This window comes from Ruegeria sp. HKCCSP346 (genome assembly GCF_017872595.1).
Classification (GTDB): domain Bacteria; phylum Pseudomonadota; class Alphaproteobacteria; order Rhodobacterales; family Rhodobacteraceae; genus Ruegeria.
The window spans coordinates 1,242,578-1,300,248 of sequence record NZ_JAEDOT010000001.1 but is presented as its reverse complement, the minus strand read 5'-3'; the positions used below and the strand labels follow the sequence as shown (position 1 = coordinate 1,300,248).

Annotated in this window: 50 protein-coding genes (2 of these 50 running past the window's edge); 26 read left to right on the top strand and 24 right to left on the bottom strand. The window is 59.4% G+C overall.

From position 1 onward, the window contains the following. Together cobT and cobS are read right to left on the bottom strand one after the other, a co-directional pair. Positions 1 to 773, bottom strand: partial view of a cobaltochelatase subunit CobT gene (gene cobT, locus I9185_RS06505; protein WP_210092615.1) — the start only. The gene continues 1,105 nt to the left of window position 1, outside the view; only the first 773 of its 1,878 coding nucleotides appear in the window; it begins with the start codon at positions 771 to 773; its stop codon lies off the left edge, out of view. A 121-nt stretch (positions 774 to 894) separates the two neighbouring features. Further along, a complete protein-coding gene (gene cobS, locus I9185_RS06500) occupies positions 895 to 1,881 on the bottom strand; it encodes a cobaltochelatase subunit CobS (RefSeq protein WP_152458642.1) in 987 nt (328 codons plus the stop codon). 456 nt (positions 1,882 to 2,337) lie between these two features. Here cobS and I9185_RS06495 point away from each other — a divergent pair, with 456 nt between their 5' ends. Then, the gene (locus I9185_RS06495; RefSeq protein ID WP_210092614.1) at positions 2,338 to 3,225 is read left to right on the top strand and encodes a Hint domain-containing protein; all 888 of its coding nucleotides are present in this window, start codon (positions 2,338 to 2,340) and stop codon (positions 3,223 to 3,225) included. Between the two features lie 160 nt (positions 3,226 to 3,385). Here I9185_RS06495 and I9185_RS06490 read toward each other — a convergent pair whose 3' ends face one another. Together I9185_RS06490 and I9185_RS06485 are read right to left on the bottom strand one after the other, a co-directional pair. Continuing rightward, on the bottom strand, positions 3,386 to 3,940 hold the full coding sequence (locus tag I9185_RS06490; RefSeq protein WP_348539717.1) for a hypothetical protein: 555 nt from the start codon (positions 3,938 to 3,940) through the stop codon (positions 3,386 to 3,388). 167 nt (positions 3,941 to 4,107) lie between these two features. Next, positions 4,108 to 4,734, bottom strand: a complete 627-nt coding sequence (locus I9185_RS06485) for a J domain-containing protein (RefSeq protein WP_171631037.1) — start codon at positions 4,732 to 4,734, stop codon at positions 4,108 to 4,110. Between the two features lie 107 nt (positions 4,735 to 4,841). Between I9185_RS06485 and I9185_RS06480 the strand changes: the two genes are divergently transcribed. Continuing rightward, the gene (locus I9185_RS06480; protein ID WP_171631039.1) at positions 4,842 to 5,096 is read left to right on the top strand and encodes a BolA family protein; all 255 of its coding nucleotides are present in this window, start codon (positions 4,842 to 4,844) and stop codon (positions 5,094 to 5,096) included. A 13-nt stretch (positions 5,097 to 5,109) separates the two neighbouring features. Here the strand turns inward: I9185_RS06480 and I9185_RS06475 are convergent, their stop codons facing one another. The 7 genes from I9185_RS06475 to pepN form a co-directional block, all read right to left on the bottom strand. After that, the gene (locus I9185_RS06475) at positions 5,110 to 6,186 is read right to left on the bottom strand and encodes a pyridoxal-phosphate dependent enzyme (protein ID WP_210092613.1); all 1,077 of its coding nucleotides are present in this window, start codon (positions 6,184 to 6,186) and stop codon (positions 5,110 to 5,112) included. Positions 6,187 to 6,371: 185 nt separating this feature from the next. Then, a complete protein-coding gene (locus I9185_RS06470) occupies positions 6,372 to 6,791 on the bottom strand; it encodes a DUF4177 domain-containing protein (protein ID WP_171631043.1) in 420 nt (139 codons plus the stop codon). A gap of 80 nt (positions 6,792 to 6,871) precedes the next feature. Next, positions 6,872 to 8,128 carry a peptidase T gene (pepT, locus tag I9185_RS06465; protein WP_210092612.1) on the bottom strand — a complete coding sequence of 419 codons (1,257 nt, stop codon included), beginning with the start codon at positions 8,126 to 8,128 and terminating at the stop codon, positions 6,872 to 6,874. A 147-nt stretch (positions 8,129 to 8,275) separates the two neighbouring features. Next, positions 8,276 to 9,787, bottom strand: coding sequence for an Asp-tRNA(Asn)/Glu-tRNA(Gln) amidotransferase subunit GatB (gene gatB / locus I9185_RS06460; protein WP_210092611.1), 1,512 nt, complete (start codon positions 9,785 to 9,787; stop codon positions 8,276 to 8,278). Between the two features lie 81 nt (positions 9,788 to 9,868). Continuing rightward, positions 9,869 to 11,128 (bottom strand): hypothetical protein, encoded by a 1,260-nt coding sequence (locus I9185_RS06455; RefSeq protein WP_245223419.1) that lies wholly within the window; start codon positions 11,126 to 11,128, stop codon positions 9,869 to 9,871. 129 nt (positions 11,129 to 11,257) lie between these two features. Beyond that, on the bottom strand, positions 11,258 to 11,686 hold the full coding sequence (locus tag I9185_RS06450; protein WP_210092610.1) for a hypothetical protein: 429 nt from the start codon (positions 11,684 to 11,686) through the stop codon (positions 11,258 to 11,260). Next, positions 11,683 to 14,235, bottom strand: coding sequence for an aminopeptidase N (gene pepN / locus I9185_RS06445; RefSeq protein ID WP_210092609.1), 2,553 nt, complete (start codon positions 14,233 to 14,235; stop codon positions 11,683 to 11,685). Before pepN ends, I9185_RS06450 begins: the two co-directional genes overlap by 4 nt. A 206-nt stretch (positions 14,236 to 14,441) precedes the next feature. Here pepN and I9185_RS06440 point away from each other — a divergent pair, with 206 nt between their 5' ends. From I9185_RS06440 to I9185_RS06430, 3 genes are all read left to right on the top strand, one after another. After that, positions 14,442 to 16,577, top strand: coding sequence for a malate synthase G (locus tag I9185_RS06440; protein ID WP_210092608.1), 2,136 nt, complete (start codon positions 14,442 to 14,444; stop codon positions 16,575 to 16,577). 71 nt (positions 16,578 to 16,648) lie between these two features. After that, positions 16,649 to 17,074 carry a heme-binding protein gene (locus I9185_RS06435; protein ID WP_152458631.1) on the top strand — a complete coding sequence of 142 codons (426 nt, stop codon included), beginning with the start codon at positions 16,649 to 16,651 and terminating at the stop codon, positions 17,072 to 17,074. A 220-nt stretch (positions 17,075 to 17,294) separates the two neighbouring features. Next, positions 17,295 to 18,074 (top strand): gamma-glutamyl-gamma-aminobutyrate hydrolase family protein, encoded by a 780-nt coding sequence (locus tag I9185_RS06430; RefSeq protein ID WP_171631058.1) that lies wholly within the window; start codon positions 17,295 to 17,297, stop codon positions 18,072 to 18,074. A gap of 46 nt (positions 18,075 to 18,120) precedes the next feature. Here I9185_RS06430 and I9185_RS06425 read toward each other — a convergent pair whose 3' ends face one another. Both I9185_RS06425 and I9185_RS06420 read right to left on the bottom strand, forming a co-directional pair. Next, on the bottom strand, positions 18,121 to 20,361 hold the full coding sequence (locus I9185_RS06425) for a molybdopterin cofactor-binding domain-containing protein (protein ID WP_210092607.1): 2,241 nt from the start codon (positions 20,359 to 20,361) through the stop codon (positions 18,121 to 18,123). 3 nt (positions 20,362 to 20,364) lie between these two features. Next, a complete protein-coding gene (locus I9185_RS06420; RefSeq protein ID WP_152458626.1) occupies positions 20,365 to 20,829 on the bottom strand; it encodes a (2Fe-2S)-binding protein in 465 nt (154 codons plus the stop codon). Between the two features lie 99 nt (positions 20,830 to 20,928). Between I9185_RS06420 and I9185_RS06415 the strand changes: the two genes are divergently transcribed. After that, positions 20,929 to 21,507: a TetR/AcrR family transcriptional regulator gene (locus tag I9185_RS06415; protein WP_210092606.1), complete on the top strand. Its 579-nt coding sequence runs from the start codon at positions 20,929 to 20,931 to the stop codon at positions 21,505 to 21,507. Here the strand turns inward: I9185_RS06415 and kynU are convergent. Beyond that, positions 21,500 to 22,693, bottom strand: coding sequence for a kynureninase (gene kynU, locus I9185_RS06410; RefSeq protein WP_210092605.1), 1,194 nt, complete (start codon positions 22,691 to 22,693; stop codon positions 21,500 to 21,502). The genes I9185_RS06415 and kynU overlap by 8 nt on opposite strands. 174 nt (positions 22,694 to 22,867) lie before the next feature. Between kynU and I9185_RS06405 the strand changes: the two genes are divergently transcribed. The 6 genes from I9185_RS06405 to I9185_RS06380 all read left to right on the top strand — a co-directional run bounded on the left by I9185_RS06405 (position 22,868) and on the right by I9185_RS06380 (position 29,595). Continuing rightward, complete coding sequence (locus I9185_RS06405) at positions 22,868 to 23,317, top strand: isoprenylcysteine carboxylmethyltransferase family protein (RefSeq protein WP_171722937.1); 450 nt, start codon at positions 22,868 to 22,870, stop codon at positions 23,315 to 23,317. Positions 23,318 to 23,446: 129 nt separating this feature from the next. After that, the gene (locus I9185_RS06400) at positions 23,447 to 25,018 is read left to right on the top strand and encodes a Re/Si-specific NAD(P)(+) transhydrogenase subunit alpha (protein ID WP_171631071.1); all 1,572 of its coding nucleotides are present in this window, start codon (positions 23,447 to 23,449) and stop codon (positions 25,016 to 25,018) included. A 13-nt stretch (positions 25,019 to 25,031) separates the two neighbouring features. After that, a complete protein-coding gene (locus I9185_RS06395) occupies positions 25,032 to 26,486 on the top strand; it encodes an NAD(P)(+) transhydrogenase (Re/Si-specific) subunit beta (protein ID WP_210092604.1) in 1,455 nt (484 codons plus the stop codon). Positions 26,487 to 26,648: 162 nt separating this feature from the next. Then, a complete protein-coding gene (locus tag I9185_RS06390; protein WP_171631075.1) occupies positions 26,649 to 27,005 on the top strand; it encodes a VOC family protein in 357 nt (118 codons plus the stop codon). A gap of 107 nt (positions 27,006 to 27,112) precedes the next feature. After that, positions 27,113 to 28,390, top strand: a complete 1,278-nt coding sequence (locus I9185_RS06385) for a DUF3422 domain-containing protein (RefSeq protein ID WP_210092603.1) — start codon at positions 27,113 to 27,115, stop codon at positions 28,388 to 28,390. 68 nt (positions 28,391 to 28,458) lie between these two features. Further along, positions 28,459 to 29,595 carry an MFS transporter gene (locus tag I9185_RS06380; protein ID WP_210092602.1) on the top strand — a complete coding sequence of 379 codons (1,137 nt, stop codon included), beginning with the start codon at positions 28,459 to 28,461 and terminating at the stop codon, positions 29,593 to 29,595. A 6-nt stretch (positions 29,596 to 29,601) separates the two neighbouring features. Here the strand turns inward: I9185_RS06380 and I9185_RS06375 are convergent, their stop codons facing one another. The 3 genes from I9185_RS06375 to I9185_RS06365 all read right to left on the bottom strand — a co-directional run bounded on the left by I9185_RS06375 (position 29,602) and on the right by I9185_RS06365 (position 33,383). Next, complete coding sequence (locus tag I9185_RS06375) at positions 29,602 to 30,582, bottom strand: ABC transporter permease (protein WP_171631083.1); 981 nt, start codon at positions 30,580 to 30,582, stop codon at positions 29,602 to 29,604. Continuing rightward, positions 30,575 to 31,582 carry an ABC transporter permease gene (locus I9185_RS06370; protein ID WP_171114986.1) on the bottom strand — a complete coding sequence of 336 codons (1,008 nt, stop codon included), beginning with the start codon at positions 31,580 to 31,582 and terminating at the stop codon, positions 30,575 to 30,577. The genes I9185_RS06375 and I9185_RS06370 overlap by 8 nt, the downstream gene beginning before the upstream one ends. Positions 31,583 to 31,676: 94 nt before the next feature. Then, positions 31,677 to 33,383, bottom strand: coding sequence for a peptide ABC transporter substrate-binding protein (locus I9185_RS06365; protein WP_171631085.1), 1,707 nt, complete (start codon positions 33,381 to 33,383; stop codon positions 31,677 to 31,679). A 285-nt stretch (positions 33,384 to 33,668) separates the two neighbouring features. Here I9185_RS06365 and I9185_RS06360 point away from each other — a divergent pair, with 285 nt between their 5' ends. From I9185_RS06360 to I9185_RS06340, 5 genes are read left to right on the top strand one after another with little or no spacing between them, the layout of a single operon-like run. Further along, on the top strand, positions 33,669 to 35,489 hold the full coding sequence (locus tag I9185_RS06360) for an ABC transporter ATP-binding protein (protein ID WP_171631087.1): 1,821 nt from the start codon (positions 33,669 to 33,671) through the stop codon (positions 35,487 to 35,489). A 5-nt stretch (positions 35,490 to 35,494) separates the two neighbouring features. Then, the gene (gene argE / locus I9185_RS06355; RefSeq protein ID WP_210092601.1) at positions 35,495 to 36,664 is read left to right on the top strand and encodes an acetylornithine deacetylase; all 1,170 of its coding nucleotides are present in this window, start codon (positions 35,495 to 35,497) and stop codon (positions 36,662 to 36,664) included. Between the two features lie 40 nt (positions 36,665 to 36,704). Further along, the gene (locus I9185_RS06350) at positions 36,705 to 37,871 is read left to right on the top strand and encodes a M20 aminoacylase family protein (protein ID WP_210092600.1); all 1,167 of its coding nucleotides are present in this window, start codon (positions 36,705 to 36,707) and stop codon (positions 37,869 to 37,871) included. A gap of 16 nt (positions 37,872 to 37,887) precedes the next feature. Next, positions 37,888 to 39,051: a M20 aminoacylase family protein gene (locus I9185_RS06345; protein WP_210092599.1), complete on the top strand. Its 1,164-nt coding sequence runs from the start codon at positions 37,888 to 37,890 to the stop codon at positions 39,049 to 39,051. A 22-nt stretch (positions 39,052 to 39,073) separates the two neighbouring features. Continuing rightward, positions 39,074 to 40,237, top strand: coding sequence for a M20 aminoacylase family protein (locus tag I9185_RS06340; RefSeq protein WP_210092598.1), 1,164 nt, complete (start codon positions 39,074 to 39,076; stop codon positions 40,235 to 40,237). A gap of 71 nt (positions 40,238 to 40,308) precedes the next feature. Here I9185_RS06340 and I9185_RS06335 read toward each other — a convergent pair whose 3' ends face one another. After that, a complete protein-coding gene (locus I9185_RS06335) occupies positions 40,309 to 41,607 on the bottom strand; it encodes a 3-deoxy-D-manno-octulosonic acid transferase (RefSeq protein WP_210092597.1) in 1,299 nt (432 codons plus the stop codon). 1 nt (position 41,608) lies between these two features. Beyond that, entirely contained in the window at positions 41,609 to 42,616 is a 1,008-nt protein-coding gene (gene moaA / locus I9185_RS06330) for a GTP 3',8-cyclase MoaA (RefSeq protein WP_171631101.1), read from the bottom strand. Between the two features lie 91 nt (positions 42,617 to 42,707). Between moaA and I9185_RS06325 the strand changes: the two genes are divergently transcribed. Continuing rightward, complete coding sequence (locus I9185_RS06325) at positions 42,708 to 43,139, top strand: hypothetical protein (protein WP_171631103.1); 432 nt, start codon at positions 42,708 to 42,710, stop codon at positions 43,137 to 43,139. Here I9185_RS06325 and I9185_RS06320 read toward each other — a convergent pair. From I9185_RS06320 to glmU, 4 genes are read right to left on the bottom strand one after another with little or no spacing between them, the layout of a single operon-like run. Further along, entirely contained in the window at positions 43,127 to 43,813 is a 687-nt protein-coding gene (locus tag I9185_RS06320; protein ID WP_210092596.1) for a DNA alkylation repair protein, read from the bottom strand. The two genes, I9185_RS06325 and I9185_RS06320, sit on opposite strands and share 13 nt — an antisense overlap. A gap of 5 nt (positions 43,814 to 43,818) precedes the next feature. Continuing rightward, complete coding sequence (locus I9185_RS06315) at positions 43,819 to 44,361, bottom strand: pyridoxamine 5'-phosphate oxidase family protein (protein WP_210092595.1); 543 nt, start codon at positions 44,359 to 44,361, stop codon at positions 43,819 to 43,821. A gap of 3 nt (positions 44,362 to 44,364) precedes the next feature. Further along, positions 44,365 to 46,188 (bottom strand): glutamine--fructose-6-phosphate transaminase (isomerizing), encoded by a 1,824-nt coding sequence (gene glmS, locus I9185_RS06310; protein ID WP_171722947.1) that lies wholly within the window; start codon positions 46,186 to 46,188, stop codon positions 44,365 to 44,367. 3 nt (positions 46,189 to 46,191) lie between these two features. After that, positions 46,192 to 47,544: a bifunctional UDP-N-acetylglucosamine diphosphorylase/glucosamine-1-phosphate N-acetyltransferase GlmU gene (gene glmU / locus I9185_RS06305; RefSeq protein ID WP_210092594.1), complete on the bottom strand. Its 1,353-nt coding sequence runs from the start codon at positions 47,542 to 47,544 to the stop codon at positions 46,192 to 46,194. A 134-nt stretch (positions 47,545 to 47,678) separates the two neighbouring features. Here glmU and I9185_RS06300 point away from each other — a divergent pair, with 134 nt between their 5' ends. From I9185_RS06300 to I9185_RS06290, 3 genes are all read left to right on the top strand, one after another. Continuing rightward, a complete protein-coding gene (locus I9185_RS06300) occupies positions 47,679 to 48,350 on the top strand; it encodes an HAD-IA family hydrolase (RefSeq protein WP_210092593.1) in 672 nt (223 codons plus the stop codon). Positions 48,351 to 48,389: 39 nt separating this feature from the next. Continuing rightward, a complete protein-coding gene (locus I9185_RS06295) occupies positions 48,390 to 49,580 on the top strand; it encodes an aminotransferase class I/II-fold pyridoxal phosphate-dependent enzyme (protein WP_210092592.1) in 1,191 nt (396 codons plus the stop codon). A 164-nt stretch (positions 49,581 to 49,744) separates the two neighbouring features. Next, the gene (locus tag I9185_RS06290; RefSeq protein WP_210092591.1) at positions 49,745 to 50,908 is read left to right on the top strand and encodes an isovaleryl-CoA dehydrogenase; all 1,164 of its coding nucleotides are present in this window, start codon (positions 49,745 to 49,747) and stop codon (positions 50,906 to 50,908) included. A 52-nt stretch (positions 50,909 to 50,960) separates the two neighbouring features. Here I9185_RS06290 and I9185_RS06285 read toward each other — a convergent pair whose 3' ends face one another. Continuing rightward, positions 50,961 to 51,563 carry an OmpW family outer membrane protein gene (locus tag I9185_RS06285; protein ID WP_171227945.1) on the bottom strand — a complete coding sequence of 201 codons (603 nt, stop codon included), beginning with the start codon at positions 51,561 to 51,563 and terminating at the stop codon, positions 50,961 to 50,963. A 205-nt stretch (positions 51,564 to 51,768) separates the two neighbouring features. Between I9185_RS06285 and I9185_RS06280 the strand changes: the two genes are divergently transcribed. The 5 genes from I9185_RS06280 to I9185_RS06260 form a co-directional block, all read left to right on the top strand. Next, complete coding sequence (locus I9185_RS06280; RefSeq protein ID WP_348539716.1) at positions 51,769 to 53,229, top strand: AMP-binding protein; 1,461 nt, start codon at positions 51,769 to 51,771, stop codon at positions 53,227 to 53,229. 361 nt (positions 53,230 to 53,590) lie between these two features. Continuing rightward, positions 53,591 to 55,195, top strand: coding sequence for a carboxyl transferase domain-containing protein (locus tag I9185_RS06275; RefSeq protein ID WP_210092590.1), 1,605 nt, complete (start codon positions 53,591 to 53,593; stop codon positions 55,193 to 55,195). A gap of 1 nt (position 55,196) precedes the next feature. After that, the gene (locus I9185_RS06270; protein ID WP_210092589.1) at positions 55,197 to 55,622 is read left to right on the top strand and encodes an ASCH domain-containing protein; all 426 of its coding nucleotides are present in this window, start codon (positions 55,197 to 55,199) and stop codon (positions 55,620 to 55,622) included. Between the two features lie 5 nt (positions 55,623 to 55,627). Beyond that, complete coding sequence (locus I9185_RS06265) at positions 55,628 to 57,562, top strand: acetyl/propionyl/methylcrotonyl-CoA carboxylase subunit alpha (RefSeq protein WP_210092588.1); 1,935 nt, start codon at positions 55,628 to 55,630, stop codon at positions 57,560 to 57,562. A 78-nt stretch (positions 57,563 to 57,640) separates the two neighbouring features. Then, positions 57,641 to 57,671, top strand: the 5' portion of a protein-coding gene (locus I9185_RS06260) for a hydroxymethylglutaryl-CoA lyase (RefSeq protein WP_171631130.1). It continues 821 nt past the right edge of the window; the window shows 31 of its 852 coding nt (coding positions 1-31); its start codon is at positions 57,641 to 57,643; its stop codon lies off the right edge, out of view.

Sequence of the window (57,671 nt, the reverse complement as noted above, 5' to 3'; positions counted from 1 at the left end):
TGCGTCTGCTCAGGGGTCGCGTCGGCGTCCTGTTCGTCCTGATCATCCTGACCGGTGCTGTCCGGATCGGGCTGCTCCTCGGCGTCTTCCTCGGCCTGGTCTTCCTGCTCGTCGTCCAGTTCATCGGGGTCATCCCCAAGCTGGTCGCCATATCCCAGATCCTTGATCACCTGACGGGCGAATTTGGCAAAGTCCGCCTGATCCGAGAGAATCTCGTCCAGATTCTCCAACGTCCCACCCGCTTGCTCTTCAATGAACCCACGCCACAGGTTCATGATGTTTTCTGCGGCGGGGGGCAGATCGCGCCCGGTGGCCAGATGCCGGATCAAGTACCCTGCCGCAACCGACAAAGGTGCATCGGCGGGTTGCTTGCACTGATCATACCCACGCCGGATTGCTTCATGCCCGATCTTGACGTCAATATTGCTGGCGGTGCCCGGCATGTCCCGCGCGCCCATTGCCTCGCAGCGGGCGGTCTCCATCGCCTCGTACAGATCCCGCGCCATATCGCCCGGAGGCGCATAGCGCGCATGGGTCGCGTCGTCATGATACTTGCGATGCAACGCCAAGGCGTCCGCCGTGCCTCGCGCCAACAGCACTTCTTCGCGCGTCATCCGGCGCGAGACCTGAGGCAGCCGCATCGACTCGCCCGTCATGCCCGAAGGGTCCACCGTATAGGTTACCGACAGTTCGGGATCATCGGCCATGACCTTGGTGGCCTCGGCCAAGGCCTTCTTGAACGGATCGGCGGGGTTGTCGTTCTTCTGTGCCATGTCCTTAAGCCCTCATAGTACTGGCCTGCCCGGCGTCGAAAACAGCAACGGATCTGTCTTCATCTGGCCAAAAATATCCCCGCCGGAGGCATTGCGCCCGCTCCGGGCGCAATTCGGGTGCTTACCCCAAGCTTGCACTCGCGGCGCTTTCAGGCAACTCCTCATCAAAGCAGCGCTGATAGAACTCGGCCACGGTCTGGCGCTCCAGCTCATCGCATTTGTTCAGGAAGGACAGGCGGAACGCATAGCCCACATTGCGGAAAATCTCAGCGTTCTGGGCCCAGTTGATCACGGTCCGCGGGCTCATGACGGTGGACAGATCGCCATTCATGAAGGCGGTCCGGGTCAGGTCGGCCACGGTGACCATCTGGCTGACGGTCTTGCGGCCCTCGGCGGTGTTGTAATGCGGCGCCTTCGACAGAACGATCATCGTCTCGGCGTCGTGGCTCAGATAGTTCAGTGTCGACACCAGCGACCAGCGGTCCATCTGCGCCTGGTTGATCTGCTGCGTGCCGTGATACAGACCCGTGGTGTCGCCCAGACCGACCGTGTTGGCGGTGGCAAACAGGCGGAAATTTGGGTTCGGGGTGATGATCTCGTTCTGATCCAGCAGGGTCAACTTGCCGTCATGCTCCAACACACGTTGGATCACGAACATCACGTCGGCGCGGCCCGCATCGTATTCGTCGAACACGATGGCAACCGGGTTGCGCAACGCCCAGGGCAGAATGCCTTCGTGGAATTCGGTCACCTGCTTGCCGTCGCGCAGTTTGATCGCGTCTTTACCGATCAGGTCGATCCGGCTGATATGGCTGTCCAGGTTCACACGCACGGCGGGCCAGTTCAGACGGGCAGCGACCTGTTCAATGTGGGTGGATTTGCCGGTGCCGTGATAGCCTTGGATCATCACACGACGGTTATGGGAAAAGCCCGCCAGAATCGCCAGCGTGGTTTCCGGATCGAACTTGTAGGTATGATCGATCACCGGCACTCGGTCGCTGCGCTCGGCGAAACCCTTGACCGCCATGTCGCTGTCAATGCCGAACACGTCACGGACCGAGATATCCTCGGTAGGTTTTGCGTTGATATCGATCGATCCGTCAGCCATGCGCCTAGTCCTTATCCTTTGGCCCGTTCACCGGGTATGAACCCGTGTGTGGTGCAACATATTGCGGGCAAGGGCAAGGGAAAGCGAAAGGCGCCCAAAGGTGCGCATGTTTTTCTTGCAAACTGGCCCTATCGTTGCGCATGGGGTGTCATTCCAGAATGATAAACCACGCTACGATTTGGCACCTCGCGTTAACGAGCTTTGAGGCCGATTGCGCATAACCCAGAAGTCCTCGGTGAAAGGCTGGCAACGGCCTTTGCGCCTCGCTCAAATGCAAACATTAACATACTATCATTGAAATGCTTCTTCGGCGCGTTAACATGACTTCTAAATGTGGTTTTTTGGGCGGTCTTTGTGAGTTTGTGAGGGCCGTGGTGTTCTGTTCAGTCAACACACGGAAGGAACTTGTTCGTTGCGAGTTCCCTTTTGGTCCAACCTGCTTAGCGGATACAACGTATGTCGTTTGATGTCTTACTTCATTCGGTCAACACAAGCGGGCAAGGCGACTTGATCGTCCGAAACTTGACCGATCCAGCCACTGTCTCGGGTCAAACGATTTCGATCAACGGTGGTCCGTTCGTACCCTACACGTATCTTGGACAAGGTAACTACAGAGGTACCGGCGAATCTGGTGAGTTTATTCAGGTTGGAACCGAAATCTATGCCTGGGACACCAACAACCCCACCGGGCCAATGACAACCGGAAACTGGCAAATCACAACCGGAGATCTTGATCCAAACAATCCGCCCTGTTTTGTTGCTGGAACCCTGATAGAGACCGAGGCCGGTCCACGCCCGGTCAAGAACCTGATGATCGGTGACAGAGTTTGCGTGTCAGGTGGGAAAACGCTGCCGATTTTGTGGATCGGGAAAAAAGTGCTGAGTGCACAAACACTGGCTTTGCAACCGAAATTTAGACCCGTTCGCATTCGGCGCGACGCGATTTGCAAGGGTCAACCCAACCAGGATGTTTTTGTGTCCCCGCAACATCGGATCATGCTGGAAGGCTGGCGCGCCGAGTTATTGTTCGGACAAGATCGGGTCTTTGTTGCGGCAATCCACTTGGTGAATGACGGAACAATTCAGCAGGTGCATACAGGTGAAGACATCACATATTACCACATTGCCTGCTCTCGACACGCGATACTGCACTCGCAGGGGCTACGTAGCGAAAGTCTTTTTCTGGGCGACACAGCGCTGCAGTCTTTCTGTCGTGAAGACGTCGAAGAACTGCTCGCACTGTTCCCCGAATTGCGTGACGGCACTGCAGAGTCGCAACAAACTCGCTTAAGTTGTTTGAAGCGCCGGGAAGCAATTGCATTGCGAAGCTCATACCCGGACTAAAGCGCGGATAGTTGTAATCCGAACCGCTCCTGATTTGATCCCTGGCCTCAACAAACCCCTTCAAATGTGTTCTCTGGGACCATTTACCATAGGCAATTTCTCAGTGCAGCACCGTTAAGATGGCCTTACACATCTGTGCCTTGGGTCAACCGTTGCTTGACTATAGCGAAAACCAAAGCTCGTCTTTGCGAAAGCCACCTTTTACCAGACGATCCGCGTTCAACACATCCGGAAACTCGTCCACCCAATCCCGAAACCGGTCATTTGTGACGATGCGTGCCTTGCTATCCCGCGCCGCCTGCAAGATCAGCGGGTCCGCAGGTGTCCCTTCGGGGGCCACCATGACCTGCTTGGATCGCAGGCCCAAGGCGCGGCTCAGCTTCCGGTCGTCCATATAGTGGCCTTCGACTTTGTACCCGACATTCGCATCGAACATGACGCCCGGTTTGAACCCTGCGCGCTTCAAAGTCTCAAGGACCTTCTTCAACGTAACCAGATCCGGGGTGCCATCTTTCCAGTGCATGACGTTCGAGCCGTCCACGATGATCCATGTATTGGCCCGGCGCCACCTGAACCAGGCCCGTATGAACAGGATTGTGCTGGCCATCACGCAAATCAGCGCCAAAAGGAACAGCCAATCCGCGTCAGTCGGAATGAAACTGGCAGCGATGAGCCCGCTTAGCGAGACGAGCAACAGGCAAATGGATGTGCGCACGAAACTGATCCCTGGAAACTCCTGTCCCAAATCCTCCACCACTTTCGTGTGGAATGAAACAGGGTTCCATACGGAACTTGCGCAGTTTTTTCAGGTTGTGTCGTCTGCGGCACCCAACCATTCAGGCAGGGCGCGCCGCGAACGCAAAGCAGGCAAAGCCGTGACCGCTACTTGAAGTTCCGGCTGTCCTTGATCTGATCCCAGGCCCAGACAACTTCCTGCAGCTGTTCTTCCTGTGAACGGTCGCCGCCGTTCATGTCCGGATGCAGCACTTTGATCAGCTTCTTGTACGCTTTGCGAACCTCGGCCTTGGTCCAGCTGTCATTGGCCTCGAGAATCTCGATCGCACGGCGTTCGGTCGGCGGCAGGCGTCGTCCGCCGCCACCCGTCGTGCGGCCTTTGTTCTGCGTGCTGTTGGCACCAAGAACCTGATGCGGATCCTCGATCCCCAAACGGGCCCAGGCACGTGCTTCGGGGTCGCCCATCGGCTTGGTCTCGCGCTCCCAAACCTTGTCTTTCGATCGCTGCGCGTTCAGCTCGGCTTCGGTGGTGCCGTCAAAGAAATTCCACTTCTGGTTATATTCCCGCACGTGTTGCTGGCAGAACCAGAAAAAATCATCCAGGACATCCGGTGCTTTTGGCGCGCGGAACTTTCCCGGTTCTTCGCATCCCTCGTGGTCACAGATCCGGACCGAGGTTTCAGAGGCACCCGACATGCCCCGGCGTCCCCGCGGATTCTTCTTTTTGGCGCTGGAAACGGACATATCGAATCCGAAGGGGTCTGATTTCGCCATGCTCTAATCCTCAAGAACGCGTCTTTTCGACTCGGAGGCAGCAGTTTAATCTAAGCAGCCGAAAGTAGAAGAGGGGTGCGGCAATATTTTTGCCGCTGAGCAAAAAAATGAGTGTGACTGACGAGATCCGAACCCGCCTGCAAGCCGCCTTTGATCCGCGCGAGCTGGACGTGATCGACGACAGCGAAAGCCATCGCGGCCATGCGGGATATCAGGACGGTGGTGAAAGCCACTTCAACGTCCGTATCCGCGCCAGCGCATTCGAAGGCAAATCCCGCGTCGCCCGCCACCGTGCCGTGCACAAGGCGCTGGGCGACATCGTACCGCGCATCCACGCGCTGGCCCTGGATATCGGCGTCTGAAGACCTTTACGTGTCAACCCGCCTCCATCTGTGCGGACGGCGTCGATGCCGAGATCGCGTATTCCTCTTCCGTCATGCCCTCTTCGATTCCCTCGAACAGGGGGGTCGACAAGTATCGCTCGCCGGTGTCCGGCAACATGACCAGCATGACAGAGCCTGCCGGCGCGGATTTGGCCAACTTCATGGCCACCGCAAAGGTCGATCCGCCCGAAATCCCGGTGAATATCCCTTCTTCGGCGGCAAGCCGGCGCGACCATGCGATTCCTTCGGGTCCGGGAATGGGGATCAACTCGTCATAGTATGAATTGTCGATGGCTTCCTGAAGAACCCAGGGGATGAAATCCGGTGTCCAGCCCTGAATCGGGTGGGGCTCGAAATCGGGGTGGCTTTCGGTCGGCTGATGGTCAGCGTTGCGCGTATTGACGTAACCTGATGATACTATTGCGGCATTTGCCGGTTCGGTCAGGATGATCCTGGTGTCGGGCCGCTCTTTCCGCAGTATACGCGAAACGCCCGAAACGGTGCCGCCGGTCCCATAGCCCGTCACCCAATAATCCAGCCGTTGCCCTTCGAAATCGGCAAGAATTTCCCGGGCAGTCGTGTTCTCGTGAATATCGGCATTGGCTGCGGTCTCGAACTGGCTGGCAAGGAACCATCCGTTTTCCTCGGCCAGTTCCTTGGCCTTGGTATACATGCCGAACCCTTTTTGCGCCTTCGGGGTCAGAACAACCTTGGCGCCCAGAAACCGCATCAGCTTTCGCCGTTCGACCGAGAAGCTCTCGGCCATCGTCACGACCAGAGGGTATCCCTTGGCCGCGCACACCATGGCCAGCCCGATCCCGGTGTTGCCGGATGTCGCTTCGACAACGGTTTGTCCGGGCTTCAGCCGCCCGTCACGTTCCGCCGCCTCGATGATGTTCAGCGCCAGCCTGTCCTTGACCGAGCCTGCCGGGTTGAAGGCCTCGAATTTCACATAGACGGTCACATGCTCTGGCGCGATCCGATTGACCCGAATGCAGGGCGTGTCACCGACCGTGTCGAGAATGCTGTCATACAGGCGTGTCCGCCCTTGTGTCTGTCGAATAGCCATTTCGATGTCCCTCCAGAATATCCGGCTAACATGCCACAGATTTCCCGAGGGTGTAGCCCTTATTGCTTTCCAATGTGGTTGGGCCGTCCCGGCTCGACTTGACGTATGTCAGAGCGAACACGGATGTCCTGCACAAGGCCACAGGGCATTTGCAATCGCTCTGGCGGTCGTACCAGCCCCCAAGCCTATGTTTTTGAAGGGTCGCTTTCATCAGCGGCGTCATCAGACCGCTTCAACGACAAAGGCGGCTCGTCCGCCTCTGCGGCAATAGGTTTTGGGGCCTGTACCTCGTCGGGGCCCGGAATCGGCTGGGCCAGCGGGGTGTCATCCATCTCAGGTACTGCGCCGACCCACGAGGCATCGACTTCCTCTTCCACCACGCGGCGGAACACCAGCACATTGCGCCAGTTCGTGGTCGATCCGGTCAGACCCGAGCGTTCTTCGCTGGGCAGCAACTCGGCCCGCTGGTATTCCCAGCCATCCTGCCCCAACTGATTCAGCAGTTGCTCGACCGAGACGGCAAAGCGGCCCTCGGCCGTTTTCACGCCTTTGGCTTTGACACCTTTTTGCGGGGCGGGGATGACCTTGTATTCGTAGCGCTTCATCTACTGTTCCTAAATGCGTTTCCGCGCCAACTTAACACGCTGCCCCCCGGGTGAAAGGGCCCTTGCTCATCCGGCGGAATTCACCTCTGACCATTCGCTTCGGCCTGTGCCGCCTTGGCCACAACCGACAGGCACAGTTCCGTCGCCAACGCCATGTCCTGCACTGAAATCCATTCCAACGGGCCGTGAACGCACTGCATCCCGGTGAAAATGTTGGGGCAGGGGGTGCCGAATTCGGTCAGGCGCGATCCGTCCGTGCCGCCCCTAATCGGTACCCACAGCGGTTCAACCCCCAACTCGCGACACGCATCGCGCGCCAGTTCGACCGGAGTCATGTCGTTTTCCAGCCAATACCGCATGTTGCGGTACTGGTGGCTGATGTCGCAGGTGATGGTCGCGCGCGGTTCCGTGGCCTGCACGGCGGCGCAGACCTGCCGCACGATGTTTCGTTGCGCTTCCAGCCCGTCCATCTCGAAATCACGCAGGATCAGCTTGATCTCCATCTCGGATGATCCGCCGTTCATGTCAGTGACATGGATGAAGCCTTCGCGCCCGTCCGTGGTTTCCGGCGTCATGGTGGCCTGAGGCAATGTCTGTACAATCTTTGCCGCCAGATGCGTGGCGTTCACCATCTTTTCCTTGGCCAGGCCGGGATGGATCGAAACACCCTCGATCCGGATCACGGCGCGGTCGGCCGAGAAACTTTCATACTCGATCTCACCCACTTGCTGCCCATCCAGCGTATAAGCAAAATCCACGCCCAGATCCTGGGGAAGTTGTTCCGTGACACCCCGGCCGATCTCTTCATCCGGAGTGAACGCGATACGAATCGGACCATGTGGAACATCCTGATTTTCGATCAGGTGCCGCGCCATCGTCATCAGAATCGATACACCGGCCTTGTCGTCCGCGCCCAGCAGGGTTGTGCCCGACGCAGTGATCAGGTCGTGGCCGATCTTTTCGGCCAGATAGGGGTGGTCTTCCGGAGAAAGAACCAGATCCGGGTTGTCCGGAAAGGTGATGTCGCCACCGTTGTAGCCCTTGATCACCCGCGGCTTGACGCCGGTTGCGTTGAACTGAGGGGCTGTATCGACATGGGCCAGAAAGCCCACGGTCGGCCCCGGCGCCGTTCCGGGAATGGTCGCGACGACAACACTGTCGCCCGTCATCTCAACATCCTGCGCGCCGATCTGGATCAGCTCATCGCGCAACAGGTTCAGCATGTCGAACTGAATCTGAGTGCTCGGGGTCGTCGGGGATGTCTCGTCACTTTGACTGTCGATGGCGGCATAGCGCACCAGCCGGTCTTCGAGTTCCTGATCAAATCTGCTTTGCATAATACCTCACCTCTCTGTTGCGGAGGAAAGGGCCCAAACAGCAGGAAGTCAAGCCGATGGCTTGACCCCAAGTCTTAAGATTTTGTGAGAAACCGGATAGTACAAACCCGCCAAAGATTGCCGGCAGGCTTGTACAAAATGAAAGGTTTACGAGCCCAGCTTCTTGCTGACCAGTTCGTTGACGGCTTTCGGGTTCGCCTTGCCGCCGGTGGCTTTCATGACCTGACCCACGAACCAGCCCGCCAGTTTCGGGTTCACCTTGGCCTTCTCGACCTGCGCCGGGTTGGCGGCGATGATCTCGTCCAGCGCGGCCTCGATCGCGCCGGTGTCGGTCACCTGCTTCATGCCGCGCTCTTCGACGATCTGCGCCGGGTCGCCGCCTTCGGTATAGACGATCTCGAACACCTCTTTGGCGATCTTGCCCGAAATCGCGTCCGAGGCGATCAGGTCGATGATCCCGCCCAGCTGCGCGGGCGAAACCGGCGAGTCGGTGATGTCGCGGTCGTCTTTCTTCAGGCGGCCGAACAGCTCGTTGATGACCCAGTTCGCCGCCAGTTTTCCGTTACGGCCCTTGGCCACTTCCTCGAAATAGGCGGCGGATTCGACCTCGGCGGTCAGCACTGATGCGTCATAGTCGGTCAGGCCGAACTCATTGATGAAGCGCGCCTTTTTCTCGTCCGGCAGCTCGGGCAGCCTGGCGGCGATATCATCGACCCATGCTTGTTCGATCTCCAGCGGCAGCAGGTCGGGGTCAGGGAAATAGCGGTAATCATGCGCTTCTTCCTTGGACCGCATCGAACGGGTTTCACCCTTGTCCGGGTCATACAGACGGGTTTCCTGCTCGACCTTGCCACCACCTTCGACGATGGCGATCTGACGGCGGGCTTCGACCTCGATCGCTTGCTGGATGAAGCGCATCGAGTTCATGTTCTTGATCTCGCAGCGCGTGCCCAGATGCGAAAAATCCTGTGTTTCCTGATACTTCTCATAGGCGCCGGGCAAACAGATCGAGACGTTCACATCGGCCCGCAGGTTGCCGTTCTGCATGTTGCCGTCGCAGGTGCCCAGGTAACGCATGATCTGACGCAGCTTGGCGATATAGGCCGCGGCCTCTTCCGGCCCGCGGATGTCGGGGCGGCTGACGATCTCCATCAGGCAGACACCGGTGCGGTTCAGGTCGACGAAGGACATATGCGGATCCATGTCGTGGATCGATTTACCCGCGTCCTGCTCCATGTGGATACGCTCGATCCGCACCTTGCGCGCGGTGCCGTCGCCCAGTTCGACCAGCACTTCGCCTTCGCCCACGATCGGGTGGTAAAGCTGGGAAATCTGATACCCTTGCGGCAGGTCGGGGTAGAAATAATTCTTGCGGTCAAAGGCCGATTTCAGATTGATATCCGCCTTCAGGCCCAGCCCTGTGCGCACAGCTTGCTCAACGCAGTATTCGTTGATCACCGGCAGCATCCCCGGCATCGCCGCGTCCACGAAAGCCACGTTTGAATTCGGTTCCGCCCCGAATTGGGTGGATGCACCCGAAAACAGCTTGGCATTGGATGAGACCTGAGCATGCACCTCCATCCCGATCACCAGTTCCCAATCGTGCTTGGCCCCGGCAATGGTTTTGGGTTTGGGCATTTCGTATGTCAGATCGAGCATGGCGCGCCTCATTTCCGCAGAAGTCTAAGCCTGCGTATTAGGCCCGGCAGGGCTTAGGGGCAAGGGGGAATCCTGTCGTGTTCAGTTCTGGGAAAACCGCAGGCCCGACGGTGTGAATGTCACATCCATACCGCTGCGCAGTTCTTCCCGGAACAGATCCGAGATGGCGCGCAAGGCATCGCGCTGACCGCGCGCTGCAAATCGTTCGGGCGAGTTTATGCGGACGGAATTGTTGAAACCGTTGGCCGCATGCGCCCAGATCAACGGGTGCAATTCAGTCAGGTGATCGCGGATAAGCCGGTTTGCCGTGTCACGCATCTGCGAACGGACAAGGTCGGCCTGATCGTTCAGGCCAAATCCGTTCTGGACAGTGATCGCGCAGTAGGATGACAGCATGTTGATCATCTGCTGATCAGGCCGCAGGCGCAGGATATCGCGCAGGCCTTCAAGGAAATACTCGATATCGACGCGGGCACAGGCCTCTTCGTCCAATGCGATGGCGTCGAACTGAACCCATGTGTATCCGCCCGCGCCCCAGATATCCTGTGTCCTGGCGGCTGTACGCAAGGCTTGCAGCTCCAGCTCTTCGTAGCTGCCGAACCACCGGGGCAGAAGGTGGCTGCCCATCGCGCGCATGTGGCGCTGATTGCATGGATCCAGCGTGATCAGCCGTTCATATTCTTCGGCCACCCGCGCGTTGGATTTGCGCTGACCAGCCAGCAGCGCACATCCGGTCGCTGCAATCAGGGGGCTGTCGGGGGCATCCTTCCTGCATTTGGGCAGGATTGCCGCGGCCCGGTCGAAATGCGCGGCGCAGCGTGACCGGTGCAAAGGTGGCAGCGTCGCGTCCGAGGCCGTTCCGCGCCATGCCCACGCCAGATCGATATGGGCAAGGGCAACAACGGTGGCGATCATCGGGTCATAGGGGTTGTCCGCCATCTCGCCTTCAAGTTCCGAGATGCCCCCCAACAGGTCGTAATCCGAGATGGCCGCGCCATCCGAGAGCGCATGTTCAGCGGCCAGAACAACGTCAGACCTGGCACCGAACGCCAGCAGATCGGCCATTGGCATACCATCAGCAACGGCGGCGCGATCCTGATCAGCCACGCGCATTTCCTGCGACAGCTCTGCCCAGCGGTCCTGCCGGGCGAGATAGCGGCCATGTTCGATCGTGGAATGTCCGATCAGATCATCGCGGTCGTATTTTGCGACGGGAATATTCAGCTGACCCTGCTCGGGCAAGGCGGCCGCAAGCGCGGATTTTGTCGCGCACAGATCTGCTGAAACATTTGTAGGAGTAGCTGTGGATGGGGCGAACAGTGCCCTTAGCGACCGAAACATGGCGATACTCAAAACTGTAAAAACGTATAACTGACACCGAAGTCTGGCGGGATATCGGGTTCAAATCAAGTAAATTGCCGATTAATTTCTTCTTTTCGTGTCCAATTCACCATTCAAGGGTTCAGTGTTTCAGAAAACAGTGAAATGATGCCGTGCTACGCGAAATCCGGCTTGTTTCAGAAGGGTTTCCAAATCCAGATGCGCCGGCAGCGACTCATCCGGCAGACGGATTCGTTTGCCGGAATGCAAAACGATCGACACTCGAACCGAGAAATCCCAACGGGTGTCAAAGCGGAAATGGTCGATGTCGCGCAGCGCGACCTCTGCCTGCCGGTTCCCCGTGAACCAGCTTAGCACATTCTGATCCAGCTGCATGCCCGCGCTGGTGTTCTGAACCACGTCCCAAAGTGCGGGCAGGGTGGCCAAAGACAGCAGCCCCGCGATCCACCAGGCCGCGTCAAACAGGACAACCAGCGCCAGCAACGCCGCATAAACAGCGGCCAGGATGGCCAGCGTTCGCAAATTCCGGTTGCTGCGGGCAAAGCTGTAAGGCGTCATGCGCCGAGGATGCGGGACACCATTTCGGTCGTGTCCCGCGACAGGTTCGGTGTTTCCGCGATGCGGGAAAGCTGCGCACGCATCAGGGCCTGACGATCCGGATCATACCGTTTCCAGGTCTGGAACGCCGAGCACATTCGGGCCGTGGTCTGTGGGTTCACCGGGTCCAGACGGATCAGCCAGTCGGCCAGCAGGGCGTATCCGGCGCCATCCGGCTGGTGGAACCCTGCGTGGTTCATCGCCAAGGCCCCCATGACAGCGCGGAACCTGTTTGGGTTTTTCCAGTTGAAATCGGAATGCTCGGTCAGGGTCGCGGCAATTGCGGGTGTCGCCTCGGGTGCTGCCATCGCGACTTGCAGGCCAAACCACTTGTCCATGACCAACCGGTCATGCTGCCACTGTTCGTAGAAGGCATCCAGCTGCGCCTCACCCTTGCGGGCGCGTAAAAGGCAAGACAATGCCGTCAGTTGCAATGTCATGTTGTCTGCCGTGTCGTACATCTCGGCCGCCATCGCCCCGCCGTCCAGACGAGAGGTCAGTGCCAGCGCGGCGCTGCCAAGTGCCCGTTTACCGGATTGCTCGGCGTTCGGGCTGTAGGGGCCGTCCACCAAAGCCTCACTGTGCAGGCGGGGCAGCAAATCCTGTACGGTCTGGGCTGTTGCCTGCCGCAACGTTTCCACTGCGGTCCAGATCGCCATAGGGTCGGGCGTGTGGCCACGGTCGTGCAGGGCCGCTGCCAATTCCGATTGTGTCGGCAATCCCAGCATCAACGCACGATAGGCCGGGTCCAGTTCGTCATTGCGCAGCACAGTCAACGCGCCGTCAAGGTAATCGGTATCCGGTGCCGCATCCTTAAGGATCATCCGCATCAGGGTGTCCTGCGCCAGATCCCGTCCTGCCTGCCAACGGTTAAACGGGTCCGTGTCATGCGCCAGAAGAAACGCGCGTTGCGCGTTCGACTGGTCATGTTCCAGAATGACAGGTGCCGAGAAATCGCGCAGGATCGATGCTGTGGGTTTCGCCGCCAGGCCAGTGAACGCAAAGCTCTGTTCGGCCTGCGTCAGTTCCAGCACTTCGGTCGCGCGAACCTCATCGCCGTTTGGCCCAATCAGGCCGACTGCAACCGGGATGACCTGAGGCAGTTTCTCCTCCTGTCCCGGCGTGGGATCGGTTCGCTGTTTCAGCGTAAGTGTATAGGTGCCGTCGGCCCAGTCTTCCTGAACCCTGACGCGCGGAGTGCCCGACTGGCTGTACCAACGTTTGAATTGTGTCAGATCGCGCCCGGTGGTGTCTTCGAAAACCTTTAGCCAGTCCTCGATCGTGCAGGCCTGACCGTCATGGCGTTCAAAATACAGATCAAGCGCCTTGGCATAGGCCGCATCCCCGACCAACCGTTTCAGCATGCCGATCACCTCGGCGCCCTTCTCATAGACGGTGGCGGTGTAGAAGTTGTTGATCTCCTGAAAGCTCTCGGGGCGCACTGGATGCGACAACGGCCCGTTGTCCTCGGGGAACTGCCGGGCACGCAGGTCTATGGCATCGTGGATGCGCTTTACCGGGGCCGAGCGCATGTCCGATGTGAATTGCGCATCCCGGAATACTGTCAGACCTTCCTTGAGGCACAGCTGGAACCAGTCGCGGCAGGTGATGCGGTTGCCGGTCCAGTTGTGGAAATACTCATGCGCGATGATCGCCTCGATCCGTTCGAAATTGGCGTCGGTCGAAGTTTCGGGACTGGCGAGAACGGCCGACGAGTTGAAGATGTTCAGCCCCTTGTTTTCCATCGCGCCCATGTTGAAGTCATCGACGGCCACGATGTTGAAGACGTCCAGATCGTATTCACGGCCATAGACATCCTCGTCCCATTTCATCGACTTCTTCAACGCCTCCATGCCGAAGGCGCATTTCCCCTCGTCTCCGGGACGGACCCAGAGGTTCAGTTCGACGGTGCGACCTGATCTGGTGGTGAACTGACCGGGATGTGCAATCAGGTCTCCGGCGACCAGAGCGAACAGATAGGCGGGTTTTGGCCATGGATCGACCCATTCGGCCCAACCTTCACCCTTGCCCGACGGGTTGCCGTTCGACAGCAGAACCGGCAGGTCGCCGTTGATCCGAACTGTGAAGGTGGACATCACGTCGGGACGGTCGGGATAGAAGGTGATCTTGCGGAACCCCTCGGCCTCGCACTGGGTGCAGTACATGCCGTTCGACATGTACAGACCTTCCAGCGCGGTATTGTTGCCGGGGTCGATTTCAACCTCGGCTTCCCACAGGAACGGGGCGTCCGGGACATCTGCGGTTAGTCCTTTGTCGGTCACGTCTGGCGTGATCTCGGCCCCGTCAATGGCGGCGCGGATCAAGTTCAGTTCTTCCCCGTGCAGAAAGAAGGTGCGGTCGGTTGCGTCAGGATTGGGCCGGAACGCAATGCGCGAGGTGACGTGCGTGGCGTGCGCGTCCAGATCAAAAGTCAGGTGCACGCTGTCCACCAGATAGCCAAACGGTGTGTAGTCTTTCAGGTAGATCGTGGTGGGGGCAGCGTCGCGCATCTTGGGCCTCGTATCTGTTCGGGACTGGCGCGACGTTAGGGGCTTCGTTCGGGCGCTGCAACCGGCCCTGCCATTGCCTTGAGGTTTTTGAAACAGCTTCAAGCCAAAGCGAATGCCCCAAATGACGGGATGAAAGTTGCCTATCGGAAACTTTCCGCCTAAGTCACAGTGCATACAATGGCGCACAATCGCAGGAGAGCAGGAATATGACGGACAGACAGACCCTGAGCGGACTGCAGATCGATCCGGTATTGGCTGAGTTCATCGAGACGCAGGCGCTGCCGGGCACGGGCGTCTCTTCGCAGAAGTTCTGGGACGGCATGGCGCGGATGGTGGACGAACTGGGGCCGAAAAACCGTGAGCTGCTGGCCAAACGGGCCGAGATCCAAAGCCGCATCGATGGGTGGCACATGGCCCGAAAGGAGCAGAACACCGATGCCGCTGAATATGAGGCTTTCCTGAAAGAGATCGGGTATCTGGTCGAAGAAGGCGACGCGTTCCAGATTGAAACGGCCAAGGTCGACCCCGAGATCGCCCTGACCCCGGGCCCGCAACTGGTTGTTCCGATTACCAATGCACGCTTTGCCCTAAACGCGGCCAACGCGCGCTGGGGCAGCCTGTATGATGCGCTGTACGGAACCGATGCAATGGGGGATCTGCCGGCAAGCGGTGGCTATGATGCGGCGCGCGGCGCACGGGTGATCGCATGGGCCAAGGCGTTTCTGGATGATGCCGTGCCTCTGGCGTCGGGATCATGGGCGGATGTCACCGAACTGGGCATCACCGACGGTGCGTTGACCCCTGCGCTGGGCGATCCCGCTCAATTTGCCGGGTTTGGCGGTTCGGCGGACACGCCCGACTTTGTGCTGTTGAAAAACAACGGCCTGCACATCCAGATCATGATCGACTCCACAAGCAACATAGGCGCGACCGATCCCGCAGGCATTGCAGATGTCCAGTTGGAATCCGCACTGTCCACCATCATGGATTGCGAAGACTCGGTTGCCTGTGTCGATGCCGCCGACAAGGTTGTGGCCTATGGCAACTGGTTGGGCCTCATGAAAGGCGACCTGACCGAAGAGGTCACCAAGGGCGGCACAACGTTCACTCGGAAACTGGCCGAGGACCTGAGCTTTACCACTCCGTCGGGTGATCAGGCCAGGCTGAAAGGCCGGTCCCTGATGCTGGTGCGCAACGTGGGTCACCTGATGACCAACCCGGCCGTGCTTGACGCAGAAGGGCGCGAGATCGGCGAAGGCTTGATGGATGCTCTGTGCACCACCCTGATCGCCATGCACGACCTGAAACAGGACGGGGGCAATTCTGTCGAGGGCTCTGTCTATGTGGTGAAGCCCAAGATGCACGGGCCCGAGGAAGTTGCGTTCTCGGTCGAGATATTCGACATGGTCGAAGACATTCTGGGCCTGCCGCGCAACACGGTGAAGCTGGGCATCATGGATGAGGAACGCCGCACCTCGGTCAACCTCAAAGAGTGCATTCGCGCCGCAAAATCACGCGTCGCCTTTATCAATACGGGTTTCCTGGACCGGACTGGCGACGAAATTCATACCTCGATGGAGGCCGGTCCGATGCTGCCCAAGGGCGACATCAAGAATACGCCATGGATTGCGGCCTATGAAGATCGCAATGTCGATATTGGTCTGGCCTGTGGCCTGAAGGGCAAGGCGCAGATCGGCAAGGGCATGTGGGCCATGCCGGATCGCATGGGCGATATGCTTGAGGCCAAGATCGGCCACCCCATGGCCGGAGCGACATGTGCCTGGGTGCCGTCGCCCACGGCCGCGACCCTGCACGCAACGCATTACCACAAGGTCGATGTGCTGTCCCGTCAGGACGAGCTGGCCGCAGGCGGCGCACGTGGTACGTTGAAGGATCTGTTGACCATCCCCTTGCTGGCTGGACGCAATCTGAGTGACGAGGAAATCACGCGTGAACTTGAAAACAACGCGCAGGGTATCCTCGGCTATGTCGTGCGTTGGGTCGATCAGGGCGTGGGCTGTTCCAAGGTGCCCGACATCAACGATGTCGGCCTGATGGAAGACCGCGCGACGTGTCGGATTTCGTCGCAGGCACTGGCCAACTGGCTGCATCACAGCATCGTGGATGAAGCTCAGGTCATGGCCGCACTGCAAAAGATGGCCGCCGTCGTGGATCGCCAGAATGAAGACGATCCGAATTACACACCGATGGCGCCGGGATTTGACGGTATCGCCTTTCAGGCCGCATGCGATCTGGTGTTCAAGGGCCGGGTTCAGCCCTCGGGCTATACCGAGCCGGTCCTGCATGCGCGCCGTCTGGAATTGAAAACCAGCCAAGGATAACACCGACAAAAGCCCACAGACCAATCGTTTGCGGGCTTCGTCGAACTTCAATCTGACGAGAGGACCTTCAGATGTCAGTTTCCCTACGCAAGGCCCGCACCATCATCCGCAAAACCCTGGAAAAGGGCCGAGAGATGGAGTTGAAGCCGCTCTCAGTCGTGGTTCTGGACGCCGGTGGGCATGTCATTGCGTTCGAGCGCGAGGATGGTGCAGCACCGGGCCGGTTCGGGATTGCACAGGGCAAGGCCTATGGGTCGGTCATGCTGGGAATGGCGGGCACCGCGCAGATGCAGCGCGCTGAAACACAGGCCTATTTCATGGCCTCTGTAAATGGCGTCTATGGTGGTCAGGTCGTGCCTGTTCCGGGTGGCGTGCTGTTGCGTGATCGCAAGGGGGCCGTGATCGGCGCCGTTGGGGTTACCGGAGACACATCAGACAATGATGCGCTGGCCGCAATGGCGGGGATCGAGGCAGCCGGCCTGATCGGCGAGATTTAACAAGAGCGTTGTATTTATACGTCTTTCCCGCTGAGTGGGGAAATTTTTTCCATCGCGCAGATGTTCGTTGGAAAATTTTTCCAATTAAGCGGGGCGGGCCAGAACGTACAGTGCGTCTTCGAACACGTCCCTGCGCTTTCATGCAGGGCGTGTATTCTTGCACGTTAAAACCGCTGCCGCTAGCTTCCTTGACAGGCACAACAACAGCAGGGAAAGTGGAATGTCTCGGCCTGTCGTCGGTATCATCGGCAACTCGTACCTCATGAACGATCAATACCCCACACATGCTGGGGGAACGATGAATTCGGATGCCGTGGCCAACGTGTCAGGATGTCTTCCGTTGTTGATACCCGCAGATCCGCGTTACGTGTCAGTCGATGAGTTGCTGGAGGTCTGTGACGGCTTTTTGCTGACGGGCGGTCGCCCGAACGTGCACCCGGAAGAATACGGGGAACCTGCAACCGATGCACATGGCGAATTCGACCGGGCACGTGACGCCATAACTCTGCCGTTGGTTCGCGCCTGCGTTGAAAGGGGACAGCCGTTTTTGGGCATCTGCCGGGGGTTTCAGGAAGTCAACGTTGCCATGGGCGGAACGCTTTATCCCGAGATACGCGATCTGCCGGGGCGGATGAACCACCGGATGCCGCCCGATGGAACCCTGGAGGAAAAGTTTGCCCTGCGTCATGTGGTGACACTGGAAAACGGCGGCGTTTTCCACAAACTGTTCGGCGCAACCGAGGTCATGACCAACACCTTGCACGGTCAGGGCATCAAAACGATTGGGCAGCGCGTGGTCATTGATGGCCATGCACCGGACGGGACGCCCGAAGCGATCTACATCAAGGATGCGCCCGGCTTTACCCTGTCGGTTCAATGGCATCCGGAATGGGACGCGATCAATGACCCGGTCTCGCGCCCCCTGTTCGAAGCCTTCGGTGATGCGGTGCGTGGATGGGCCGCCGGAACGGTTCATCAGGCAGTTCAAAAATCTGCCTGAATGACACCGGCCCCGACGAGGGGGAAATCGGGCCGGTGCCGTGCGATCAGACCAGCAGGTTGAACTGATTGATCAGCGGAAGCGAGCGGGCGCGCTTGCCCGTCAGGTCGAAAAGCGCATTGCCGAGTGCCGGCATCGAAGGCGGTGTTCCGGGCTCGCCCGCACCACCCATATGCTGATTGGTTTCCAGCACGCGCACCTCGACCTGCGGGGCTGTGTGCATCCGCATCGCGTCATAGTCGGGGAAGTTGAACTGCTCGACTTCGCCTTCCGCAAAGGTGATCTCACCGAAATACGCGGCAGACAGGCCGTACATCATGCCGCCGAACATCTGCGCCTTGACGTTTTCCGGGTCCAGCGCCAGCCCCATGTCGCAGGCAATCCAGGCCTTGCTGATGCGGATGGTGCCGTCTTCGTCGACCACCTCGATGACCTGGGCCACCGGAGTGCCGAAGCTGTATGTGAAAGCCACGCCCCGACCGACGCCTTCGGTCGTCTGACCCGTCCAGCCTGACATTTCCTTCACCGCTTCCAAACATCCCGCCGACGGCGCGTGTTCGTTCCTCATCAGCTCCAGCCGGAACTCCAGCGGATCACGGCCTGCGGCATGAGCCATCTCATCCATGAATGTTTCATGAAAAAAGCCGTTATGGCTGTTGCCGACCGAGCGCCAGAACCCCACGGGAACAGCCAAATCAGCAATGTGGCCGCTCATGCGGTAATTCGGTACCGCGTAGGGCTGGTTGAAGAAGCCCTCGACCAGCACTTTGTCGGGCCCTCCGCCGGGGAACCCGGTGTAGCGCTCGACCGCCTGTTGGGTCGGAGATTGGGCCGCGACCTTCCCGTCAACGAGCACGGCCTTGCCGTCCTGAACCGCGCCGCGCATCCGGGCGATGGCGCCGGGGCGGAAATAGTCGTGACGCATGTCCTCTTCGCGGCTCCAGGTCGTCTGAACCGGTGTGCCGGGCATGGCCATGGCAACCTTGGTTGCGATTTCGCCGAAATCCAGTTCGCCCCTGCGACCAAACCCGCCACCCAGATAGGTGGTGTGGATTTGGACGGCTTCGGTATCCAGTCCGGCAGTGTTGGCAACGCGGAACTGAATCAGTGTGGGGGCCTGGTTGCCGCACCAGAGTTCCAACGCATTTCCCGTGTAGAGCGCGGTGGCATTCATTGGCTCCATCGTTGCATGGGCCAGATAGGGCACGCGATACTCGGCGGTGATTTCAATGGCGTTTTCCGGGCTCGCGCTGACATCGCCGTCGTCGCGCATGGTCGAGTTCGGTGCGTCGTCAAACGCCTCGGCGATCCTGGCAAAGATGTCTTCGGTTTCCGGCGGATAGGGCGCGTCGCCCCAATCGACATCAATGGCCTCGACTGCCTGATTGGCCAACCATGTGTTGCTTGCGATCACGGCCACGCCTGTGCCCAGATCGACGACCTTCTCAACCCCGGGCATGGATCTTGCGGCGCTGTCGTCAAAGCCGTTCATCACGCCGCCCAGTTTGGGGTTCATTCGCACGCTGGCGAATTTCATGCCCGGCAGGCGGACATCGACGCCGAATTCAGCGGTGCCTGTCGCCTTGCCCACCATGTCGAGACGCGGTTGGCTTCGGCCCAGATAGCGCCATTCGGACGGGTCTCGCAACGGTACCTCAACGGGTTCCAGCCCGGCGGCATCCTCGGCAAGCATTGAATAGGCGATCTTGTCGCCGTTGGGGGCAATGACATGGCCTGACGCCGTTTTCAGATCCGAGGGGTCGACGCCCAACCGGTCTGCGGCAGCGCGTTTGAGTGTTTCACGGGCCGAAGCACCGGCTTGCCGCATTCGGTCGAACCCATCTTTCATCGAGGTCGAGCCACCCGTGACTTGCAGGCTAAGCGTCTTGCCCAGAACACCCAGTGCCTCGCCCAGATTGTGCTGGAAATTCGAGATATCGTATCCCTTGTTTGGCAACCCTTCGCCCACAAGGGCCGAATTGTAATAGGCCGCCGCAGCGGGGCCGTGCAGAACGGTGATCTGATCCAGATCGACATCCAGTTCCTCGGCGATCAGCGCGGCCCATGTGGTTCGGACGCCCTGACCCATTTCCGCGCGGGGCGCGAACAATGTGACACCGTTCTGGTCAATCAGCACAAACGGGTTCAGTGCTGCCTCTCCTTCGCGGGGTTTCAAGGGGTTGGCCGCGGGGCGGGTCACGTAATAGGTGCCAAAGGCCACGCCGCCAACGATCGCGGCAGAGCCGATCAGGAACGTACGGCGGAGGATTTTTCCAACGGAAGCCATTGCTTACGCCTCCTTCAGCTTGGATGCCGCGTCATGGATTGCTGCGCGGATAAGGGGATAGGTGCCGCAGCGGCACAGGTTGCCCTGCATCGCTTCGTCGATGTCTGCGTCAGTGGGGTCCGGGTTTTCCGCCAGCAATGCCGCGGCCTGCATGATCTGGCCCGACTGGCAGTATCCGCACTGCGCGACCTGATGATCGATCCAGGCCTGTTGGATCGTGGCCAGCGCGTCCGGCGAGCCGAGCCCTTCGATCGTGGTCACGTCACCCCAGACATCCGAAAGCGCCACCTGGCAGGAGCGCACGGCCTCGCCATCGATGTGCACGGTGCAGGCCCCGCATGCGGCCACGCCGCAGCCGAACTTGGTGCCGGTCAGCCCGACCTCGTCCCGCAGAACCCAAAGAAGGGGGACGTCATCAGGCAGATCCACCTGATGTTGCTTGCCGTTGATCTTCAGGGTCGTCGCCATGGCGCACCTCGTGTTACTGTGGCTGGTTTCTGACATAATTGTAGGAAAGTGTCAGGATGTCAATTGACAAATTGCACAAAAAATGTCAGGGCTTCGAATATGAAAGACAATGGTGACGGCTCACGGCAACAGGCGATCCTGAACTCGGCGTTTCAGGCGTTTTCCACTTATGGATATAGAAAGACCTCGATGGACGATATCGCGCGCGGTGCGGGGATGTCCCGGCCGGCGGTGTATCTGCATTACAAGAACAAAGAGGCGATCGTCAGCAAGCTGACCGAGCTGTACTATGCCGAAAAGTGCGTTGCGGTGGCCGAAGCGCTGGCGACGCAGGGGGCGGTGCCTGAGGTTCTGACCCGCGCAATTCAGGCGCAGACCGAGGGGATGGCAAAAATTCTGGCCTCGCCCCACGGGCTTGAAATCCTCGACAACACAAAATCGCTGTCTGGGGAAATCATCGCGGCGGGTGAGGCCAGGCTGGCCGCGCTCTATGCGGACTGGCTGACGCAACAGGAAAAGGCGGGCCGGGTTCGCCTTCTGGCTGACGCGGCAGAGACCGGTCGGACGATCACGGCCACGCTCAAAGGGCTGAAGCTGATTGGCGCTGGCGCCGAGGTCTATGAACAGCAGGTCGCACAGGTCGCGGCCCTTTTCGGCGCCGGACTCGAAGTCAGGTAACGCGCTGACGGATGCTGTATTCGGGCGTGTCCCACAGGCGATTCTGCATGATATCGGCCATAATCCCGACGGCGCGTTCGACATCGCCTTCGTCGATATACAAAGGTGTAAAGCCGAACCGCATTATGTCGGGTGCTCGAAAATCTCCGATCACGCCTCGGGCGATCAGGGCCTGCATGGCGGCATACCCTTCCTTGAAACGGAACGAGATCTGGCTGCCACGCTGCTGCGGATCACGGGGGCTGGCCAGTTGCAGATCCGGGCAGGTTGCCTCGACGCGTTCTATGAAAAGCTCGGTCAGTTCAATCGATTTGGCCCGGACGTCGGTCATGTCCGCCAGATCCCAGATATCCATCGCAGCCGACAAGGCCGTCATCTGGATGATGGGGGGCGTTCCCACCCGCATCCGTTCAATGCCGCTGCCGGGGCGGTAGTCGAGATCGAAGGCAAACGGCGCTTCGTGCCCCAGCCATCCGGACAGGGCGGGGCGTGCGTGTTCCGCCAACCTCGGCGCGACATAGATGAAGGCCGGCGCGCCGGGGCCGCCGTTGAGGTATTTGTACGTGCACCCGACTGCGAAATCGGCGTTGCACCCTGAAAGGTCCACCGGGATGGCCCCCGCGGAATGTGCCAGATCCCAGACTGTTATCACGCCGTTGGCATGCGCCAGTTCGGTCAGTGCCTTCATGTCGTGCATCCGACCCGAGCGATAATCCACCTCGGTCAACATAAGAACAGCGACCTCTTCGGTGATTGCACCGGCCACGGCTTTGGGATCAACGACGCGCAACTCATACGCGTCCCCAAGCGAGCGCAGCAAGCCATCCGCCATATACAGGTCCGAAGGAAAGTTGCCGTTGTCCGACAGAACCACTTTGCGACCCGGATTCAGTTCAAGGGCCGAGGCCACGGCCTGATAGACCTTGATCGACAAGGTGTCTCCGGTCACCACACTGCCGGGCTCAGCTCCGATCAGGCGGCCAATCCGGTCACCAAGCGCGGTGGGCAGGGCCATCCAACCAGCCTTGTTCCATCCGGTGATCAGCATCTGGCCCCATTCGTCCGTCAGCATCCGTTGCACTCGGGCACCGGCCGATTTCGGCAGGGGGCCCAGAGAATTGCCATCCAGATAGATGACGCCCTCTGGCAGGTCGAACATGGCTTTGGTTGCCGCAAAATCAGTCATGAAGGCTCGCTAACTCGTGTGAACGTCGGTGATTGCTATTGAGGTAGTCGATCCGCGATAATGAGTCCATGCGATGCGACATACTGGTCTTTTGCCATTTTGGCTCAAAAGCGGTAGGACATCGCGCAGAAGCGACATGTGCTTGATCTTGTCGTCATTCAATGAGGGCTTTGCATGCGCTGGATGGACGTTCCGCCGGTTTGGTTGGTTGCTTTTGCGGCTCTTGCCTGGTTGCAGGCCAGGTATCTGAAGCTGGGCCTGTCGCTTGAGGGTGGTTTGACGGATCTTCTGAGCGGGGTGTTGATCGGAGGTGGAATCCTGATGGCTGTTCTGGCAGTGGTCGAATTCCGCCGTCACAAGACAACCGTCATCCCACATGAAACCCCGTCGTCGATGGTGCAGTCCGGCATTTACAAGCGCAGTCGCAATCCGATCTATGTGGGCGACGTTCTGATTCTTGCGGGTCTTATCCTTCGGTTTGATGCCGTGCTGTCCCTGGTTCTTTTGCCAGTCTTTGTCTGGGTGTTGGAGCGTCGGTTCATCCTGCCGGAAGAAGACCGCCTGCGTCGTACCTTTCGCGCTGATTACGCTCGCTACGAACGCAAGACACGGCGCTGGATCTAGTGTGGATTCTGCAATGACATCACGTCAAAAATGCTGCGCTTGCGAAATAATGTTGCGCAGGATACATCTTTGCTTAACAAAGAATACCGATCACCCGCTCAGAACGAGTAAGAATTAGGGGGACTGCCAGTGAAGATAGGCACGCCAAAGGAAATACTGGACGGCGAGAACCGGGTCGCGATGACACCGGACTCGGCCGTGCAACTGCAAAAACTGGGCTATGAGTGCCTGATCGAAAAAGGCGCAGGTGCTGCCGCCGGTTTTTCGGACGCGGCGTATGAGGCCGTGGGCGTTGAAGTTGTCAAGACCGCAGCATCGCTGTGGAAGGCCGCAGATATCATCGCCAAGGTTCGAATCCCGACCGAGACGGAACTGAAGCGTCTGACCAAGGGCAAGACGCTGATTTCCTTCTTCAACCCTGCCGGAAACGAAGAAGGAATGGACCTTGCCAAGTCCAAGGGCGCAAACGTGATCGCCATGGAAATGGTGCCGCGTATTTCTCGCGCGCAGAAGATGGACGCATTGTCGTCGATGGCCAACATTGCCGGCTACCGCGCCGTTATAGAGGCGGGCAACAACTTTGGTCGTTTCTTCACCGGTCAGGTGACTGCGGCTGGCAAGGTGCCGCCTGCGAAGGTTCTGATCGTCGGGGCCGGTGTTGCCGGGCTTGCCGCGATCGGTACATCGACCTCGCTGGGTGCAATCACCTACGCGTTCGACGTGCGCCCCGAGGTGGCCGAGCAGGTCGAATCGATGGGGGCAGAGTTCGTCTATCTGGACTTCGAAGAAGAACAGCAGGATGGTGCGGCCACCGGCGGGTATGCTTCCGTCCAGTCAGAAGAGTTCCGCAATGCGCAGCTGGCCAAGTTTCGAGAGCTGGCCCCGGAAATAGATATCGTCATCACCACGGCACTGATCCCCAACCGTCCGGCGCCAAAGCTGTGGCTGGAAGACATGGTCAAGGCCATGAAGCCGGGCTCGGTCATCGTTGACCTTGCGGCCGAACGCGGCGGGAACGTCGAAGGTACCGTGCCGGACGAAAAGGTGGTGACCGACAATGGCGTGACCATCATCGGCTATACCGACTTCCCCAGCCGGATGGCGGCGCAGTCTTCGTCTTTGTACGCGACCAATATCCGTCACATGATGACCGATCTGACGCCTGAAAAGGACGGCCAGATCAATCACGACATGGAAGATGACGTGATCCGCGGCGCGACCGTGACCTATGAGGGTGAGATCACCTTCCCGCCGCCACCACCCAAGGTGCAGGCAATCGCGGCGCAGAAAAAGCCCGAGGTCAAGGAACTGACCCCGGAAGAAAAGAAGGCGCAGGAAATTGCGGCCTTCAAGGCGCAGACCAAGCAGCAGTTCACCCTGCTGGGTGTTGGTGGCGTGCTGATGCTGCTGGTGGGGCTGATCGCTCCGGCCAGTTTCATGCAGCACTTCATCGTCTTCGTGCTGGCCATTTTTGTGGGCTTCCAGGTGATCTGGAACGTCGCACACAGCCTGCACACTCCGCTGATGGCGATCACCAACGCGATCTCGTCGATCATCATCGTCGGGGCCCTGATGCAGATCGGATCGGGGTCGTTCCTGGTCATTCTGTTGGCGGCACTGTCCGTCTTCATGGCCGGGATCAACATCTTCGGCGGTTTCCTCGTAACCCGGCGCATGCTCGCCATGTTCCAGAAATCTTAAGGAGGCCGGGCACATGGATTATGGCTTCACCACTGCCGCCTATGTTGTTGCGGCTGTCCTTTTCATCCTTTCGCTCGGCGGTTTGTCGAACCAGGAAAGCGCCAAGCGCGCGGTCTGGTATGGCATCGTCGGTATGGCGCTGGCGGTTTTCGCCACGCTGGTTGGCCCGGGCTCGGGTCTGTGGCTTCTGTCGCTGCTGCTGATCGCGGGCGGTGGTTTCATCGGCCAGTATGTTGCGCAGCGCGTGCAGATGACCGAGATGCCGCAGCTTGTTGCGGCGATGCACTCGCTGGTCGGTCTTGCGGCCGTGTTCGTCGGCTTCAACGCGCATTTCGAGATCGGCAACGTGGCGCAGGTCATGGCCATTGCGGACAGTGCCAGCCAGGCGGATCTGTCCGATCTGGGGTCTTTTGCCACGTTGATTGCCAAGAAAACCCCGGCCGAGCTGGCAATCCTGCACGTGGAACTGTTCCTGGGCATCTTCATTGGTGCGATCACCTTTACCGGGTCGGTCGTCGCCTATGGCAAGCTGGCGGGCAAGGTGACCTCGGCAGCGACAAAGCTGCCCGGTGGCCATGCGCTGAACGCGGCGGCGGCGGGTCTCTCGCTGATCTGCCTGATCTGGTACACATCGACAGGGGGTCTGTTCCCGCTGATCCTGATGACGCTGGCAGCGTTGTTCATCGGCTATCATCTGATCATGGGCATCGGTGGTGCCGACATGCCGGTGGTTGTGTCGATGCTGAACAGCTATTCGGGTTGGGCGGCTGCGGCGATCGGTTTCTCGCTGGGCAACGACCTACTGATCGTGGTGGGTGCGCTGGTGGGCTCGTCTGGTGCGATCCTGTCCTACATCATGTGCAAGGCGATGAACCGCCACTTTGTCAGCGTGATACTTGGCGGTTTTGGCGGCCCGCAGGGCGAACAGATGGCCGTTGAAGGCGAACAGATCGCAATCGAGGCCGATGGCGTTGCTGCAGCCTTGAACGACGCGGACAGCGTGATCATCATTCCGGGCTATGGCATGGCTGTGGCACAGGCGCAGCAATCGGTTTCCGAACTGGTGCGCAAGCTGCGGGCCAAGGGCAAGAACGTTCGTTTCGCAATCCACCCTGTGGCGGGTCGCTTGCCGGGCCACATGAACGTTTTGCTGGCCGAAGCGAAGGTGCCGTATGATATCGTTCTGGAAATGGACGAGATCAACGACGACTTTCCGGACACGGATGTGGCAATCGTCATCGGCTCGAACGACATCGTGAACCCTGCGGCACAGGAAGATCCCAACAGTCCCATCGCCGGCATGCCGGTTCTGGAATGCTGGAAAGCCAAGCAGGTCTTTGTGTCGAAACGTGGTCAGGGCACCGGGTATTCTGGCATCGAAAACCCGCTGTTCTTCAAAGAGAACACCCGCATGTTCTACGGCGACGCCAAGGAGTCGCTGGACAAGCTGCTGCCGATGATCGATTGATCGTCGCGTTGGATCCGATTGCAAAGGGCGCCTTTGGGCGCCCTTTTCTTTTTTGAGTTTGTATGGGGGCGTTGCCCCCAAACCCCCAGGATATTTCCAGCCAGATGAAGCAGGCGGAGTGTGGTAGTCTGGGGTGGCGGCCCAGATGGCAGGAGGTCGAGGATGGAGAAAGTGAATGGTATTGGCGGAGTGTTCTTTCGCGCCCGTGACCCTAAAGCGCTGAGCGCCTGGTATGAGAAGCACCTGGGCGTCAATCATTATGACCCCGTGCCCTGGAAGCAGCGTGAAGGCTATACGGTCTTTGCGCCATTCGCGGAGGACACCGCGTATTTCGGGCGGGCCGATCAGCAGTGGATGATCAATTTTCGTGTCGATGATCTGGGCGCGCTGACGGCGCAGCTTGAGCAGGCTGGAATCACGGTGGAAACCAATCCTGACTGGGACAGCGAAGTTGGAAAATTTGCCCGCATCCATGATCCGGAAGGCAACCCCATCGAGCTGTGGCAGCCAAATCAATGAGATAGCAGGGTTGTATACCGTTGTACCCCTCTAAGTACGTGAAATAAAAAGAGAATTGATGTGTCAATTATGTGCCGTATAGTGCGCGTGACGATGCGGAGCCTCACATGACACCGATAGATGACCATCCCCTTCGCTATGCGCTGGCCAATGAACTGCATGCTCGACCGTTTCCGGTCGCGTCAATGCCCTGTACGGTGGTCTTTCTTGCGATCAAAAAGCCCGAGGCCGCCGTGGCGCGCGATCGACGTGAGGATTTGGCTCATTTGATCGACCTGCTGGATCGCCACGGTGCGCAGCACCCTCGGCCGGACGCCACGCATTACGCGGGTCAGATTGGCCGCCATTGGTTGAAGTGGGAGCAGCATACCGAATTCGTGACCTACACGGCGATCGCGCAGAATGTGAGTGATCGCGCCTTTGATCCGGCTGACTTTGAGGTCTTTCCGCCCGATTGGTTGATGGCCAGTCCGGGTCAAAGGGTTACGTCGGTTCTGGTGCGCGTGGTTGAACGCGAAAGTGACGACGTGGTGAAATCGAAACTGCTGGATTGGTTCGAGCCGGAAAGCCTGGCCGTGTCCAGGGTGTTGGACGATGCAGCGGTTTGTGCCAGTGATTTTCGGATCGATCCGGCAGGTCACATGCGCTTTGCCTTGTTCGTGGCCGAGGGCACCGGACGGCGCCGGACGGGACGCATTATCCAGCGTCTTTGCGAAATTGAAACGTACAAGGCGATGTCGATGCTGGGTTTCGCGCGAGTCAAGCAACTGATGCCGCGTATCGGAGAGCTGGACGGGCAACTCACCCGATTGATGGGGCAGATGACCGGAAACTCGGCGCAGCCTGACGTGCTGTTACAGGATTTGCTGGCAACGTCGATCGAGCTCGAAACATTGTCGGCCCGGTGTTCTTTCCGGTTCGGAGCTACGGGGGCGTATGAGGCCATCGTCAACCAGCGGATCGAAGTGTTGCGAGAAGAACGTTTCGAGGGTGGTCAGAATTTCGCCGATTTCATGATGCGCCGATATGACCCTGCAATTCGCACCGTGAAATCCACGGAGCGTCGGCTTCAGGCCTTGTCGGATCGGGCGATCCGTGCCGGTGAGTTGCTGCGGACAAGAGTGGATGTGGAACGCAGCGCGCAAAACCAGGCGTTGCTGGAAAGCATGGATCGTCGGGCCGATCTGGCGCTGCGCTTGCAACACACGGTCGAGGGGCTTTCCGTGGTTGCCATCAGCTATTACGCGGTTTCGCTGGTCAGCTATCTTTTGTATCCGCTGACGGCCTCGGGCATCAGCAAGGGCATGCTGACGGCGGCGGTTACGATCCCGGTTGTCGCCGGGGTGTGGTACTCGGTGCGACGCATTCGCAAACGGCTCGGTTGAGCAGCAATTGCCAGTGTTCGTCTGATCTGTAGAACAGGGGCATTGGGCAAGCAGAGCGAGGGCTTGGAATGATAAGCATAGTTGCAGCATGGCGCGCTGTCGCCGCCATGTTCATTCTGAATGGTGCCCTGTTCGGAATCTGGGCGTCGCGCATTCCCGCCATACGTGACCGCTTGGAATTGTCCCATGAGGCGCTTGGATACGGCCTGTTGTTCATGGCTGCGGGGGCTGTCTGCTCTTTCCCGATAACCGGGCGGCTTACGGATCGATTCGGCGCAGTTGCAATCACCCGGATCATTGCGGTTCTGTACACGGGGTCGCTGATCCTGCTTGCCATGGCTGATGGGCTTTGGGGGCTGGCAGTGTTCCTTTTTGTCTTTGGCGCCTTTCACGGGTCGATGGATGTTGCAATGAATGCATGGGCCGCCGAGGTAGAGCAGGCTTATGACAAACCCGTTATGTCCTCGTTCCACGCAATGTGGAGCCTTGGGGCCGGACTTGGCGCGCTCAGCGGTTATGCCGCGGTTCAGATGGGGCTGACGGTTCTTGTGCACTTTCTGTTGGCGGGTGGCGTGGTTGTTGGCCTTGCGCTTGCGTCATCCTGGGTAAGCTGGACCTCGCGCCAATCCCAAGGGCCTCAGAGTACGGTTTTCGCCTTGCCATCCGGGGCGTTGATACTGGTCGGCATAGCCGCCTTGTGCGGAGCATTGGGCGAAGGGGCCGTCGCGGACTGGAGCGCGATATATCTGCGTGACATCACAGGGGCGTCCGAAAGCGTCGCTGCCTTGGGCTATGCGGTGTTTTCAGTGACCATGGTGGCCTTTCGACTTGCAGGCGCGCTTGTCATCACCCGGTTCGGTCCGGTCGTTTCCGCCCGGTTTGGCGGTATTTGCGCGGCGTTTGGGGTTTTCACGGTGGTTTCAACAGCAACGATCCTGCCCGTGCTGGCCGGCTTTGCCTTGATGGGAATAGGGTATGCCGTGATCATGCCGCTGGCATTCAGCCGGGCGGCCAGCGATCCGAATGTGCCACCGGGGCAAGCCATCGCAAGTGTGGCGACATTGGGGTATGGGGGGCTTTTGATCGGTCCGCCGTTGATTGGCTTTTTGGCGGAAGTGTTCAGCCTGCGTCTGGCATTCGCCGTGCTGCTGCCATTGGCCGTTCTGATCGTGTTGTTGGCCGGCGCGATGAAGCGCGCCGGCTGAGAATGTTCAACGACCGCGAATGCGGGGATCCAGCGCATCGCGCAGACCGTCACCCAGATAGTTGACGCTCAGGACAGTCAGCGAGATTGCCAGACCAGGCCAGAACACACGCTCGGGGTATTGCTGTAGGTAATCGACTCCGTCGAACAGCAGGCGGCCCCATGTCGGGAAGTCGGGCGGAAAGCCCAGACCCAGGAAGGAAAGCGCGCTTTCGGTAATGATCGCCGTGGCAATCCCCAGCGTCGCGGACACCATGATCGGTGAAAGCACGTTGGGCAGAATGTGCCGCGTGATGATCTGACTGTTACTGGTGCCGATGGAGCGTGCCGCCAGAACGAATTCGCGTTCCTTGATGGCCAGCACATCACCGCGCACGATCCGTGCGGTCGGCATCCATGAGGTGATGCCGATGGCGCAGACGATCAGGATGAAGATCCCACGCTCCAACCCGAACGCGGCCGACAGGGGCTCGCGGAACAGCAGCATCATGACCAGCAGCAAGGGCAGCAGGGGCAGGGCCAGAAACAGGTCTGTCAGACGCATGAGCGGACCATCCAGCCGTTTGAAGAACCCGGCCAGAACGCCGATGAACGATCCCAGGAACAGTGCCAGCAGCATCGCGGTGATGCCCACCGATACCGAGGTTTGACCGCCCGACATCATGCGCGCCAGAATATCCCGGCCCAACTGGTCGGTGCCGAAGGGATGCGCCCAGCTTGGCCCCTGATTGCGGGCCCGGATATCGATCTGCGTTGGATCGATGCTCCAGAGATAGGGGCCCAGATAGACGCCCGCCACGATCAGGATGAACAGCACCGCACCCACCATGGCGCCCTTGTGCGTCTTGAACTGATCCCAGACGTCGCGCCATTGGCTGCGCGGCGGGGTCGTGAGTTCCTCCATCACATCAGCGGTTGGCAGCGCGGTGGATGCCGGGGCCAGACCTTCGTCGGGGATCAGCGTGTCTGATTTGTCGTGATCAGTCATAGCGAATCCTCGGGTCCAGAATGCCATACAGGACGTCGGCGATCAGGTTGAACAACACGATCAACACGGCAAAGATGAAGGTCAGGGTTTGCACCATTGGCAGGTCATTGGCCTGAATGGCGCCAATCAGCAACTGGCCGATGCCATTCACCTTGAATACCTGCTCGGTGATGATGGCGCCGCCGAAGATGGCCGGAATGCCCAGTGCAATGACCGTGACCACGGGGATCATCGAGTTCCGCAGGACGTGGACCATGACGACCGTGTATTCGCTGAGCCCCTTGGCGCGGGCGGTGCGAACGTAATCCTGGTTGAGATTGTCCAGCATTGAGGCGCGCATGAAACGGCTGAGCTGTGCCGTGATCTGCAACGCCAGCACCATGACCGGCATGATCATCTGCTTCAGCTGCACGACGAAGCTGTCCCAGCTGTTGACCACATGGGTCGTGTCATAGATCGACGGGAACCAGCCCAACTGGACCGAGAAGATCACGATCACCAGAACGCCCGAGAAAAACGGAGGGACCGAGAAGCCGACCATCGACACGAAGGTGCCCATCTGGTCGAACCAGGAATACTGGCGATAGGCCGAATAGATGCCGATGGGCAGCGCGATCAGGATGGCGACAACATAGGCGGTGCCGACAACCCACAGGGTCTGCGGGATACGCTGAACGACGATGTCCATGACGGGCGAGCGGGTCTGCCAGGATATTACACGCAGGTCGCCTGCGGAAAAACTGGTGCCGAAGATGTGGTCTATCAGAACCTGCGGTTCGATCCAGAAGAATTGCACGATCCACTTCCAGAACCGGATATGCATCGGCTGGCCAAGGCCAAGCGCCTCGCGCATCTTTTCCTTGACTTCGGGGGGAACGGTGAGCGGAACCTGCGCCATCGGATCGCCGGGTGCGAGTTCGAGGAGCAGGAAGATGACGAGGCTGATGAACAGCAGCGTTGGAACGGCCAGCACCAGTCGTCTGATTGTGAAATTAAGCATTAAGAGGCGCCTTTATATGCGTCTTCTTGTTGGGGTGGGATGCAAATGACCGCGCCCCGATAACGATCGGGGCGCGGTTTTGCAAGGTCAGTGCTTAGGAACCGGTCTTGCGGTACCAGTCCGCAATGTTCCACAGCTCGCTGTCCCAAACGTTCAGGACAACGCCACCCAGGGTGTTTGCATGCGCCGACAGGCGACCACGGTGAACCAGCGGGATCATACCACCATTCTGAACCATGATGTCATTCAGCTGCTTGGCGATTTCCGCACGCGCTTCCAGACCAGCGGTTTCGGCCAATTGAGCGTGCAGCTTGTCGAACTCTTCGTTGCAGAAGCGGCTGATGTTTTCGCCCTGCCACTGCGAGTCAGGACGCGGAGCTTTGTCGCACAGGCCGTTGCCCAGATAGGACTGCGGGTCGGTGCCGTTGAAGGTGTTGGCGTACATTTCAACGTCGGCATAGAACTTCTGGAACGTGTCGGGCGAGCCCGGGTCACCACCGAAGAAGACCGATGCGTTGATGTTGCGCAGTTCGGTTTCGATGCCGATCTGGCTCCACCATTCCTTGATCAGCGCCTGGAAGTCCTGACGGACGGCGTTGGTCGAGGTCTGATAGACGATCTTCAGCGGAACGCCATCCTTCTCGCGGACGCCGTCGCCATCGGTGTCGACGATGCCGGCATCATCCAGCAGTTTCTTGGCGCCTTCGATATCCTGGGTGTCACAGGTCATCGAGGTCGAGTTGAACGCAGCAGGGGCCGGAACCCAGTTGCAGGTCACTTTACCAGCCTGACCATAGCCGATTTCCACCAACAGCGGACGGTCGATGGCCATGGACATGGCTTTGTAAACGGCCGGGTCCTTCAGGAACGGATGCGGATGCTTTGCTGTCGAACGCTCGCCTTCAGGCAGCTCGGGCGACGGGTTGGTCTGGTTCAGCATGATGCGCTCGACCAGCGGGCCGAAGCCTGCAACCGGCGTACCTTTGCCACCTTCCTGCATCTGAGCGATCACTTCCGGAGCCAGTTGCAGGTTCCAGGCATAATCAAACTCACCAGTTTCCATGACAGCACGACCAGCAGCTGTCGCGTCACCGCCGCCTTTGAAGGTCACGGTCGCAAAGGCAGGTTTTGCCGGATCACGATAGTTGTCGTTGGCCTTGAAGGTGATCACGTCGTTCGGCTTGAACTCGGTGACGACAAAGGGGCCGGTGCCGATCGGGTTGAAGTTCTGCTCGGTGCATTCGGGGGCTTTGGCGCCCATGCAGTTTTCGAACTGGGCCTTTTGCAGGATCGGGCTTTCACCGCCGACGAACGGGCCATAGGGGAAGGGGGTCGGTGCGTCGAAAGTGACCTTGACGGTCAGGTCATCAACAGCTTCGACCGAGGTGACGCCTTCGAACTTGGTGACCTGTGCGCAGCCACCTTCCGGGTGCATGCAGTAATCAGCGGTGAACTTCACGTCAGCAGCGGTGAACGGAGAGCCGTCAGACCACGTGATTCCCGGCGCGATTTTCCATGTGATCGACGTCAGGTCTTCGCTGACACCGCCATTTTCCACGGTCGGGATTTCAGACGCCAGAAATGGCACCATGTTGCCGTCCTGGTCGTAGCGTGCAAGTGGCTCGATCACCAGCGAGGCTGATTCCACGTCTTTCGTACCGCCGGACAGGAACGGGTTCAGGATCGACGGAGCCTGCCAATAGATGATGCTGACATTGCCGTCCGAACCGCGCTCGGCAAAGGCCATCGGGGCCATTGCCGTGCTTGCGATCGCACCAAGCAAAAGGGTTTTGATTTTCATAAGTCACTCCCGAATTGGACACGTTCGTGTCTCGATTATCTCCGCAAGGCCTGCGGGTTTGGCGTTGCCGCTTCGGGGTAAGGTTTTGATCATTCACGATAATAGCGCTAACGGATTCCGTCGGCGCTGCTTCCCCAAGGCGGTTACGTTGGGTATCGAAACAGAACTTGAGAAAAATGCAAGTGGTGCCGTCGCGAAAATGTGTAATGGGTTTGACTTTTCCCGGTGGCCCGCCGTAGCGTTCGGCACTCAGAACAAGAATTACCTCGTTAAGGGAGCGCGCACGTGCTGGATCAGCCTATTGCTCAAATCAAAAAACTGCGGGTGGAGTTTCAGACAAAGGACGGTCCCGTTGTTGGTGTTGAGGACGTCTCGTTCGAGGTCAAACCAGGCGAAACCGTTTGTATCGTTGGCGAATCGGGCTCGGGGAAGTCGGTTTCATCTTTGTCTTTGATGCGTCTGGTCGAGTTTGGTGGCGGCGAAATCGCGGGCGGCGAACTGCTGTTTGATCGCCGCGATGGCGAAAAAATGAACCTGGCCAAGGCCGATCAGGATCTGATGAAACAGATTCGCGGCAACGAGATCGGGATGATCTTTCAAGAGCCGATGACCGCGCTAAACCCCGTTTTCACCGTGGGCCGGCAGTTAACCGAAGGTCTGCGCATCCACAAGGACATGACGAAGGCGCAGGCCGAGCAACGGGCGCTGGAACTGCTGCGTCAGGTCCGTATCCCAGAGCCCGAGCGCCGTCTGAAACAATACCCTCACGAGTTGTCGGGCGGGATGCGCCAACGTGTTGTCATTGCGATGGCGATGGCCTGTGAGCCGCGCCTGTTGATCGCCGACGAACCCACCACGGCGCTGGATGTGACCATTCAGGCCGAGATCCTGGCCTTGATGGACCGCCTCAAGCGGGAAACCGGAACTGCGGTGATGTTCATCACCCACGACATGGCCGTGGTTGCCCAGATGGCTGACCGCGTGGTGGTGATGTTCCGCGGCAACAAGGTCGAAGAAGGCACGGTCAAGGAAATCTTTGAAAACCCGCAGCACGACTATACCAAGGCGCTTCTGGCCGCGGTGCCGAAACTGGGCGAGATGCAGGGTAAATCTGCGCCCGAGCCGATGAAGCTACTGGGGGTCGAAGGGCAGAAAATTGCACCAATTCCGGGTACGGAAGAGGTTCTGCTGACCGTCAAGAACCTGACAACACGGTTCCCGGTCAAAGGCGGGCTTTTGCGGCGCACGATTTCGAACGTTCATGCGGTCGAGGATGTCTCGTTCACTCTGAACAAAGGTCAGACGCTCAGTCTTGTAGGGGAATCCGGGTGCGGCAAGTCTTCGGCTGGGCGCTCGATCCTGCGGCTGGTTGAGCCTTTGGCGGGCGAGATTGATCTGGACGGTGTCGATATCATGAAGCTTGATCCATCTGGTTTGCGCAAGGCGCGGCTGGACATGCAGATGATTTTCCAGGACCCGTTCGCGTCGCTAAACCCGCAGATGCAGCTGGTCGACCAAGTGGCCGAGCCGATGCGCAATTATGGTGTGGCATCGGGATCCGAACTTCAGGATCGCGTGGCACAATTGTTCGACAAGGTGCAATTGCCGCGCAGCTTCATGCGTCGCTTCCCGCATGAAATGTCGGGCGGTCAGCGTCAGCGGATTGCAATTGCCCGCGCTTTGGCCCTGAACCCCAAGCTGATCATTGCGGATGAGGCGGTCTCGGCCCTTGACGTGTCGGTGCAGGCGCAGGTTCTGAACCTGATGATGGAATTGCAGTCCGAGCTGGGCCTGTCATACCTGTTCATCAGCCACGACATGGCCGTTGTCGAACGCGTCAGCCACTATGTCGGGGTCATGTATCTGGGGCGCATTGTCGAACTCGGGCCCCGGGCGCGGGTGTTCGAGAACCCGCAACATCCCTATACGCAGGCGCTGATGAAGGCGGTTCCGATCGCAGACCCGAACAAGCGGAAATCGGAAAAGGATCTGAATTTCAAACCGATCCCTTCTCCTATTCATCCCACCAACTACACGCCGGAACCTTCGCAATATCAAGAGGTTGAGGCAGGGCACTTCATTCTGACCACGGACAGCGGGTATTGACCCAAATGGCGAAATGCCTGACTCCGCTTGAGATCATGACACAGCTGATCTCATTTCCGACCGTAAGCCGTGATTCCAATCTGCCGCTGGTGGATTGGGTTCAGGACTACTTGCAAGGCCACGGAATCGAAAGCCACCGCTGGCCAGATCCGGACCAACCGCACAAGGCCGCGATCTTTGCGCATGTTGGTCCATTGGAAGAAGGTGCGGTGGTTCTGTCCGGTCACACGGATGTCGTGCCGGTGGACGGTCAGCCGTGGGACACTGATCCTTTCACGGTGACCGAGAAAGACGGCAAGTACTTCGGTCGCGGCACCTGCGACATGAAGGGGTTTGACGCCCTGGCCATCTGGGCTCTGGTCGAAGCACACTATGCCAATATCAGCCGGCCGCTTCAGCTGGCGCTCAGCTTTGACGAAGAGGTCGGATGCACCGGTGCGCCGCCGATGATTGAAGCAATGCAACAGGTTCTGCCCAAGGGATCGGCAGTAATAGTGGGTGAGCCGTCGATGATGCAGGCGGTGACGGGGCATAAGGGCGGGTTCGGCATTGATACACATATCGTCGGGTTCGAAGTGCACAGCTCGATCATGCACACTGGCGTGAACGCGATCATGGCGGCGGCGCCTTTGATTGATTGGGCAAATCACCGAAATGCCGAAAGCATGGCTGCTGAGCCGAGTGAAATCGCAGCCGTATTTGACCCGCCGTGGACAACCTGTCATGTCGGCATGATTGAAGGCGGGACAGCCCATAACATCACCGCCAAAGACTGCACTTTCATGATGGATTTCCGCACGGTGCCGGACGAAACGCAGGCTGAATGGCGCGATGCCTATATCGAACAGGTCCGCCAGGTCGAAGCTCGGATGCAGGCCGTTCACCCCGATACGCGCATCGAACTGTCTGAACATTTCGCGATCCCGGGGTTGGTGCCCGAACAGGACGGAGAAGCCGAAGCTTTGGTGCGCGCCCTGACCGGGGACAACGCAAGTCACGTCGTCAGCTATGGGACCGAGGCAGGGCAGTTTCAGGCGGCCGGGTATTCAGCCGTGATTTGCGGCCCCGGCGATATCGCGCAGGCTCATCAGCCGAACGAGTTCATATCGATCGCGCAGTTCGAAGCTGGGCATGGGTTCATGCAGCGATTGGTTGAAAGGCTGAGCGCGGCGTAACATTCAACGTGGCCTCAGTGGTTCAGGGGAGGGTCTTGAGATGCCAGTCAAAAACAGACTTGCAGAGATGCATGGCGATATTACCAAGTGGCGCCGCCACCTGCACGCACATCCTGAACTGATGTATGACGTGCATGAAACGGCTGCTTTCGTTGTCGAGCGTCTCAAGAAATTTGGTGTGGATGAGATCACGTCGGGAATTGGCCGGACGGGTGTCGTGGCTGTGATCCGGGGACGGCAGGATACGACCGGGCGCGTGATCGGATTGCGCGCTGACATGGATGCATTGCCGATCGAAGAAGCGACGGGGTTGGACTATGCCTCGACTGTATCGGGCAAGATGCACGCCTGCGGGCATGACGGGCATACCTCGATGCTGCTTGGGGCCGCCCAGTACCTGGCTGAAACCCGAAACTTCGATGGCACCGTTGTTCTGATTTTTCAGCCCGCCGAAGAAGGTGGCGCAGGCGGTCTGGCCATGTGTCAGGACGGCCTGATGGACCGCTGGGGCATTGATGAGGTCTATGGCATGCACAATATGCCGGGGTTGCCGGTGGGCGAATTCGCGATCCGACCCGGCGCATTGCTGGCTTCATCTGATGAATTCGAAATCACGATCACCGGCAAGGGCGGACACGCGGCTGCACCGCATGACGCGGTAGACACCACGCTGGTGGCCTCGCATATCGTCGTGTCGTTGCAATCCGTCGTGGCGCGCACCGTCGATCCGATCAAACGCGTGGTGCTGACGGTGGGTACGTTTGAAACGGACAGTGTCGCGTCGAACGTGATCGCGCATACCGTTCGCTTGCAGGGGACCGTCCGGACGCTCGACCCCGAATACCGCGCCATTGCAGAAGAGCGCGTTCGCAGGATCGCCGAGGATACGGCCTCGGCCTTCGGCGCAAAGGCAGATGTCGTCTGGTCGCCCGGCTATCCTGTGACTGTGAATTCCGAGGCTGAGACGGCATACGCTGCCGAGGCGGCCGAGGCCGTGGCGGGCAAGGTCAATGACAGCACTGATCCGATCATGCCGTCGGAAGATTTCGCCTACATGCTTGAAGAACGGCCCGGAGCTTACATCTTTATCGGGAACGGGGACACGGCCATGTGCCATCACCCGGAATACAATTTTGACGACAATGCGATTCCCGCCGGTTGCAGTTGGTTTGCCGAGATCGTGGAACGACGATTGCCCGTGGCATAATTTGAGGGAGAGTGACATGCCGATCAAAAACCGCCTTGCAGAGATGCACGAAGAGATCACAGGCTGGCGGCGTGACATTCACCAACATCCGGAAATTCTGTACGACATGCATCGCACCAGCGCGCTGGTGGCGGAAAAGCTGAAGGAATTCGGCTGTGATGAGGTCGTTACAGGCATCGGTCGCACCGGCGTGGTCGGGGTCATTCGGGGAAAGAGCGACACGCAGGGCCGGGTGATTGGCCTGCGAGCCGACATGGATGCGCTGCCGATGCAGGAACAGACCGGGCTGGACTATGCCTCGAAGACATCAGGCGCGATGCATGCCTGCGGGCATGACGGGCATACCGCCATGGTTTTGGGGGCGGCAAAGTACCTCTCTGAGACGCGCAATTTCGATGGCACTGCAATCGTGATCTTTCAGCCTGCCGAAGAGGGCGGGAATGGCGCCGAGGCCATGTGCAAGGACGGTCTGATGGACCGGTTCGGCATTCAGGAAGTCTATGCGATGCACAACGTGCCGGGCCTGCCGACCGGGCAGTTCGCCATCCGTTCGGGCCCTTTGCTGGCCGCAGCGGACGAGTTTGATATCCATCTTGAAGGGCGCGGCGGTCACGCTGCAAAACCCCATGAAACGGTCGATACGACGGTGATGCTGTCACAACTGATCGTGGCGTTGCAGACGATCGTGTCGCGCAATGCCGATCCGATCCTGCAAGCCGTGCTTTCGGTGACGTCTGTCGAGACGTCATCGAAAGCGTTCAACGTGATCCCGCAATCGGCGCAGATACGCGGCACGGTCCGAACCCATTCCAACCAGATGCGAGATCTGATCGAACAGCGCCTCAAAGAGGTCGCCGAAGGGATTGCAGCAACATTCGGTGGTTCCGTGAACGTCAATTACTCGCGCGGCGTTCCGGTGACGATCAATGCCGAAACTCAGACGGGATACGCGGCAGAAGCCGCAGTCTCGGTCGGGGGCAGCTGCATCGAGGCGCCGATGGTGATGGGGGGCGAGGATTTCTCGTTCATGCTGGAGGAACGGCCCGGAGCTTTCATCGTTCTGGGCAACGGAGACAGCGCCGGGTTGCACCACCCTGAATACGATTTCAACGACGAGATCATCCCGATCGGATGTTCGTGGTTCGCAGAAATGGTCGAGCGCCGAATGCCGGCGGCTTGAACTGAATTAGGAGAGAACAGACATGCCAGTCAAAAACCGCTTTGCCGAATTGCAGAATGAAATCACGGAATGGAGAAGGGATCTGCACGAAAATCCAGAGATCCTGTTTGAGACCCACCGCACCAGCGCGAAGGTGGCCGAGAAGCTGAAGGAGTTCGGCTGCGATGAGGTGGTGACCGGTATCGGACGTACCGGTGTCGTGGGGGTGATCAAAGGCAAGTCGGACAGCAAGGGAAAGGTGATCGGCCTGCGCGCAGATATGGATGCGCTGCCGATCCATGAGGCGACGGGGTTGGAATATGCCTCGAAAACGCCGGGCGCAATGCATGCCTGCGGCCACGATGGCCACACGGCGATGCTGCTTGGTGCGGCGAAGTACCTGTCTGAAACCCGCAATTTCGATGGCACGGTTGTTGTGATCTTCCAGCCTGCCGAAGAGGGCGGCGGCGGTGGTCGTGAAATGTGTGAAGATGGCATGATGGACCGCTGGAATATTCAGGAAGTCTACGGCATGCACAATTGGCCGGGTCAACCTGTGGGCAAGTTCGCCATCCGCCCCGGTTCTTTCTTTGCCGCAACCGATCAGTTCGACATCACTTTTGAAGGGCGCGGCGGTCATGCTGCCAAGCCGCATGAAACAGTAGATACCACGGTACTGGCCGCGCAGGCGGTGTTGGCGCTTCAGACGATTTCCTCGCGCAATGCCGATCCGATCGATCAGGTCGTGGTGTCGGTGACGTCGTTCGAGACCTCGTCGAAAGCGTTCAACGTGATCCCGCAGACTGTTCAGATCAAGGGTACCGTGCGCACCATGAGCAAGGATATGCGGGATCTGGCCGAAAAGCGGATCAATGAGATCTGCAATGGTGTGGCGGCAACGTTCGGAGGCACCGCCGATGTGACCTACATCCGTGGGTATCCGGTGATGGTGAACAGTGAAGAGCAGACTGAGTTTGCCGCAGCTGTTGCCCGGTCGGTATCCGGCGATTGCGACGATGCGCCTTTGGTCATGGGCGGCGAGGATTTTGCCTTTATGCTGGAGGAGCGCCCTGGCGCCTATATTCTCGTGGGTAACGGCGATACGGCCATGGTTCACCACCCGGAATACAACTTCAACGATGAGGCGATTCCCGCCGGGTGCAGCTGGTGGGCAGAGATCGTCGAGCAGCGGATGCCGGCGGCCTGATGGGGCGGGTGGGGGCTCTGCCCCCACACCCCCGGGATATTTTTGGCCAGATGAAGAGGGATCCCGCCTGATCACGTCAGGTTGAGCGAACAGCAAAGCGTTTCCACGACGGAGTCCAGTGCGTTGCTTTGCGTCTGGACGCAGGATTGGGCGGCGCTGCGGGCCCGGGTCAGGGCTTGATCGTCTGAAAGCCAAAGGTCGACCGCCGCAGAGAGATCTGTTTCGGTTCGAACCTCGATGGCGCCACCGGCTTTGATCATCGGCGCGAAAGTTTCAGCAAAATTGAAGTATCCAGGGCCGGTTATCACGGCGGCTCCGGCCTGGGCCGGTTCGAAAGGGTTGTGGCCGCCGATGTTTTTCAGGGAACCGCCCAGGAACACGATGGGAGACAGAGCGTACCATGTGCCGGTCTCGCCCAATGTATCGGCGACATATACCTGGGTTTCGGTTTCGATCGGGGAACTCTCTGATCGGAACGCGGCGCTAAGATCGGAGGCGTCCAGTAGTTTTGCGATATCGCAACGGCGCTCTGGGTGGCGGGGGATCAGCAGCAGCAGCAGATCGGGCCAGCGTTCCAGAAGTGATTGATGCGCGGCCAGAACGATTTCCTCTTCACCGGCATGGGTTGAACTGGCGATCCACACAGGTCTGCCAGAAATCTGAGAACCGATGTCATCCAGCGTGCCGTGGTCTATGGGAAGAGGGTCTGACATGGCCTTGAGATTGGTGCCGGGCCGGACGCGGCCGGCAGGGGCACCCATGGCTGTCAGGTTGGCTGCGGTTTTGTCGTTTTGCGTCAGGAACAGGTTGAACTTGTTCAATACGAACCGCGCTGTTCTGGGGCGTTTTTTCCAACCGGCAACGGACTTGTCCGACAGTCGTGCATTCAGAAGGGCCAGCGGAACGGCGTGTCTGGCGCTTTCGACGATCAAACGCGGCCAAATCTCACTTTCGACGAAAACCCCGCCCTCTGGTTGCCAATGGTTCAGAAAGCGCCGGACCGGGCCTGCCGTGTCAAGCGGCGGGAATTGATGCCGTGTACGGGGCGGCAGGCGTTTTTCGATCAGAGCCGCTGAAGTCGGGGTGCCGGAGGTGATCAGAAACTCGGCCTCGGGCAGGCGGCCTGCCAGCCGTCTGATCAGGCTGAGGACCGAAAGGCTTTCACCGACGCTGGCGGCGTGGAACCAGATCAAACGCCCATTTGGTCTGGGCAGGCTGGCATGGCCAAGGCGTTCTTGTTGCCGCTTATCAGGTACGTTGGCTGCACGCAGCTTGTTCCGAACGACCCGCCATATCAGAGGCGCGGCCAGAGACGTTAGGGCGCAGTACACATGGTACAACGCCGTGGGGCGGCCGTCATGATCCGGCATATCAGCCGCCTGTATGGCTCATGTGACGGCTCATCCGGCCATCGACGGCTTGGCGGGAATAGTCGAAGTCATGCCCTTTGGGTTTGAGATTGATCGCAGATCGGATTGCGTCTTCAAGTGGCTGTTCGGTATCGGGATGATCGCGCAGGGCGCCGCGCAGGTCGGCCATGTCTTCCTGACCCAGGCACATGTAAAGCTCGCCCGTGCAAGTCAGGCGAACCCTGTTGCAGCTTTCACAGAAATTGTGCGACAGCGGCGTTATGAAGCCAATTTTTTGGCCGGTTTCCTCGAGCCGCACGTAACGGGCCGGGCCACCGCTGCGTTCGGCCAGATCGGTGACCGAATAGTGGTTTTCGTATTCTTTCCGGACGTCCTTGAGCGACCAGTATTGATCCAGGCGGTCTTCGTTGCCAATATCACCCATGGGCATGACTTCGATCCAGGTCAGATCCATATCCCGCTGGGCACACCATTCCGTGATTTTGGGAAGTTCGGGCTCGTTGAACCCTTTCAGGGCAACGGCGTTTATCTTGATCCGCAGGCCAGCTTTTTGCGCGGCGTCGATTCCGTTTAAAACCTGTTTCAGGCGACCCCAGCGCGTCACCTTGGCGAACTTGTCATCATCCAGAGTGTCCAGCGAGACATTCACCCGACGCACACCGGCCGCATACAGATCATCGGAAAATCGGTGCAGTTGCGATCCGTTGGTTGTCAGCGTCAACTCCTTCAATGCACCGCTGTCCAGATGACGTGTCATCGAATTGAAGAACGTCATGATGTTGCGACGCACCAAAGGCTCACCACCCGTAATGCGCAGCTTTTCGACCCCCATTCTGACGAAGGTCGAACACATCCGGTCCAGTTCCTCCAAAGTCAGCAGGTCTTTCTTGGGCAGAAAGGTCATGTTCTCGGACATGCAATACACGCAGCGGAAGTCGCAGCGGTCCGTGACGGAGACGCGGAGATACGTGATGGCGCGGGCAAACGGGTCGATTAGCGGAGCTGTCATGCCATTATAGGTAAAGCTGGAACATGCTCGCGACAAGGGCGAACTGTGCTTTGCGCTGGAACAGCTGGGCGCAGGGTTGTAGGTTTCCGGCATGAAGAAAATACTTGTTTTGACATGCGTAATGACGGCCGGATGCGATGCCGTGCAGTCAACGACTGACCGAGTGTTCGGCGGGGGCGACGCGCCCGCCCAAACGGTGCCTGACACGGAAGCCGGCACCGCAGTTGCCGAAGAGGTGTTGCAGCCCGAACCGGTTTCCGCGCGCCCGAACTGGGTTGGGGCGAAAACCACCATCGCCGGGCTTGGGGATCCGACCACTCCGGGGCGTTGGATGCAGACACCGCTGGTGGACAGCGAAGTTACGGCACGTGTCGTCGTGCCACGAACCGGGGCGCAGGCCTATATTACGTTGGTCCCGGTTCCCGGTCCGGACAGCAGCGGCAGCCGCTTGTCACTGGACGCCATGAGGGCCCTGTTGGTGCCCTTCGACGAACTTGTCGAGCTTGAGGTCTATGTGGACTGATTTTTCAGGTATTTGCCTGCTTCACGGCGGGCAAACGGCTTCATGGCATCACCGTTATGGTTCAGAAAGGCGATCACGCGTTCTGGGTCATGTTTGGACAGTTCGCGCAGCCACCAGGCTATGGATTTCTGGATGAACCAGTTGCGGTCCGAAACATATCCCGCAGCCCAGCCAAGGATGCGGTCACGGCGGTGCAGATCGTCAGGCTTGGGGTGGTTCTGTTTGGTCCAGGGCAGGGTTGCGACCAAGGCCGCGCGCCGGGTCCACATGTGATCGGACCGGGTCCACAGTTCAACCTCGTCCAACCGTTCGGGATCTGCTGAAAGCCGTTTTTGCATCGCCATGCACGCATGGTCCGCAACGGCCCAGGCATCGAAATCCGGCAGCCAGCTTTGAAGCAAATTCCAAACCGCCCCATCCGGTCGGATGCGTGCCTGAGTCAAAAGCTTGGATGCAGCAAGCCGCCCTTCGTGGATGTTGCTTTGCCATAGCCCGTCCGCCAATGCGACCCGCGCCGGTACGTCCAATTCTTTCCGCCACGCCTTGGTCAGGTCGTTGAGAACCGGGTTCGCGACGCCCAGATATATGCGATCCGCCTTGTGGTAGCTGGCCATCTGGGTCGCCCGCTCGGGGTCACCATGCGCTTTGATCTGATCTAGATATCCACTCAGCATCGGGCTCACATCGGTACGCCGGTTGGCTTTCCATCAATCGTATGGCTGTTCCTTTCCACCCAATACGAGCGGATGTCCTCGTCTGATTTTCCATCCACCCATTTCTGCATCGTATCGCGGTCGGATTGGAATTCCATGAAAGGCACGGCATAGCCGCAAGAGGTCTGCACCATGTCGATCGTCTGGTCATAGATCTGCCGTGCGCTTCGGTGATTTGGGAACAGGCCGGCAAAGTCGTCCCATCCATCATCCCCGACATGCAGGCAACGTGCCGTGCCATAGGTGCGCAGGATCATCGGGCGCATGGTGAAGGAACACCACATCAGCGTCATCCTGTTGACCTGCAAAAGATGCCCCGCCGTTTCATTGCCACTGCCGGTCAGGTTCATCCAGACGATGCGGTTCGGCCCCAATATCCGCAGCGAATCCATTCCCTTGGGGGAAATATTGACACGACCTTCGGCCCCGGCGGTGCCGACGAAGAACATATGCTGATCTTCGATGAACTTTTGATGCGCTTCCTCAAGCTGGGGGAACTGCTTGGCCATAATTCACTCCACCGTGACCGACTTGGCCAGATTGCGCGGCTGATCCACATCGGTGCCCTTGGCAACCGCCGTGTGATAGGCCAGCAATTGCGCGGGAACCGAATACAGGATCGGTGCAAGACTGGTGTGAACATGCGGCATGCGGATGGTGCTCCAGACTCCGTCGCCGGCCTCGTCAATGCCGTCATCATCAGAGACCAGGATCACCTTGCCCTTGCGCGCCATCACTTCCTGCATGTTCGACACGGTCTTGTCGAACACGGTGTCACGGGGTGCCATGACGACCACGGGCATATGCTTGTCGATCAGGGCGATGGGGCCGTGTTTCAACTCTCCTGACGCATAACCTTCGGCGTGGATATAGCTGATTTCCTTGAGCTTCAGCGCGCCTTCCATTGCCAGCGGATACATCAGGCCACGGCCCAGAAACAGGACGTCGCGCGCCTCGGACAGGCGTTGGGCGGCTTTGCGGATCGCCCGGTTCTGATCGAGCGCGGCGTTCAGCACGGTCGGCAACCCGCGCAGAGCGGCGGCATGATCGGCGATGTCCTCACCCGTCATCGTGCCCCGGTCTGCTGCGGCCTTGAGCGCCAGCATCAGCAGCACGCTCAGCTGACAGGTGAAGGCTTTGGTCGAAGCCACGCCGATTTCGACACCGGCATGGATCGGCAAGGCGATATCGCTTTCCCTTGCAATCGAGCTTTCGGGGACATTGACGACCGAAACGATCTTGTCTGCCTTGCCCTCACAGTACCGCAACGCGGCCAGCGTGTCGGCGGTTTCGCCCGACTGGCTGACGAAAAGCGCCAGTGTTCGATCCGTGATCGGAGGCTCGCGATAGCGGAACTCGCTGGCGATATCGACCTCTACCGGCATCTTGGCCAGTTGCTCGAACCAGTATTTCGCGGTCAGGCAGGCGTAAAACGCGGTGCCGCAGGCCACCATGGTCAGACGGTCCAGCTTGCTGAAATCCAGATCGGCATCGGGCAGTGCCACGCGGTCACCGCCCGTGGGCAGGTAGGACCGGATCGCCTCTGCCACAACGATGGGCTGTTCAGCGATTTCCTTGGCCATGAAATGCTTGTGCTCGCCCTTGTCCGCGCGCGTATGATCCAACTTGATCTTGCGCTTTTCCCGGTTGGCCAGCTCACCGGCTTCGTTGCGGATTTCAAGCGACGTTCGCGTCAGAACCGCGCGGTCGCCTTCTTCCAGATATGTGATCTGGTTGGTCAGAGGCGCCAGGGCGATGGCGTCAGAGCCCACATACATCTCACCATCCCCATGTCCGATGGCCAGCGGTGATCCCTTGCGGGCCGCCACGATCAGGTCGTCCTCTCCGTCGAACAGAAAGGCCAGCGCAAAGGCGCCTTCCAACTGGTCGATCGTCTTGAACGCGGCCTCAACCGGGGACAGGCCCGAGTTCAGGTGGTGTTCCGTCATGAGGGCGACCGTTTCCGTGTCGGTTTCGGTTTGGAAATCAACACCATGTTCGGCCAGTTCGGCCCTCAGGTCGCGATAGTTTTCGACGATGCCGTTATGAACGACGGCCACCGGGCCCGCCTTGTGCGGATGTGCATTGTTGACCGACGGGGCGCCATGCGTGGCCCAGCGGGTATGGCCGATGCCGGATTTTCCGGGAAGAGGATCATGCACCAGAAGATCGCTGAGGTTGACCAGCTTGCCAACCGCGCGCCGCCGGCCCAATGCGCCGTCGTTGACGGTTGCAATCCCGGCGCTGTCATAGCCGCGATATTCAAGCCGTTTCAGGGCTTCTACCAGAATAGGGGCGGCCTCGTGCTGCCCCAAAACACCTACTATTCCACACATATCTCAGGCCTTTTTATCGCGGCGAGCCTTTTTCGCCTTCAACATATCAAACAGTTTTCGCGCATATCCGGGCTTGTTTTCCTGCTTGGCCCGCGCAACAGCCAGCGCATCAGGGTCCACATCCCTGGTCACGACAGTGCCCGTCGCGGTCATCGCGCCGTCGCCCACTGTGACCGGCGCCACCAGCATGGTGTTCGAGCCGACAAAGACATTCTCCCCAATCGTGGTCTTGTGCTTCATCACGCCGTCATAGTTGCAGGTGATCGTGCCTGCGCCGATGTTGGTCGCAGCGCCAACCGAAGCGTCCCCGATATAGCTGAGGTGATTGACCTTCGCGCCTTCGGCGATTTCGGCATTCTTGATCTCGACAAAATTGCCGACCCGCGTGTTTTCGGCCAGTTCGGCACCAGGGCGCAGGCGCGCGTAGGGGCCGACGACAGCGCCCCGGCTGACATGGCAGCCCTCAAGATGCGAAAAGGCGCGGATCGTTGCGCCGCTTTCGACCGTGACGCCCGGTCCGAACACCACATTTGGCTCGATCACCGTATCGCGCCCGACCACCGTATCCGCGGCCAGATACACCGTGTCAGGCGCCATCAAGGTGACACCCAGGTCAAGCAGCTCGGCACGGGCGCGCGTCTGAAATACGGCATCGGCGGCCGCCAGATCAGCGCGAGAGTTCACGCCCAGCGTCTGCGCCTCGTCGCACGCGACTGCGGTCACGTTCAGCCCACGGCGGCGCGCAATTTCAACCACGTCGGTCAAATAGTATTCGCCCGAAGCGTTGTCGTTTCCGATCTCGTCGATCAGCGAAAACAGCAGCTGCGCATTGCAGGCCAAAAGCCCTGAGTTGCAAAATGTTATGGATCGTTCTTCATCCGACGCATCCTTGAATTCGACAATGCGTTCCAGCACGTCGCCATTCATGACCAGCCGGCCATAACGGGCAGGATCGGCTGCTTCAAAGCCAAGAATAACAAGGTCATTCCCGGACCGTGCCTCGATCATCCTTTCCAGCGTGTCGGGCTGCAGGAACGGGGTGTCGCCGTAAAGAACAACCACATCACCTTCGAACCCGCTCAATGCGCTTCGGGCCTGGGCGACCGCATGGGCCGTACCCAACTGGTCTTCCTGCACGGCGATCTGCGCCCCTTCATCCTCGGCCCGTGCAACCTTTGCCACAGCTTCGGACCCGTGGCCGGTGACGATCACGGTATGTTCGGGCGACAGGACAGATCCGGCGCGCATCGCATGGATCAGCATCGGAACCTGAGCGATGGGATGCAGAACTTTGGGAAGGTCCGAATTCATCCTGGTGCCTTTTCCGGCGGCAAGGATGACAAGGGCAGTGGTCATGAATTCGTTTTCTCTTTGTGTTTTGTTGCGGTCCGTTTTATCCGCTGAGGTCAAAGGCGCAAGCCGTTCGGCCATCAAACAAGATTGCCGATTGAAACAGGACACGGCGAAAACCTGCCGAGCAAGGGGGCGAAGTGCGCACCGTCATCTTCGATCTGGACGGCACTTTGGCGGATACATCCGGCGATTTGCTGGCGGCCGCGAACCATTGTTTCCGCAAGATGGGGCACGGGGATGTACTGGTCCACGGGCCGGATTCCGGTGTGGCGCTGCGAGGTGGACGCATGATGCTGACCCACGGGCTGAAACGAGTCGGGGCCTATGACGAGGATACGGTGCAGGCCTATTACCCGGTTCTTCTTGAGGCCTACGCGCAGGACATCGACACCCACACCAGTTTCTATCCCGGCGCACTACAGGCGGTCGAGATGCTGAGTGACGCGGGTTATGGTGTGGGCATTTGCACGAACAAACCGGAACATCTGGCCGAATTGTTGCTGACACGCATGGGGGTGCGGGACCGTTTTGCATCTTTGGTCGGGGCAGATACGCTGCCGGTCCGCAAACCGGACCCGGCGCCGTTGCGTGAAGCCGCGCGCCGTGCCGGGGGCGATCCGGACTTGTGCGTGCTGGTCGGAGACTCGGATACCGACCGCAACACCGCCAGGGCGGCGGGCGTTCCTTCGGTGCTGGTTACCTTCGGGCCATCGGGGGATGACATGGCGGCGCTGGAACCCGAAGCCCTTCTGCATCATTTTGATGACTTGCCCGGCCTTGTGCCTGATCTGATCGGTGCGGCAGTCTGAAACCTTGACCGGACCCTTTCGGAGCCTCAGAACAAGACCATGACCGACGTATTCTCTGGCAGCTTTACGCAGCAGGAACCCCTTCCGGAAGAAGCAATCGAAGCGGCACTGGCCGTTCTGCGCCATGGACGTCTGCATCGTTACAATGTCGTCCCCGGAGAGTTGGGGGAAACGGCCCTGCTGGAGCAGGAATTTGCGGCGCAGATGGGGGCCAAATACTGTCTGGCGGTTTCGTCTGGCGGTTACGCTCTGGCCACGGCCCTGCGTGCGGTTGGCGTGCAGCCGGGCGACCCGGTTTTGACCAATGCGTTTACGCTGGCGCCGGTGCCGGGGTCGATTGCCTCGGTCGGAGGGCGGGCAATTTTTGTCGGAGTGACGGAAGAGCTGACCATCGATCTGGATGATCTAGAGGGCAAGCTAGATCAAGCGCGTGTTCTGATGCTCAGCCATATGCGTGGGCATCTGTGTGATATGGACCGGCTGATGCAGATGTGTGACGCGGCCGGGGTGATCGTGATCGAGGATTGCGCACACACGATGGGTGCAGCCTGGCGCGGTCAGTTGTCAGGACGGCAGGGCGCGATCGGGTGTTATTCCTGCCAGACCTACAAGCATGTCAATTCGGGCGAAGGGGGCTTGCTGGTCACCGATGACGAGGAACTGGCGGCCAAGGCTACGATGTTGTCGGGGTCCTACATGTTGTACGAACGCCATCTTGCGGCGCCGGGGCCGGACGTGTTCGAACGGATCAAATACACCACGCCCAACGTCTCGGGCCGGATGGACAATTTGCGCGCCGCCATCCTGCGCCCGCAATTGCGGGATCTGGACCGGCAGGTGGAACGGTGGAACGAACGTTATCGCGAGATCGAAGCCGGGTTGCGGGGCACGCCGGGACTGACGATCGTCGAACGGCCCGAAGAAGAAACCTATGTCGGGTCTTCGATTCAGTTCTTGCTGCTGGATTGGGTGCCTGAACGGATAGCCGAAGTCATCAGCCGTTGCGCAGCGCGTGGGGTTGAGCTGAAGTGGTTCGGCGGTGCCGAACCGACAGGATTCACGTCGCGCTATGACAGTTGGCGATATTTCGATAGCGAGCGGATGCCTGAAAGTGACCGCGTTCTGGCCGGCGTTATGGATATGCGCGTGCCTTTGACGTTTTCCCTGGAGGATTGTCGATTGATCGCCCGGATCATCCGGGCTGAGGTGAGCGCGGTTTATCAGTCTTGACCAAGCGGAGTGCGCCTGCGGCGCACGCTCGATCTTTTAAAACGCCGCCCTTTTCGGGGCGGCGTTTTCTGTTTCGGACGCGCTGCCACAAAGATTGACCGGCGGCAGATTCGCTGCTAGAGATTTATTGAACACTTGTTCATTAAAGCGGAGGGAAGACGCAGATGTTCATGGCCACGATGAAATTCGATCTGGGTGAGGATGTGAATGCCCTGCGCGAGATGGTGCATCGCTGGGCGCAGGAGCGTGTCAAACCGATGGCGGCCGAGATCGACGCCACCAATGCCTTTCCGAATGAGCTGTGGAAAGAGATGGGAGACCTTGGTCTGCTGGGTGTTACCGTGCCGGAAGAGTACGGCGGTGCAGGCATGTCTTATCTGGCGCATACGATCGCCGTCGAAGAGGTCGCGCGCGCTTCAGCTTCGGTTTCTTTGTCATACGGGGCGCATTCGAACCTGTGCGTGAACCAGATCAAGCTGAACGGCAATGAAGAACAGAAGCAAAAGTACCTGCCGAGGCTTATCTCGGGCGAGCATGTGGGGGCGCTGGCCATGTCGGAACCTTCGGCCGGGTCGGATGTGGTGTCGATGAAGCTGCGCGCCGAAAAGCGGAACGACCATTACCGTCTGAACGGCAACAAATACTGGATCACCAACGGGCCGGATGCGGATACTCTGGTGGTTTATGCCAAGACGGACCCCGATGCCGGATCAAAGGGTATTACCGCATTTCTGATCGAAAAAGAGATGAAGGGTTTTTCAACCTCGCCCCATTTCGACAAGCTGGGTATGCGCGGGTCGAACACGGCTGAGCTGATCTTTGAAGATGTAGAGGTTCCGTTCGAGAACGTGTTGGGCGAAGAGGGCAAGGGTGTTGCCGTGCTCATGTCGGGGCTGGATTATGAACGGGTCGTGCTGGCAGGCATCGGGACCGGCATCATGGCCGCCTGTCTGGACGAAGTGATGCCTTATCTGGCTGAACGCAAGCAGTTCGGCAAACCCATCGGCAGCTTTCAGTTGATGCAGGGCAAGATTGCCGACATGTACACCGCGATGAACTCGGCGCGGGCCTATGTTTACGAAGTCGCCAAGGCGTGTGACCGCGGTGACGTGACCCGGCAGGATGCGGCAGCGTGTTGCCTTTACGCGTCGGAACAGGCGATGGTTCAGGCCCATCAGGCGGTTCAGGCGCTGGGCGGGGCGGGCTTCCTGTCGGATGCGCCGGTCAGCCGGATTTTCCGGGATGCCAAGCTGATGGAGATCGGTGCAGGCACCAGCGAGATTCGCCGGATGCTGATCGGCCGCGAAATGATGAATGAAATGCTCTGAAAGAAAAAACACCCTGCGGACGAGGTAACCGCAGGGCGCTTTGGAAACGGGATCAGAACCGATGGACGTAGGAAACACCGACCAGCCAGGGATCGATTTCCGCGGTGCCGATGGGGGCGCCGTTGAGCGAGACGTCCGAGTCAATGTCGAACCAGCGCACGTTCAGGCGGATCGCCCCGTTGTCGGTGACCATGTAATCCAGACCGGCCTGCAACGAGACGCCGAAGGAGTCATCGACCTTGATGTTGCCCAGGGGCGATTGCTCGTCGAAGAAGATCGTATAGTTGAGACCGGCGCCGACATAGGGTTTCCAGGCGCTGTTGGTCGGGAAGTGATAATTCAGCGACAGGGTGGGCGGCAGGTGCTTGACCGTGGCCGCGTCCGTACCGCCAAGGGCCACGGTGTGTTTGAACGGGGTCGCCGCCAGAAGCTCAATGCCCAGGTTGTCGCGAATAAAGTATTCGGCGGTGAAAATCGGGCGGGTGTCCGCGTCGATCGTCGCTGCCGCACCGGCCAGCGTGCCGTTGTCGGATTTCGGATCCAGATAGCCAACACCGATACCCAGCGTCCAGTCCCCTTGCGACTGGGCCAAAGCCGGAGCCGCCAGGGCGACCAGCGCGGTAGACAGTGTCAAAGCGGCGAGTTTCTTTGTCATATTCTTGCCTTTGGTTATGTTGATGCTCTTGGTTTCGCAAAGGCGGTGTCCGGCCACTCTGATCTGCATCAAGTTTGTGTGATGTGTCCGCCCAAGGTCAGGTCGCGAAGCATCAGGAAAACAAGGGGAATTCGCGTTGTTGCACGCTGAGCGCATACCGGGTTTGCGCTCAGGAGGAGGCTGGGACATACCGGACCGGCTGAACATGGCGCAGCAATGTCTGAACCATCCGGGTGATCAGGTGGCGCTTATTGATCTGACCGGATCAGGGCAGCGGCTGACAACCTATGGGCAACTGGCGCAAATGGCTGATGGGATTGCCCGCGCCCTGCTGGCCCGCGTCCGGCCCGGTGATCGGGTCGGAGTGCTGCTGAGCCAGTCACCCTGGTGTGCGGCAGCTCATCTGGCGATCTGGAAGATCGGCGCGATTTCGGTGCCCTTGTTCAAGTTATTCAAACGGGATGCGCTGCGGTCGCGGGCGGGCGATGCAGGCGTTCAGATCGTGCTGACTGATGCTGAAGGGGTGGATTTGCTGGGCGATCTGGCTGAACCTCTGATCGCATCCGAAATTGGCGTGGCCGGTCCTGCGCTGCCCTATGCCGCGACAGGGCCCGAGGATCCTGCCGTATTGATCTACACCTCTGGTACAACCGGCAGCCCCAAAGGCGCACTGCACGGGCATCGGGTTCTGACCGGGCATGTGCCGGGTGTCTCGATCAGCCACAATCACCTGCGCGAAGGAGACTGCCTGTGGACCCCGGCGGATTGGGCGTGGATCGGCGGGTTGTTCGATGTGCTGATGCCGGGCCTTGCGCTGGGCATTCCGGTTGTCGCGGCACGGCTTGAAAAGTTCACTCCCGAAGCCTGCGCCGAGATCATTGCGCGGGGCGGGGTGCGGAATGTGTTCTTTCCGCCGACCGCCCTGCGGATGCTCAAGGCGGCGGATCAGGCGATCCCGGGTTTGCGCTCGGTTGCGTCCGGGGGTGAGCCGCTGGGGGCCGAGATGCTGGCCTGGGGCCACGGTGCGTTTGGTCTGACGATCAACGAATTCTACGGCCAGACCGAATGCAATATGGTCGTATCCTCCTGCGCCGAGGATTTCCCTGTTCAACCCGGCTGTATCGGAAAGCCGGTGCCTGGGCATGAAGTCGCGGTGATCGACGAGGATGGCATCCCGACCAGCGAGGAAGGCGATGTTGCCATCCGGCGGGGTTCGGCCTCGATGCTGCTGGAATACTGGAACAATCCGCAAGCGACGGCCGAGAAGTTCCGGGGTGACTGGCTGATCACCGGAGACCGCGGCGTGTGGGAAGGCGACTATCTGCGCTTTGTCGGTCGGGATGATGACGTGATCACCTCGGCCGGTTACCGCATCGGTCCGGCCGAGATCGAGGATTGCCTGCTGACCCATCCGGCTGTGGCCACCGTGGGCGTGGTCGGCAAGCCCGACCCGCTGCGGACCGAGATCGTCAAGGCCTATGTGGTGTTGAAACCGGGGGCCGAGGCCACGGGTGCCGAGTTGCAGGGTTGGGTCAAGGACCGTCTGGCGCATTATTCGTACCCGCGCGAGGTGGCATTTCTGGAGGAACTGCCGATGACCGTGACCGGGAAGGTGATCCGCAAGGAGTTGAAGGCGCGGGCGGCGGGGGAAGATGTAGGGGAATGAAAGTACTCGATAGAATTAGTGGGCTCCGATGTCCTTGTTGCGACGCACCTGTCACGTGGAATATCGCAAATACAGCGAAGGGCAGTGAGGGCTACATACCTTTCGTCGAATGTGGAAAATGCAATGAGAAGCTCAGAGTCGCGAGCGGTTCTGGTCTCATCCACGCAATAATAGCTTGCACCCTCGTGACCGTTTTTTGGTTCGCCTTTGGAATGATGGGCTTGTTCGGCGTCGACGGCGTGTCACTGTTCCCAAGTTGGGTGCCGATTGGACTATTAGGAAAATCAATATTGTTTGGCATTGCTGTGGTTTTCATAGCTCTTCCAATTGCCAATCGGTCTTTGAAAATAGAGGTATGCAAATGAAACTCACATCCAAAGCTATGCCCGCCTCTGAGGGCTTCAAAGCCAACCGCGCAGCCCACCTCGACGCGCTGGCGCAAATCTCTGCCGCAGCCGAAGCAGCCCGCATGGGGGGCGGTGAGAAATCCCGAGCGCGGCATGAATCCCGAGGCAAGATGTTGCCGCGCAGGCGGGTGGCGAACCTGCTTGATCCGGGGTCGCCGTTCCTTGAAATCGGGGCGACAGCGGCACATGGGATGTATGGCGGTGCCGCGCCCTGTGCTGGGGTGATTGCGGGCATTGGCCTTGTGCAGGGGCAGCAGGTTATGGTTGTGTGCAATGATGCCACCGTGAAAGGCGGCACCTACTATCCGATGACGGTCAAAAAACACCTGCGGGCGCAGGAGATTGCCGAGGAAAACCATCTGCCCTGTATCTATCTGGTCGACAGCGGTGGCGCGAACCTGCCCAATCAGGATGAGGTCTTTCCCGACCGCGATCACTTTGGCCGCATTTTCTACAACCAGGCGCGGATGAGCGCGAAGGGGATCGCTCAGATCGCCGTGGTCATGGGGTCATGCACGGCCGGTGGCGCCTATGTGCCTGCGATGTCAGATGTGACCATCATCGTCAAGGAGCAGGGTACGATCTTTCTGGCCGGGCCGCCTCTGGTCAAGGCCGCGACCGGAGAGGTGGTGAGCGCCGAGGATCTGGGCGGCGGCGACGTCCACACGCGCCTGTCCGGCGTGGCCGACTATCTGGCCGAGGATGATGCCCACGCGCTGGCTTTGGCCCGCCGGGCGGTTGGGTCGCTGAACCGCCACAAGCCGCAGACGGTGGACTGGGCCAGCCCCGAAGATCCGGCCTATGACCCCGAGGAAATCCTGGGCGTTGTCCCTGCTGATCTGCGCACGCCCTATGACATCCGTGAAGTGATTGCGCGTCTGGTCGATGGGTCTCGGTTCGACGAATTCAAACCGCGCTTCGGCGAAACGCTGGTCACGGGGTTTGCCCATGTCAAAGGCTGTCCGGTTGGGATCATCGCCAATAACGGCGTGCTGTTTTCCGAAGCCGCGCAGAAGGGCGCCCATTTCGTCGAGCTGTGTTCGCAACGCAAAATCCCGCTTGTGTTCCTGCAAAACATCACCGGCTTCATGGTGGGCCGCAAATACGAGAACGAAGGCATCGCGCGCCATGGCGCCAAGATGGTGACGGCCGTGGCGACCACTTCGGTGCCCAAAATCACGATGCTGGTCGGCGGCTCGTTTGGTGCTGGAAACTACGGCATGGCCGGTCGCGCCTATCAGCCGCGCTTTCTGTGGACCTGGCCGAATTCGCGCATTTCGGTGATGGGCGGCGAGCAGGCCGCTGGCGTTCTGGCCACCGTCAAACGCGACGGGATAGAACGGCAGGGTGGCACGTGGTCCGCCGAAGAGGAGGCCGAGTTCAAACGCCCGACGCTGGATATGTTCGAGGAACAGTCGCATCCACTCTATGCCTCGGCCCGACTGTGGGATGACGGCATCATTGACCCGCGCAAGAGCCGCGATGTGCTGGCCCTGTCGCTCAGCGCCGCTCTGAATGCCCCGATCGAGGAGACACGTTTCGGCGTGTTCAGGATGTGAGATGAGCGAGAGTTTGAAAGACATAATAGCCCGTTATCCCGGTGCACAAACCTTCAAATTCGGCGACAACCCCGTGCTGAGTTCAGAGCTTCTGGCCTTGGTCCGTTCTGGCCGTAAAACAGCGACCTGCGACGCGCTCAGAAACTATCCTGATGACAGCCTTGAGATGCCCAAGTCCGGTCGCCGCGATATTGCGCTGAACTGGGATGACACTCCGGCGTTGGTCATTGAAACCGTTGATATTTCGATCCAGCGTTACTGCGATGTGACCGAGGAATTCGCCTTGGCGGAAGGTGAAAATGAAACGCTTGAAGGATGGCGGGAAGATCATCGTCGATATTTCCAACGAAACGGCGGCTTTGATCCCGAGATGAAACTCGTGTGCGAACGGTTCCGTCTCGTCGAAGATCTGGCATTGGAAGGGTGAAGGCTATGTTCAACAAAATTCTGATTGCCAACCGGGGTGAGATCGCCTGCCGGGTGATGGAAACGGCTCAGAGCATGGGCGTGTCCTGCGTTGCTGTTTATTCCGATGCGGATGCAGCCGCAAAACACGTTCAGATGGCGGATGAGGCAGTTCATATTGGCGGCCCGGCCCCGGCGGACAGCTATTTGAAGGGTGATGTGATCATTCAGGCCGCGCTGGACACCGGCGCGCAGGCGATCCATCCGGGGTATGGCTTTCTGTCCGAGAATCCCGATTTCGTGGATGCCGTGCAGGCGGCGGGGCTGACGTTCATCGGCCCCTCGGCGGATGCGATCCGCAAGATGGGCCTCAAGGACGCGGCCAAGGTTCTGATGGAGAAGGCCGGCGTTCCGGTCGTGCCCGGTTATCACGGCGACAATCAGGACCCCGAGCATCTGGCAGGTGCGGCGGATGCCATCGGCTATCCGGTTCTGATCAAGGCCGTTGCGGGCGGCGGCGGCAAGGGGATGCGCCTAGTCGAACGCCCCGAGGATTTCGCGACCGCGCTCGACAGCGCGCGGGGTGAGGCCCGGACCGCCTTCGGCAATGATGCCGTGCTGGTCGAAAAATTCGTGGCCAAACCCCGCCATATCGAAGTGCAGGTGTTCGGCGATGGTACTCATGCCGTGCATCTGTTCGAAAGGGACTGCTCGTTGCAGCGCCGCCATCAGAAGGTGATCGAAGAAGCCCCCGCCCCGGGCATGACGTCTGAGATGCGCGAGGCTATGGGTCAGGCCGGCGTGCGGGCCGCCGAGGCGATCGGCTATAAAGGCGCGGGCACGGTCGAATTCATCGTCGATGCCTCGGACGGGCTGCGCCCCGACAGATTCTGGTTCATGGAAATGAACACGCGCCTTCAGGTGGAGCACCCGGTGACAGAGGCGATCACGGGGATCGACCTGGTCGAGTGGCAGCTTCGCGTGGCCGCAGGCGAGAGCCTTCCCAAGAAACAGGATGATCTTGCGATCTCTGGCCATGCCTTCGAGGCTCGTCTGTATGCCGAGGATGTGCCGAAAGGGTTCCTGCCCGCGACGGGAACGCTGACTCATCTGGTTTTCCCCGGCAATTGTCGCGCCGATAGCGGGGTTCGCGCCGGGGACACGATCAGCCCGTGGTATGACCCGATGATCGCCAAGGTGGTGGTGCATGGATCGACGCGTGCCATTGCACTTGAGACGTTGAACCGGGTGCTGCAACAGACCGAAGTTGCGGGTACCGTTACCAATCTGGCCTTTCTGGGCGCGTTGACGCGTCACGAAGGATTTGCCTCGGGCGATGTCGATACGGGGCTGATCGGGCGGGACCTTGAAATGTTGGTGCAGGAACCCGAGCCGTCGGATGTTACCGCGGTCGCGGCTGCGATGACAGCATTGGATCTGGTGGATGTCGATCCGGAAACCGGGTTTTCGCTGTGGGCGCCGCTGCATCGTGCCGTGCAATTGTCCCGTCGCGACGACGTGCCGGATCTGGATGTGCAGGTCGATGGGCCGGATCGCCAGATTTGGCAGATTGGCAAAAACCGCGTCGTTGCGGACCGCACCGCCGGGCGCTGGATGTTGAACGACACGCCGATGCCTCGCGTTGCTGCACATAACGGGACCCTGACGGTTTTCACCGATTACGGTCAGAGCTTCGACGTCATCGATCCGCTGGACCGCGATACCAGCGCGACCGGCGACACCAATGTGATCGAGGCGCCTATGCCCGGTCTGGTCAAAGCCGTCTTTGCCACAGCGGGACAAACCGTACAGAAAGGCGATCGTCTGGCCATTTTGGAAGCGATGAAGATGGAGCATTCGCTGCTTGCGGCGCGGGACGGGATCGTTGCCGAAGTGCTGGTCGGGGATGGTTCGCAGGTCGAAGCCGGGGCTGCCTTGGTGAGGTTGGAGGAAGAAGCTTGATCTGTACCCGCGCAACGCGGCGTGCCAAGGTCAGACGACATTTGCTTGAAACGACGACAATCCAGAAGGGGGGCGGACATGGGTGAGCTGGTCGAAATCTATGAGGTCG

Coding starts and splice junctions, on each gene's coding strand:
- I9185_RS06295 (WP_210092592.1), top strand. CDS start 48,390: ATGACCGACGTATTCTCTGGCAGCTTTACGCAGCAGGAACCCCTTCCG.
- I9185_RS06375 (WP_171631083.1), bottom strand. CDS start 30,582: ATGACTGATCACGACAAATCAGACACGCTGATCCCCGACGAAGGTCTG.
- I9185_RS06280 (WP_348539716.1), top strand. CDS start 51,769: ATGGCGCAGCAATGTCTGAACCATCCGGGTGATCAGGTGGCGCTTATT.
- I9185_RS06385 (WP_210092603.1), top strand. CDS start 27,113: ATGACACCGATAGATGACCATCCCCTTCGCTATGCGCTGGCCAATGAA.
- I9185_RS06475 (WP_210092613.1), bottom strand. CDS start 6,186: ATGGCTATTCGACAGACACAAGGGCGGACACGCCTGTATGACAGCATT.
- I9185_RS06450 (WP_210092610.1), bottom strand. CDS start 11,686: ATGACGCCTTACAGCTTTGCCCGCAGCAACCGGAATTTGCGAACGCTG.
- I9185_RS06390 (WP_171631075.1), top strand. CDS start 26,649: ATGGAGAAAGTGAATGGTATTGGCGGAGTGTTCTTTCGCGCCCGTGAC.
- I9185_RS06320 (WP_210092596.1), bottom strand. CDS start 43,813: ATGCTGAGTGGATATCTAGATCAGATCAAAGCGCATGGTGACCCCGAG.
- I9185_RS06380 (WP_210092602.1), top strand. CDS start 28,459: ATGATAAGCATAGTTGCAGCATGGCGCGCTGTCGCCGCCATGTTCATT.
- I9185_RS06440 (WP_210092608.1), top strand. CDS start 14,442: ATGACGGACAGACAGACCCTGAGCGGACTGCAGATCGATCCGGTATTG.
- I9185_RS06270 (WP_210092589.1), top strand. CDS start 55,197: ATGAGCGAGAGTTTGAAAGACATAATAGCCCGTTATCCCGGTGCACAA.
- pepT (WP_210092612.1), bottom strand. CDS start 8,128: ATGCAAAGCAGATTTGATCAGGAACTCGAAGACCGGCTGGTGCGCTAT.
- I9185_RS06265 (WP_210092588.1), top strand. CDS start 55,628: ATGTTCAACAAAATTCTGATTGCCAACCGGGGTGAGATCGCCTGCCGG.
- I9185_RS06370 (WP_171114986.1), bottom strand. CDS start 31,582: ATGCTTAATTTCACAATCAGACGACTGGTGCTGGCCGTTCCAACGCTG.
- I9185_RS06315 (WP_210092595.1), bottom strand. CDS start 44,361: ATGGCCAAGCAGTTCCCCCAGCTTGAGGAAGCGCATCAAAAGTTCATC.
- I9185_RS06345 (WP_210092599.1), top strand. CDS start 37,888: ATGCCGATCAAAAACCGCCTTGCAGAGATGCACGAAGAGATCACAGGC.
- I9185_RS06415 (WP_210092606.1), top strand. CDS start 20,929: ATGAAAGACAATGGTGACGGCTCACGGCAACAGGCGATCCTGAACTCG.
- I9185_RS06455 (WP_245223419.1), bottom strand. CDS start 11,128: ATGTTTCGGTCGCTAAGGGCACTGTTCGCCCCATCCACAGCTACTCCT.
- I9185_RS06435 (WP_152458631.1), top strand. CDS start 16,649: ATGTCAGTTTCCCTACGCAAGGCCCGCACCATCATCCGCAAAACCCTG.
- pepN (WP_210092609.1), bottom strand. CDS start 14,235: ATGCGCGACGCTGCCCCCACCACGATCTACCTGAAAGACTACACACCG.
- I9185_RS06405 (WP_171722937.1), top strand. CDS start 22,868: ATGCGCTGGATGGACGTTCCGCCGGTTTGGTTGGTTGCTTTTGCGGCT.
- cobS (WP_152458642.1), bottom strand. CDS start 1,881: ATGGCTGACGGATCGATCGATATCAACGCAAAACCTACCGAGGATATC.
- I9185_RS06430 (WP_171631058.1), top strand. CDS start 17,295: ATGTCTCGGCCTGTCGTCGGTATCATCGGCAACTCGTACCTCATGAAC.
- I9185_RS06395 (WP_210092604.1), top strand. CDS start 25,032: ATGGATTATGGCTTCACCACTGCCGCCTATGTTGTTGCGGCTGTCCTT.
- gatB (WP_210092611.1), bottom strand. CDS start 9,787: ATGCTCGATCTGACATACGAAATGCCCAAACCCAAAACCATTGCCGGG.
- I9185_RS06350 (WP_210092600.1), top strand. CDS start 36,705: ATGCCAGTCAAAAACAGACTTGCAGAGATGCATGGCGATATTACCAAG.
- argE (WP_210092601.1), top strand. CDS start 35,495: ATGGCGAAATGCCTGACTCCGCTTGAGATCATGACACAGCTGATCTCA.
- I9185_RS06325 (WP_171631103.1), top strand. CDS start 42,708: ATGAAGAAAATACTTGTTTTGACATGCGTAATGACGGCCGGATGCGAT.
- glmS (WP_171722947.1), bottom strand. CDS start 46,188: ATGTGTGGAATAGTAGGTGTTTTGGGGCAGCACGAGGCCGCCCCTATT.
- I9185_RS06420 (WP_152458626.1), bottom strand. CDS start 20,829: ATGGCGACGACCCTGAAGATCAACGGCAAGCAACATCAGGTGGATCTG.
- I9185_RS06470 (WP_171631043.1), bottom strand. CDS start 6,791: ATGAAGCGCTACGAATACAAGGTCATCCCCGCCCCGCAAAAAGGTGTC.
- I9185_RS06275 (WP_210092590.1), top strand. CDS start 53,591: ATGAAACTCACATCCAAAGCTATGCCCGCCTCTGAGGGCTTCAAAGCC.
- kynU (WP_210092605.1), bottom strand. CDS start 22,693: ATGACTGATTTTGCGGCAACCAAAGCCATGTTCGACCTGCCAGAGGGC.
- I9185_RS06485 (WP_171631037.1), bottom strand. CDS start 4,734: ATGGCGAAATCAGACCCCTTCGGATTCGATATGTCCGTTTCCAGCGCC.
- moaA (WP_171631101.1), bottom strand. CDS start 42,616: ATGACAGCTCCGCTAATCGACCCGTTTGCCCGCGCCATCACGTATCTC.
- I9185_RS06290 (WP_210092591.1), top strand. CDS start 49,745: ATGTTCATGGCCACGATGAAATTCGATCTGGGTGAGGATGTGAATGCC.
- I9185_RS06480 (WP_171631039.1), top strand. CDS start 4,842: ATGAGTGTGACTGACGAGATCCGAACCCGCCTGCAAGCCGCCTTTGAT.
- I9185_RS06365 (WP_171631085.1), bottom strand. CDS start 33,383: ATGAAAATCAAAACCCTTTTGCTTGGTGCGATCGCAAGCACGGCAATG.
- I9185_RS06285 (WP_171227945.1), bottom strand. CDS start 51,563: ATGACAAAGAAACTCGCCGCTTTGACACTGTCTACCGCGCTGGTCGCC.
- I9185_RS06340 (WP_210092598.1), top strand. CDS start 39,074: ATGCCAGTCAAAAACCGCTTTGCCGAATTGCAGAATGAAATCACGGAA.
- I9185_RS06425 (WP_210092607.1), bottom strand. CDS start 20,361: ATGGCTTCCGTTGGAAAAATCCTCCGCCGTACGTTCCTGATCGGCTCT.
- glmU (WP_210092594.1), bottom strand. CDS start 47,544: ATGACCACTGCCCTTGTCATCCTTGCCGCCGGAAAAGGCACCAGGATG.
- I9185_RS06335 (WP_210092597.1), bottom strand. CDS start 41,607: ATGCCGGATCATGACGGCCGCCCCACGGCGTTGTACCATGTGTACTGC.
- I9185_RS06495 (WP_210092614.1), top strand. CDS start 2,338: ATGTCGTTTGATGTCTTACTTCATTCGGTCAACACAAGCGGGCAAGGC.